The 56862-nt window shown below is 68.4% G+C and carries 53 protein-coding genes (2 of these 53 running past the window's edge); 33 read left to right on the top strand and 20 right to left on the bottom strand.

Annotation, left to right across the window (positions count from 1 at the left end; translation table 11 throughout):
- Positions 1 to 15, top strand: the 3' portion of a protein-coding gene (locus tag ABD768_RS14470; protein WP_344840941.1) for a hypothetical protein. 222 nt of this gene lie to the left of the window's left edge; only the last 15 of its 237 coding nucleotides appear in the window; its start codon lies beyond the left edge, outside the window; the stop codon is at positions 13 to 15.
- Positions 12 to 896 carry a hypothetical protein gene (locus ABD768_RS14465; protein WP_344840940.1) on the top strand — a complete coding sequence of 295 codons (885 nt, stop codon included), beginning with the start codon at positions 12 to 14 and terminating at the stop codon, positions 894 to 896. The genes ABD768_RS14470 and ABD768_RS14465 overlap by 4 nt, the downstream gene beginning before the upstream one ends.
- Before the next feature lie 8 nt (positions 897 to 904).
- Here the strand turns inward: ABD768_RS14465 and ABD768_RS14460 are convergent, their stop codons facing one another.
- The 4 genes from ABD768_RS14460 to ABD768_RS14445 all read right to left on the bottom strand — a co-directional run bounded on the left by ABD768_RS14460 (position 905) and on the right by ABD768_RS14445 (position 4606).
- A complete protein-coding gene (locus ABD768_RS14460; RefSeq protein WP_344840939.1) occupies positions 905 to 1549 on the bottom strand; it encodes a response regulator in 645 nt (214 codons plus the stop codon).
- Positions 1549 to 2766 (bottom strand): histidine kinase, encoded by a 1218-nt coding sequence (locus ABD768_RS14455; protein WP_343976911.1) that lies wholly within the window; start codon positions 2764 to 2766, stop codon positions 1549 to 1551. Before ABD768_RS14455 ends, ABD768_RS14460 begins: the two co-directional genes overlap by 1 nt.
- Before the next feature lie 110 nt (positions 2767 to 2876).
- Positions 2877 to 3710, bottom strand: a complete 834-nt coding sequence (locus tag ABD768_RS14450) for an ABC transporter permease (protein ID WP_343976914.1) — start codon at positions 3708 to 3710, stop codon at positions 2877 to 2879.
- On the bottom strand, positions 3710 to 4606 hold the full coding sequence (locus ABD768_RS14445; RefSeq protein WP_344840937.1) for an ABC transporter ATP-binding protein: 897 nt from the start codon (positions 4604 to 4606) through the stop codon (positions 3710 to 3712). The genes ABD768_RS14450 and ABD768_RS14445 overlap by 1 nt, the downstream gene beginning before the upstream one ends.
- A 128-nt stretch (positions 4607 to 4734) precedes the next feature.
- Here ABD768_RS14445 and ABD768_RS14440 point away from each other — a divergent pair, with 128 nt between their 5' ends.
- Together ABD768_RS14440 and ABD768_RS14435 are read left to right on the top strand one after the other, a co-directional pair.
- Positions 4735 to 5829 (top strand): S-(hydroxymethyl)mycothiol dehydrogenase, encoded by a 1095-nt coding sequence (locus ABD768_RS14440; protein WP_344840936.1) that lies wholly within the window; start codon positions 4735 to 4737, stop codon positions 5827 to 5829.
- Positions 5829 to 6434, top strand: a complete 606-nt coding sequence (locus ABD768_RS14435) for an MBL fold metallo-hydrolase (RefSeq protein WP_343976923.1) — start codon at positions 5829 to 5831, stop codon at positions 6432 to 6434. Before ABD768_RS14440 ends, ABD768_RS14435 begins: the two co-directional genes overlap by 1 nt.
- A 1105-nt stretch (positions 6435 to 7539) precedes the next feature.
- Here ABD768_RS14435 and ABD768_RS14430 read toward each other — a convergent pair.
- The 6 genes from ABD768_RS14430 to ABD768_RS14405 all read right to left on the bottom strand — a co-directional run bounded on the left by ABD768_RS14430 (position 7540) and on the right by ABD768_RS14405 (position 12317).
- The gene (locus tag ABD768_RS14430; protein ID WP_344840934.1) at positions 7540 to 8520 is read right to left on the bottom strand and encodes an aldo/keto reductase; all 981 of its coding nucleotides are present in this window, start codon (positions 8518 to 8520) and stop codon (positions 7540 to 7542) included.
- 75 nt (positions 8521 to 8595) lie between these two features.
- Positions 8596 to 9084, bottom strand: a complete 489-nt coding sequence (locus ABD768_RS14425; protein ID WP_344840932.1) for a MerR family transcriptional regulator — start codon at positions 9082 to 9084, stop codon at positions 8596 to 8598.
- 46 nt (positions 9085 to 9130) lie between these two features.
- Positions 9131 to 9526: a Fur family transcriptional regulator gene (locus ABD768_RS14420; RefSeq protein WP_343976932.1), complete on the bottom strand. Its 396-nt coding sequence runs from the start codon at positions 9524 to 9526 to the stop codon at positions 9131 to 9133.
- 69 nt (positions 9527 to 9595) lie between these two features.
- A complete protein-coding gene (locus ABD768_RS14415; RefSeq protein ID WP_344840930.1) occupies positions 9596 to 10600 on the bottom strand; it encodes a metal ABC transporter permease in 1005 nt (334 codons plus the stop codon).
- Positions 10597 to 11352, bottom strand: coding sequence for a metal ABC transporter ATP-binding protein (locus ABD768_RS14410; protein WP_343976938.1), 756 nt, complete (start codon positions 11350 to 11352; stop codon positions 10597 to 10599). The genes ABD768_RS14415 and ABD768_RS14410 overlap by 4 nt, the downstream gene beginning before the upstream one ends.
- Positions 11349 to 12317, bottom strand: a complete 969-nt coding sequence (locus ABD768_RS14405) for a metal ABC transporter substrate-binding protein (RefSeq protein ID WP_344840928.1) — start codon at positions 12315 to 12317, stop codon at positions 11349 to 11351. Before ABD768_RS14405 ends, ABD768_RS14410 begins: the two co-directional genes overlap by 4 nt.
- A 52-nt stretch (positions 12318 to 12369) precedes the next feature.
- Between ABD768_RS14405 and ABD768_RS14400 the strand changes: the two genes are divergently transcribed.
- From ABD768_RS14400 to ABD768_RS43110, 9 genes are all read left to right on the top strand, one after another.
- Positions 12370 to 13689 carry a YibE/F family protein gene (locus tag ABD768_RS14400; protein WP_343976943.1) on the top strand — a complete coding sequence of 440 codons (1320 nt, stop codon included), beginning with the start codon at positions 12370 to 12372 and terminating at the stop codon, positions 13687 to 13689.
- Positions 13690 to 13829: 140 nt separating this feature from the next.
- Positions 13830 to 14993, top strand: a complete 1164-nt coding sequence (locus ABD768_RS14395) for an inositol-3-phosphate synthase (RefSeq protein ID WP_344840925.1) — start codon at positions 13830 to 13832, stop codon at positions 14991 to 14993.
- The gene (locus ABD768_RS14390; RefSeq protein ID WP_344840923.1) at positions 14987 to 15967 is read left to right on the top strand and encodes an SCO3242 family prenyltransferase; all 981 of its coding nucleotides are present in this window, start codon (positions 14987 to 14989) and stop codon (positions 15965 to 15967) included. Before ABD768_RS14395 ends, ABD768_RS14390 begins: the two co-directional genes overlap by 7 nt.
- Positions 15964 to 16788 carry a sugar phosphate isomerase/epimerase family protein gene (locus ABD768_RS14385; RefSeq protein ID WP_344840921.1) on the top strand — a complete coding sequence of 275 codons (825 nt, stop codon included), beginning with the start codon at positions 15964 to 15966 and terminating at the stop codon, positions 16786 to 16788. The genes ABD768_RS14390 and ABD768_RS14385 overlap by 4 nt, the downstream gene beginning before the upstream one ends.
- A 233-nt stretch (positions 16789 to 17021) precedes the next feature.
- Positions 17022 to 17435, top strand: coding sequence for an EboA domain-containing protein (locus tag ABD768_RS14380; protein ID WP_344840920.1), 414 nt, complete (start codon positions 17022 to 17024; stop codon positions 17433 to 17435).
- Between the two features lie 9 nt (positions 17436 to 17444).
- On the top strand, positions 17445 to 18296 hold the full coding sequence (locus ABD768_RS14375) for a TatD family hydrolase (protein ID WP_343976958.1): 852 nt from the start codon (positions 17445 to 17447) through the stop codon (positions 18294 to 18296).
- Entirely contained in the window at positions 18293 to 19441 is a 1149-nt protein-coding gene (eboE, locus tag ABD768_RS14370) for a metabolite traffic protein EboE (RefSeq protein WP_344840918.1), read from the top strand. The genes ABD768_RS14375 and eboE overlap by 4 nt, the downstream gene beginning before the upstream one ends.
- Complete coding sequence (locus ABD768_RS14365) at positions 19438 to 20805, top strand: alkaline phosphatase family protein (protein ID WP_344840916.1); 1368 nt, start codon at positions 19438 to 19440, stop codon at positions 20803 to 20805. The genes eboE and ABD768_RS14365 overlap by 4 nt, the downstream gene beginning before the upstream one ends.
- Before the next feature lie 684 nt (positions 20806 to 21489).
- Positions 21490 to 22002 (top strand): pentapeptide repeat-containing protein, encoded by a 513-nt coding sequence (locus ABD768_RS43110; protein ID WP_425558428.1) that lies wholly within the window; start codon positions 21490 to 21492, stop codon positions 22000 to 22002.
- On the opposite strand, the gene ABD768_RS14360 is transcribed toward ABD768_RS43110, so the two are convergent.
- Entirely contained in the window at positions 21994 to 22989 is a 996-nt protein-coding gene (locus tag ABD768_RS14360; RefSeq protein ID WP_344840914.1) for a LacI family DNA-binding transcriptional regulator, read from the bottom strand. The two genes, ABD768_RS43110 and ABD768_RS14360, sit on opposite strands and share 9 nt — an antisense overlap.
- Before the next feature lie 236 nt (positions 22990 to 23225).
- Between ABD768_RS14360 and ABD768_RS14355 the strand changes: the two genes are divergently transcribed.
- The 4 genes from ABD768_RS14355 (at position 23226) to manD (ending at position 28143) form a co-directional block, all read left to right on the top strand.
- A complete protein-coding gene (locus ABD768_RS14355; protein ID WP_344840912.1) occupies positions 23226 to 24986 on the top strand; it encodes a discoidin domain-containing protein in 1761 nt (586 codons plus the stop codon).
- Complete coding sequence (locus tag ABD768_RS14350; RefSeq protein WP_344840910.1) at positions 24983 to 26236, top strand: DUF1996 domain-containing protein; 1254 nt, start codon at positions 24983 to 24985, stop codon at positions 26234 to 26236. Before ABD768_RS14355 ends, ABD768_RS14350 begins: the two co-directional genes overlap by 4 nt.
- A gap of 127 nt (positions 26237 to 26363) precedes the next feature.
- On the top strand, positions 26364 to 26924 hold the full coding sequence (locus tag ABD768_RS14345) for a DUF305 domain-containing protein (RefSeq protein ID WP_344840908.1): 561 nt from the start codon (positions 26364 to 26366) through the stop codon (positions 26922 to 26924).
- 13 nt (positions 26925 to 26937) lie between these two features.
- A complete protein-coding gene (manD, locus tag ABD768_RS14340; protein WP_344840907.1) occupies positions 26938 to 28143 on the top strand; it encodes a D-mannonate dehydratase ManD in 1206 nt (401 codons plus the stop codon).
- On the opposite strand, the gene ABD768_RS14335 is transcribed toward manD, so the two are convergent.
- A complete protein-coding gene (locus ABD768_RS14335; protein ID WP_344840905.1) occupies positions 28144 to 29361 on the bottom strand; it encodes an FAD-dependent monooxygenase in 1218 nt (405 codons plus the stop codon).
- Positions 29362 to 29416: 55 nt separating this feature from the next.
- Here ABD768_RS14335 and ABD768_RS14330 point away from each other — a divergent pair, with 55 nt between their 5' ends.
- Positions 29417 to 29956 (top strand): TetR/AcrR family transcriptional regulator, encoded by a 540-nt coding sequence (locus tag ABD768_RS14330; protein WP_344840903.1) that lies wholly within the window; start codon positions 29417 to 29419, stop codon positions 29954 to 29956.
- Here ABD768_RS14330 and ABD768_RS14325 read toward each other — a convergent pair.
- A complete protein-coding gene (locus ABD768_RS14325) occupies positions 29953 to 30264 on the bottom strand; it encodes a DUF6703 family protein (protein ID WP_343976987.1) in 312 nt (103 codons plus the stop codon). The two genes, ABD768_RS14330 and ABD768_RS14325, sit on opposite strands and share 4 nt — an antisense overlap.
- Positions 30265 to 30351: 87 nt before the next feature.
- On the opposite strand from ABD768_RS14325, the gene ABD768_RS14320 reads away from it, so the two are divergent.
- The 4 genes from ABD768_RS14320 to dusB are packed head-to-tail and all read left to right on the top strand — an operon-like array spanning position 30352 to position 33905.
- Entirely contained in the window at positions 30352 to 30648 is a 297-nt protein-coding gene (locus tag ABD768_RS14320; RefSeq protein ID WP_343976990.1) for an antibiotic biosynthesis monooxygenase family protein, read from the top strand.
- Between the two features lie 46 nt (positions 30649 to 30694).
- Positions 30695 to 32080: a glycine--tRNA ligase gene (locus ABD768_RS14315; RefSeq protein ID WP_343976993.1), complete on the top strand. Its 1386-nt coding sequence runs from the start codon at positions 30695 to 30697 to the stop codon at positions 32078 to 32080.
- Between the two features lie 2 nt (positions 32081 to 32082).
- Positions 32083 to 32784, top strand: coding sequence for a hypothetical protein (locus tag ABD768_RS14310; RefSeq protein WP_343976996.1), 702 nt, complete (start codon positions 32083 to 32085; stop codon positions 32782 to 32784).
- Complete coding sequence (gene dusB, locus ABD768_RS14305; RefSeq protein WP_344840901.1) at positions 32784 to 33905, top strand: tRNA dihydrouridine synthase DusB; 1122 nt, start codon at positions 32784 to 32786, stop codon at positions 33903 to 33905. Before ABD768_RS14310 ends, dusB begins: the two co-directional genes overlap by 1 nt.
- Before the next feature lie 54 nt (positions 33906 to 33959).
- Here the strand turns inward: dusB and ABD768_RS14300 are convergent, their stop codons facing one another.
- Positions 33960 to 34142, bottom strand: a complete 183-nt coding sequence (locus ABD768_RS14300) for a hypothetical protein (protein WP_344840899.1) — start codon at positions 34140 to 34142, stop codon at positions 33960 to 33962.
- Positions 34143 to 34395: 253 nt separating this feature from the next.
- Here ABD768_RS14300 and ABD768_RS14295 point away from each other — a divergent pair, with 253 nt between their 5' ends.
- A complete protein-coding gene (locus tag ABD768_RS14295) occupies positions 34396 to 35304 on the top strand; it encodes a helix-turn-helix transcriptional regulator (protein WP_344840897.1) in 909 nt (302 codons plus the stop codon).
- A 68-nt stretch (positions 35305 to 35372) separates the two neighbouring features.
- Here ABD768_RS14295 and ABD768_RS14290 read toward each other — a convergent pair whose 3' ends face one another.
- Positions 35373 to 37577, bottom strand: coding sequence for a M4 family metallopeptidase (locus tag ABD768_RS14290; protein ID WP_344840895.1), 2205 nt, complete (start codon positions 37575 to 37577; stop codon positions 35373 to 35375).
- A gap of 218 nt (positions 37578 to 37795) precedes the next feature.
- Here ABD768_RS14290 and ligD point away from each other — a divergent pair, with 218 nt between their 5' ends.
- Complete coding sequence (gene ligD, locus ABD768_RS14285; protein WP_344840893.1) at positions 37796 to 38764, top strand: non-homologous end-joining DNA ligase; 969 nt, start codon at positions 37796 to 37798, stop codon at positions 38762 to 38764.
- Positions 38765 to 38767: 3 nt separating this feature from the next.
- Here the strand turns inward: ligD and ABD768_RS14280 are convergent, their stop codons facing one another.
- Both ABD768_RS14280 and ABD768_RS14275 read right to left on the bottom strand, forming a co-directional pair.
- A complete protein-coding gene (locus tag ABD768_RS14280) occupies positions 38768 to 42073 on the bottom strand; it encodes a hypothetical protein (RefSeq protein ID WP_344840891.1) in 3306 nt (1101 codons plus the stop codon).
- A gap of 49 nt (positions 42074 to 42122) precedes the next feature.
- A complete protein-coding gene (locus ABD768_RS14275; RefSeq protein ID WP_343977016.1) occupies positions 42123 to 42695 on the bottom strand; it encodes a TetR/AcrR family transcriptional regulator in 573 nt (190 codons plus the stop codon).
- A gap of 112 nt (positions 42696 to 42807) precedes the next feature.
- On the opposite strand from ABD768_RS14275, the gene ABD768_RS14270 reads away from it, so the two are divergent.
- A complete protein-coding gene (locus ABD768_RS14270; RefSeq protein WP_344840889.1) occupies positions 42808 to 43746 on the top strand; it encodes an alpha/beta hydrolase in 939 nt (312 codons plus the stop codon).
- A 13-nt stretch (positions 43747 to 43759) separates the two neighbouring features.
- Here ABD768_RS14270 and mug read toward each other — a convergent pair whose 3' ends face one another.
- Positions 43760 to 44272, bottom strand: a complete 513-nt coding sequence (gene mug / locus ABD768_RS14265; protein WP_344840888.1) for a G/U mismatch-specific DNA glycosylase — start codon at positions 44270 to 44272, stop codon at positions 43760 to 43762.
- A 197-nt stretch (positions 44273 to 44469) separates the two neighbouring features.
- On the opposite strand from mug, the gene ABD768_RS14260 reads away from it, so the two are divergent.
- From ABD768_RS14260 to ABD768_RS14245, 4 genes are all read left to right on the top strand, one after another.
- Positions 44470 to 45195 carry a Clp protease N-terminal domain-containing protein gene (locus ABD768_RS14260; protein ID WP_343977026.1) on the top strand — a complete coding sequence of 242 codons (726 nt, stop codon included), beginning with the start codon at positions 44470 to 44472 and terminating at the stop codon, positions 45193 to 45195.
- Between the two features lie 10 nt (positions 45196 to 45205).
- The gene (locus tag ABD768_RS14255) at positions 45206 to 46495 is read left to right on the top strand and encodes a serine hydrolase domain-containing protein (RefSeq protein ID WP_344840886.1); all 1290 of its coding nucleotides are present in this window, start codon (positions 45206 to 45208) and stop codon (positions 46493 to 46495) included.
- 125 nt (positions 46496 to 46620) lie between these two features.
- Entirely contained in the window at positions 46621 to 48018 is a 1398-nt protein-coding gene (locus tag ABD768_RS14250) for an ATP-binding protein (protein WP_344840884.1), read from the top strand.
- 1 nt (position 48019) lies between these two features.
- Positions 48020 to 49978 (top strand): vWA domain-containing protein, encoded by a 1959-nt coding sequence (locus tag ABD768_RS14245; RefSeq protein ID WP_344840882.1) that lies wholly within the window; start codon positions 48020 to 48022, stop codon positions 49976 to 49978.
- A gap of 103 nt (positions 49979 to 50081) precedes the next feature.
- Here the strand turns inward: ABD768_RS14245 and ABD768_RS14240 are convergent, their stop codons facing one another.
- Together ABD768_RS14240 and ABD768_RS14235 are read right to left on the bottom strand one after the other, a co-directional pair.
- A complete protein-coding gene (locus ABD768_RS14240; protein WP_344840880.1) occupies positions 50082 to 50708 on the bottom strand; it encodes a glyoxalase superfamily protein in 627 nt (208 codons plus the stop codon).
- Between the two features lie 103 nt (positions 50709 to 50811).
- Positions 50812 to 51735: a TetR/AcrR family transcriptional regulator gene (locus ABD768_RS14235; protein ID WP_344840878.1), complete on the bottom strand. Its 924-nt coding sequence runs from the start codon at positions 51733 to 51735 to the stop codon at positions 50812 to 50814.
- Between the two features lie 86 nt (positions 51736 to 51821).
- Between ABD768_RS14235 and ABD768_RS14230 the strand changes: the two genes are divergently transcribed.
- From ABD768_RS14230 to ABD768_RS14215, 4 genes are all read left to right on the top strand, one after another.
- Positions 51822 to 52763: an NADP-dependent oxidoreductase gene (locus tag ABD768_RS14230; protein ID WP_344840876.1), complete on the top strand. Its 942-nt coding sequence runs from the start codon at positions 51822 to 51824 to the stop codon at positions 52761 to 52763.
- 288 nt (positions 52764 to 53051) lie between these two features.
- Complete coding sequence (gene ppdK, locus ABD768_RS14225) at positions 53052 to 55718, top strand: pyruvate, phosphate dikinase (RefSeq protein WP_344840874.1); 2667 nt, start codon at positions 53052 to 53054, stop codon at positions 55716 to 55718.
- An 88-nt stretch (positions 55719 to 55806) separates the two neighbouring features.
- On the top strand, positions 55807 to 56601 hold the full coding sequence (locus ABD768_RS14220) for a class I SAM-dependent methyltransferase (RefSeq protein ID WP_344840872.1): 795 nt from the start codon (positions 55807 to 55809) through the stop codon (positions 56599 to 56601).
- A gap of 151 nt (positions 56602 to 56752) precedes the next feature.
- Positions 56753 to 56862: the 5' end (the start) of a YciI family protein gene (locus tag ABD768_RS14215; protein ID WP_343977053.1), read on the top strand. 163 nt of this gene lie beyond the right edge of the window; 110 of the gene's 273 nt are visible here — the first part of the coding sequence; its start codon is at positions 56753 to 56755; its stop codon lies off the right edge, out of view.

The following is a 56862-nucleotide window of genomic DNA, read 5'->3' as shown; positions in this document are numbered from 1 at the left end:
GGTGGTTGGCGATGACGGTGGCGGAGGATCGGCAGCGGGCTGCGAGCCTTACTGATCAGACGGCGTCGGCGTTGGTGGCGGCGCGGTCGGCGATGATGTCGGCGCGGCAGGCGACGGCGGACTTCGATCGATTGCTCGAGGCGAGGCTGGAGGAGGCGGGGACTCTCGGGGTGTCTGCGCAGCGTGCGTACGAGGGCGAGATGCTCGGCCGGCGGGCCGAGACGCCAGGCGCGCGGGACAACGCGACCGACGACATCCGGAGAGCGCTCTACAGCGCCGGTCTGACCAGCGATCAGCTCGACGGGCGCCTTCAGCGCGACATCGGCCGGCTCGACGAGATCGGGGACGACCTCGATCGGAGTTCGCGGGCGCTCACGCATGGCAAGGGTTTTCTCGACGAGCTGGAGCAGTTGCCCGTCGAGCGGGATGAGCACGGCGAGCCGACGCCCCAGGCCGCCGAGCAGCTCAAGCAGACGGCGATCCTGCGGCAGCGCGTCAGCACGATGGAGAACTCGATCGGCACCGCCGGTACCGGAGTCAGCAACGCCAAGACGCAACTGACGGCCGCCCGCGAGACGGCCCATCGCCTGGTCAACTCGCCGCCGAGCGTAGGTACCGACGGCCGGATCTCCAACACGATCGACCAGACCCGCACGGAGCTCGGCAGCAACCTGCGGTCGGCTCGTCAACGACTGGACGGCGCGAACGAGGATCTCACCGCCGCCCGCCCAGCCGCCGAAGACGCAGCCCAACGCAGCGTCGACCTCGCCAACGCCACCCGGGCCGGCCTCAACCCGACCCCACCCTCACACCAAGGTCCCCCCGGAGGCCCCTCCGAGTCAGACCTGAGCCGCCGCCTCAACGGCCCCACCCAAAACCCAACCCTGGAACGCTGAGACAGCATTCAGCGGCGGGGAGACGGGAGTAGGCCTCGTTCGATGGCGACGGTGACGGCTCGGGTGCGGTCGTCTACATCCAGTTTGGTGAAGAGGCGTTGTAGGTGGGTTTTGACCGTCGCCTCGCCGATGAAGAGTTCTCGGCCGATTTCGGCGTTGCTGAGGCCTCGGGCCACGGCGGCCAGGACTTCCAGTTCGCGCGGGGACGGCTGGACGGCGGCGGGGACGGCCGGCGTACGGAGGCGGGACATCAGGCGGGCGGCTACGGGTGGCGCCAGGACTGTTTCGCCGCGGGACGCCGCTCGGATTCCGTCCAGGAGTTCGGCATGCGGGGTGTCCTTCAGGAGGTAACCGGCGGCGCCGGCCTCGACGGCGTGCAGGATGTCGGTGTCTGTGTCGTAGGTCGTCAACACCAGCACCTTGGTCGCGGGATGGCCCGACACGATCGCGCCCGTCGCCGACACCCCGTCGCGGCGCGGCATCCGCAGGTCCATCAGTACGACGTCCGGCCGCGTGGACTCGACCAGCGCGAGCGCCTCCTCGCCATCGCCCGCCTCGCCGACCACCTCGATGTCGTCGGTCACCGCGAGCATCCCGATCAGCCCCGACCGGACCACCGGATGGTCGTCCACCACCAGCACCCGTACCGTCATCAATCCTCCTGACCCGTCGCCGGGATGAGTACCTGCACCCGCGTACCACGCCCCGGCGCGCTGTCGACCGACACCGTGCCGCCGGACTCCTCGACCCGCCCCCGCATCGCCGCCAACCCGTACCCACCCGTGGCCGCCGACGGCGAGAACCCAGCCCCGTCGTCACTGATCTCGATCGCCACCCCATCAGCCGACATCCCAAGCAGGATCCGCACCCGAGTGGCTCCAGCGTGCTTCCGTACGTTCGCCAGCGACTCCTGAGCCGCCCGCAACAAAACCACCTGCTGCCCCTGAGGCAACGCAGCAACCTCGTCGTCAGCCATGTCCAGCGAAACCTGTACGTCGACCCCGGTCTCTGCCGCGAACCGCTCACCCTGCCGCTGCAGTACTTCGGCCAGCGTCGCCCCACTCAACGCGACCGGCGTAAAGGCCGCCACCAAGGCCCGGGCCTCAGCCAGATTCTCGCGAGCCGTGTCCTCGATCGCCGCCAACCGTGCGGCCGCCGGCTCGACCGCACCACGCGAGAGCTCGACAGCAGCCGTTTGCGAAAGCATCACGATGCTCGTCATCCCCTGCGCGAGCGTGTCATGAATCTCGCGAGCCATCCGCTCCCGCTCGGCCATCACACCCGCAGTGTGGTGAGCTTCAGCAAGCTCGTCCCGGGCGGCCTCCAACTGCTCGATCAGCTCGGCCCGCTGCTGGCTCTGGGTGATCACCTTGTCGATCCAGATGCCGAGCAGAAGGCTCACCACCAGGCTGATCACCATCCACGGCAAGATGTCCCAGAAGGCGGTCATGGTCCAGCCGGCCGCCCAGAGCTGAGCCGTGCCGACCGCGAACAGCAGCAGGAAGCTGAGCGGTACAGCGTCGTGCATCCGGTCGCTCAGCAGCCAGATCTGCGGTGAGACGATGAACAGGATGAACACCGACGGCGGGAAGAGCGCCACGGCCCCGCTGACACAGGCGATCATCACAGCGCGGTACAGATGGGCCTGCCACCGGTTGCGCGAGACCATCGCCGGCATCGCGAGCAGCCGGTAGGAGAGGGCCAGTACTGCGACCAGAGCCAGGAAGGCGATCCGCCGCGGACTGGTCAGGTCGGAGGCGAAGAGAGCGGCGATCGCGGTGACGCCGAGCAGCCCGTAGAAGACGATGTGCCAGCCGATCAGGGTGCGCACCCAGATCGGCTGGTCCACCTTGGTCTGCGTGAGCTCCATGCGCACCATCTTCCTCCAGACCCACCGGAGGTCGCTCAGCGCGCCTCCGGTGGCCTGACCGGGGTGCTGGGGCGGGGAAGGCATCGGCGCAGAGTCCAGGGTGCCGAACATCAGCCGGCGTCTCGCCGGGTCCAGCGGAACACCCGCTGGGCGACGATCAGCCCGGCCACCAGCCAGACGGCCAGCACGATCGCGCCGATGCCGAGGTGCCAGGACTGCCCCGGCTCGGTCTGGACGAAGTCGTCGGGCAGGAACACCGACCGCATGCCCGAGGCGAGCCACTTCAGCGGGAAGACCGAGGCGACGCCGCGCATCCAGGCCGGCAGACTGCTGTAGACGAAGTACACCCCGGACATGAACTGCAGCAGCAGGACCACGGGCGTGACGACGGCGGAGGCCGCCTTGCCGGACTTCGGTACGACGCTGAACGCGATCCCCAGTACCGACCCCGACGCGGTACCGAGCACGAAGATCCAGGCGAAGTTGATCCAGTCGGACGGGTCGGTCGGCAGGTCGACGCCGAGCAGCAGCCCGGAGATGGCCAGCAGCAAGGCGATCTGCGCGACCGAGGTGATCAGCACCTGGCCGATCTTGCCGATGAAGTAGGACTGGGGCGGCATCGGCGTACCGCGCAGCCGCTTGAGCAGACCTTCGTCGCGCTCCAGCGCGATGCTGATCGCGAGCGACTGGAAGCTGCTCAAGAAGATGCCGGACGCGATCATCCCGGGCGTGAAGTAGGTGGCGGCGTTGACGCCCTGGCCGAAGTCGGTGTCACCGAAGACGGCCGAGAAGATGGCCAGGAAGATGATCGGGAAGAAGAAGGTGAAGATCAGCGCCTCCCGCTCCCGGAAGAACTCGCGGACCTCGAGCTTGGTCCGGGCGACACCGATCGCCATCGTCGACGGCAACGGCTTGTCGGTGGTGTTGTGCGAGGTGGCGGCCATCAGAGTGCTCCTGCTTCGATCGCTTCGACGTCGGCAGCGGCGGTAGCGGAGGCCTTGCCGATCAGGTCCAGATAGATGTCTTCCAGGCTCGGGCGCCGTACTTCGAGCTCCGGTACTTCGCCCCCGAAGCGGGCCATCAGCGCCGCGACCTCCGCCGTCGGCTGGTCGGTGCGCAACTCGTGCGGGCCGTCCGCGTCGGACCAGGAGACCCTCGCGGTCCGGGCGCCACGGCCGCCGAGCGTTTCCGGCGTACCGACCTCGATCATCCGGCCGTCCGCGATCACGCCGACCCGGTCGGCCAGGTGCTCGGCCTCGTCCAGGTAGTGGGTGGTGAGCAGGATCGTCGTACCGCCCGTGCGGAGGTTCTCGATCAGGGTCCAGAACTGCCGGCGGGCCTCGGGGTCGAACCCGGTGGTCGGCTCGTCCAGGAACAGCAGCTCCGGGTTGCCGATCACGCCGAGCGCCACGTCGAGCCGGCGGCGCTGACCGCCGGACAGCTTGCGCGGGCGGGTCTTGCGCTTGTCCTCGAGCCCGACCGCGGCGATGACCTCGTCGGGGTCGCGCGGGTTGGGGTAGTAGGAGGCGTAGTGCCGGACCAGCTCGGAGACGCTCGACTCGGCCTCGTCGCGCGAGGTCTGCAGCACGATCCCGATCCGGCTCCGCCAGGCGCGGTCGGCGTGGGCGGGATCGGTGCCCAGCACGCTGATCTCGCCCTCGTCCGCCTGGCGGTACCCCTCGAGTACCTCGGTGGTCGTGGTCTTGCCGGCGCCGTTGGGACCGAGCAGCGCGAACACCTCGCCGCGGTGGATGTCGAGGTCGACGCCACCGACGGCGACCTTGTCCGGGTAGCGCTTCACGAGCCCGCGGACCCGTACTGCGAAGTCTGTCTCTGTCATGGCTCAAGCCTCGCGTCCGGAGGGGGTCCCGCAGGAGCATCGGACGACGGACCGGCTGTCCACCGACCGGTGGACAGACACCCGTAGTACGGGATGCCTACGGGACTTTTTCGGGTTAGCGTCTGGGCATGAGTCAGACCGTGCGTGGAGTCGTCGCCCTGAGCAAGGGCGCACCAGTGACCATCGAAGAGATCACCATTCCCGACCCCGGCCCGGGCGAGGCCGTCGTGAAGGTCCAGGCGTGCGGCGTCTGCCATACCGACCTGCACTACCGCGAGGGCGGCATCAACGATTCTTTTCCTTTCCTCTTGGGCCATGAGGCCGCGGGAATCGTCGAGTCGGTCGGCGAGGGGGTGACGGACGTGGAGCCTGGTGACTTCGTCGTCCTGAACTGGCGCGCCGTCTGCGGCAACTGTCGCGCCTGCCTGCGCGGGCGCCCGTGGTACTGCTTCAACACGCACAACGCGAAGCAGAAGATGACCCTGGCCGACGGGACCGAGCTGTCGCCTGCGCTGGGCATCGGCGCGTTCGCCGAGAAGACGCTGGTCGCGGCGGGGCAGTGCACGAAGGTCGACCCGGCGGCGAAGCCCGAGGTGGCCGGGTTGCTCGGTTGTGGCGTGATGGCCGGCCTTGGCGCCGCGGTGAACACCGGCAACGTGGGTCGTGGCGACACGGTTGCGGTGATCGGGTGCGGCGGCGTCGGTACTGCGGCAGTCGTCGGCGCGCGTCTGGCCGGGGCTGCCCGGGTGATCGCGGTCGACATCGACCAGCGGAAGCTCGATGTCGCGATGGAGCTTGGCGCGACGCACACGGTCAACTCGAAGGGGCTGGATCACGACGGGGTCGTCGAGGCGGTGCAGTCGTTGACCGGTGGGTTCGGCGCGGATGTGGTGATCGACGCGGTCGGTCGGCCGGAGACGTGGAAGCAGGCTTTCTACGCGCGCGATCTCGCCGGGACCGTGGTGCTGGTCGGCGTACCGACGCCTGAGATGACGCTCGACATGCCGTTGCTGGACTTCTTCGGGCGGGGTGGGTCGCTCAAGTCGAGCTGGTACGGCGACTGCCTGCCGTCGCGCGACTTCCCGTTGCTGATCGACCTGCACCTGCAGGGGCGGTTGCCGCTGGACCGGTTCGTGTCCGAGACGATCGCGCTGGACGAGGTCGAGGCGGCGTTCGAGAAGATGCACCACGGCGACGTCCTGCGATCGGTGGTGCTGTTCTGATGCCGGCCCGGATCGAACGCGTCATCACGTCCGGCACGTTCAGCCTCGACGGCGGCACCTGGGACGTCGACAACAACGTCTGGCTGGTGGGCGACGACGAGGAAGTACTCGTCATCGACGCCGCCCACTCGGCCGCCGCGATCGTCGAGGCGGTCGGCGACCGCCGCGTGGTCGCCCTGGTCTGCACCCACGGCCACAACGACCACATCAACGCTGCTGTGGACTTCCGCGACGCGGTCAAGGCGCCCATCTGGCTCAACCCCGCCGACCGCATGCTCTGGGACACCGTCTACGACGTCGCACCCGACCACGACCTGGCCGACGGCACCACCTTCGAAGTAGCCGGTACGACGCTCCGCGCGATCCACACCCCAGGCCACAGCCCCGGAAGCACCAGCCTGTACGCCGAAGCCCTCAACGCCGTCTTCACCGGCGACACCCTCTTCCACGGCGGCCCCGGCGCCACCGGCCGCTCCTACTCCGACAAACCCACGATCCTGGCTTCCATCCGCACCAACCTCCTCACCCTCCCGCCCGACACCACCGTCCACACCGGCCACGGCGACACCACCACGATCATCGCCGAAACCGACAACATCAGCTGACCCGCCCGCCCGCCCCGCCCGCTCGCCGTCCCGCCCGCCCGCCCGCGGGCTCGGCCGCTCGCCCGGCCGAGCCCGGCGGCCGAGCCCGGCGGCGAACCCTCCGACCCCCACGCCATCAATCGGCCGCTCACGCCTCGGGCCCCCGCAGGAGTAGGCCTCCGACCCGGGAGGTCTGCGCCCATTGATGGGCTGGCGGTCGGCCCGCTCACCCCGACCGAGCCCGGCGGCCCGGGCTCGCTGGCCCAGCCTGGCTGCCCAGCCTGGCGGCCCAGCCCGGCGGTCCAGTCCGGCGGTCCAGGCCGGCGACCGCCACGCCATCAATCGGTCGCTCAGGGCCCCGGAGTCCCGCAGGAGTAGGCCTCCGACCCGGGAGGTCTGCGCCCATTGATGGGCTGGCGGTCCGCTCACCCCGGCCGGGCTCGCCGGCCGAGCCCGGCGGCCGAGCCCGGCGGCCGAGCCCGGCGGCCGAGCCCGGCGGTCCAGTCCGGCGGTCCAGTCCGGCGGTCCGGGCGGCGACCGCCACGCCATCAATCGGTCGCTCAGGGCCCCTCACGGTCGCTCACGCCCCGGGGCCCCGCGGGAGTAGGCCTCCGACCCGGGAGGTCTGCGCCCATTGATGGGCTGGCGGTCGGCCCGCTCACCCGGCCGGGCTCGCCGGCCCAGCCCGCCGGCCCAGCCTGGCGGTCCAGCCCGGCGGTCCAGGCCGGCGACCGCCACGCCATCAATCGGTCGCTCAGGGCCCTGGGGGCCCGGGGGAGTAGGCCTCCGACCCGGGAGGTCTGCGCCCATTGATGGGCTGGCGGTCGGCCCGCTCACCCCGACCGAGCCCGGCGGCCCGGGCTCGCTGGCCCAGCCAGGCGGTCGAGCCCGGTGCCGAGCCCGGCGACCGCCACGCCATCAATCGGTCGCTCAGGGCCCCGGGGCCCCGCGGGAGTAGGCCGCCGATCCGGGAGGTCTGCGCCCATTGATGGGCTGGGGGTCGGGCCGCTCGCCTGGGCGCGGCTACCGGCTCGCCTTGGCGACCGGGCACCCTCCGCCCCGGCCCACCCCCGGCCCAGCCCGGTCCCGCCCCCGGCCCCGCCCGCGGGGAGGGGCGGGGGCGGGGTCAGCTTCGGGTCGCGGTGTTTCCTGCTACCCAGTCCATGTCCGGGTAGCGGGTGCCGACTGGAGTGAGCTTCGCGAGTGACGCGACGTCCTTGGGGGTGAGGTCGACTGCGAGGGCGCCGGCGTTCTCCTCCAGGTACGTGCGGCGTTTGGTGCCGGGGATCGGGGCGATGTCGTTGCCTTGGGCAAGGAGCCAGGCGAGGGCCACCTGGCCGGGGGTTGCGTCGTGGTGGGCGGCGATCGCGCGGATGTGTTCGACCAGGGCGAGGTTGGCGTCGAGGTTTTCGGCGTCGAAGCGGGGGAGGGTCTTGCGGAAGTCGTTGTCCGCGAGGTCTTGCTGGCCGGCGATCTTGCCCGTGAGCATGCCGCGGCCGAGTGGGCTGTACGCGACGATGCCGATCCCGAGTTCGCGACAGACCGGCAGCACCTCGGCCTCGATGTCGCGGCTGAACAGCGACCACTCCGACTGCACCGCGGCGATCGGGTGCACCGCATGTGCCCGCCGGATGGTGTCGGCCGACGCCTCGGACAGCCCGATGTGCTTGATCTTGCCCGCCTGCACCAGCTCCGCCAGCGCACCGACCGTCTCCTCGATCGGTACCGACGGATCGGCGCGGTGCTGGTAGTACAGGTCGAGATGGTCCACGCCGAGCCGCCCCAGCGAGGCGTCGAGCGCTGACCTGACGTACGCGGGTGAGCTGTCCAGCCGGATCACCTTGTACGTCGCCGGGTCCATCACGATGCCGAACTTGCTGGCGAGCACCACCTCGTCCCGCCGGCCGGCGATCGCCTTGCCGACGAGCTGTTCGTTCTCGCCGGCGGCGTAGATGTCCGCTGTGTCGAGGAACGTGATGCCCAGGTCGAGGGCGCGCTGGACGGTGGCGATCGACTCGGTGTCGTCGCCGGGTCCGTAGCCGAAGCTCATCCCCATGCAGCCGAGTCCGAGCCGGCTGACGTCAGGTCCGTTGGTACCGAGAATCATGGTGTTCTCCTGTGAGAAGGCATGGCTCCGCCACCCGACGGCTGCCTCAGCGCGTCGGTCAAGGGCAGAGCGGGGTTAGGGAGTGCAGTCGCCGCCGTACGTGGCGATCTTGTAGTCGGTGACCGCGAGGGCCGCCTGCAGTTCGCGCAGCCGGCGCTGGATCGTGGCCCGGTGCTCCTGCATCAGCGCGAGCCGTTGCGGGGCGGTCGAGTCGCCCTGGAGCACCAGGTCCATGTAGTGGCTGATCGTGCTGATCGGCATGTCCGACAGCCGGAGCCGGGTGATGAACACGACCCGGGCGAGCGCCTGCCGGTCGTACTGCCGATAGCCCGCCTCGTCTCGCCCCGCGACGATCAGGCCGACGCGTTCGTAGTACCTGAGGGTGTGAGCGGTGAGCCCGGTCGCGGCGGCGGCCTCGGCGATCGTCAGGACGTCCGGCAGCCCGGCCGGGAGCTCGAGCAACTGCAGCAGCTCGTGATCCATCGGCGACGGCTCCGGCGCGTCGTAGTGCTCGGCGAGCGCATGCAGACGATCGGAGGAGCTGAGGACACCCGTTGTGTTCATGATTACGAACCTACGGGTTAGAGCGCGCTCTAACGCAAGCCTGGGTTCAGGACGGCTGTTGGCAGTCCGAGCAGGTGCCGAAGATTTCGAGGGTGTGGCTGACGTCGGCGTAGCCGTGTTCGGCGGCGACCTTGTCGGCCCAGCGCTCCACGGCCGGGCCTTCGACCTCGACGGTGCGGCCGCAGTTGCGGCAGACCAGGTGGTGGTGATGACCCTTGGAACAGCGCCGGTACGCCGTTTCGCCGTCGGCGGTCCGCAGTACGTCGACCTCACGCGAGTCGGCGAGGGCCTGGAGGGTCCGGTAGACAGTGGTCAGGCCGACGGCCTCACCCGCGCCCCGGAGCTCCTGGTGGATCTCCTGGGCCGTCCGGAAGTCGTCGAGATTGTCGAGCGCGGAAGCGACCGCCGCGCGCTGACGGGTCGAGCGTGTTCCGATGGCCACCGTTCCTCCTGTCATCTCGTCACCGTGGTTTTCGCCGGTAACCCGCCAATTCTCTCAGAAGTCAGCAACTTAGTGCTCATCCCAGTGGTCGCCGTGTGCTGCATGGAGGTGGCCGTCGTGCACGTAGTCGACGTGGTCGCCGTGCTCGATCTTGGGGTGGCCGCATTTCGGGTCGTGGGCGTGCTGGTGGGCGGTGCTCACGACGTGCGGCTCCGGGGCGGGTAGGCCGCCCTCGGGCTCTTCGTCCGCGAGGGGAGCGAGGACGCCGCGGCGACGGCGTACCAAGGTGCCGGCGATCGCGGCGACGACGAAGCCGCCCAGGGCCAGTACGACGATCGTGGCGCCGGGAGCGACATTGGCGTTGTACGACGTGATGATGCCGGCCAGACAGGCGGCGACGCCGATCGCACAGGCGGTGATGAACGTACTGCGGAAGGACCGCGTGAACTGCTGTGCGGTAGCAACCGGCACGACCATCAGCGCACTGACCAGCAACAGCCCCACAGTCCGCATGGCGACGGTCACAGTCACCGCAGCCATCACGGCGATCAGGAGGTTGAGCAACTGGACCCGGAGACCGGTGACGCGAGCAAACTCCTCGTCCTGGCACACGGCGAACAGTTGCGGGCCAAGGCCGATCGCGATGATCAGTACCGTCACGGCCAGCCCGACTACGACGTACAGGTCGGAGGGGGAGACGGTGGTGAGCGAGCCGAACAAGTAGGTGTTCAGAGTCGCAGCGCCCTGCCCTGCCAGGCCTATGAGCAGCACACCACCCGCTATGCCGCCGTAGAACAGCAGTGCGAGCGCCACGTCCCCACTGGCCTTGCCGCGCGCCCGGACAAGCTCAATCGCAGTAGCACCGGCTATAGCGACCAGTACTGCGGTAAGCACCGGCGCAGTCCCGGTCAAGAGCCCCAGCGCCACACCGGTGATCGCGATGTGCCCGATCCCGTCGCCCATCAACGACAGCCGCCGCTGGACCAGATAGGTGCCGATCGCCGGCGCCGACAACCCGGTGAGCAGCCCGGCGATCAGCGCCCGCTGCATGAACTCGAGCTCGAACAACGTCATGACAGCCACCCCGGCTCGTCGTCGATGGACCCGTGCGGGTGGACATGAGCGTGCGTCTGCGAGGCGTGCGGGGGACCGTCGTACACGATCCGGCCGCGGCGCAGGACGATGGAACGATCGATCAGCGCGTCCATCGGGCCGAGGTCGTGGCTGACCATCACCACCGTCGTACCGCGGGCGACCCGCTCCCGGATCGCGTCGGCGAAGATGGCTTGGCTGGCCAGGTCGACGCCGGCGGTCGGCTCGTCGAGGATCAGCAGGTCGGGATCCGACACCAGCGCGCGGGCGATCAGCACCCGCTGCTGCTGGCCGCCGGACAGCTCGGCGACGCCGTCCTTGCGTCGATCGGCCATGTCCACGATCTCCAGCGCTTCGTCGATGGCGGCCCGGTCAGCCGCCTTCAACGGGCGGAACAGCCGCCGCTTGGAGAGCAGCCCGGACGACACCACCTCGGCGACAGTGGCCGGTACGCCGCCCGCCGCGGTGATCCGTTGCGGGACGTAGCCGATGCGATTCCAGTGGCGGAAGCGCGGTACCGGCGTACCGAAGAGCCGGACCTCGCCGCGCGCCGCGGGCAGCAGGCCGACGACCGTCTTGATCAGCGTGGACTTGCCGGAGCCGTTGGTGCCGAGCACCGCGACGACCTCGCCGGCCCGGATCCGCAGGTCGATACCGCGCAGGACGAGACGACCGCCCAGGTCGACCGAGAGATCGGCGACCTGGACGGCATCAGAGGTTGATGGAGGTGTCACGCGCAGCTGTTCGCCTTCCGGAGCTCCTGCAGATTCTCGCGCATCAGCGAGAGGTAGGTCTCCTGGGAGTTCGCGTCCGACAGGCCCTCGATCGGGCTCAGGACCGCGGTCTTGACGTGGACGTCGCGGGCGATCGACTCGGCCACCTTCGGGCTGACGAGCTCCTCGTAGAAGATCGTGGTGACCTGCTGCTTCTGCACGATCTCCTGGACCTCCTTGATCCGCGTCGGGGTCGGCTCGGCGTCGGGGGTGAATCCGGCGATGCCGACCATCGTCAGACCGTACCGCTTCGCCAGGTAGGCGAACGCCTCATGGCTCGTCACGAAAGTTTTCAGTTTGCAGTCGGCCAGGCCGGCCTTGTACTCCGTGTCGAGCTTGCCGACCTCGCCGAGCAGGGTCGCGGCGCGCTGCTTGTAGCCGTCCGCGTGGTCGGGGTCGGTCGCGACCAGCTTGTCCGTCACGGCCTGTACGACGGCCTCGTACCGGACCGGATCGAGCCAGAAGTGCGGGTCGAGACCCTCCGACATGTACGCGGCGGGCTTCACGGTGCTGCTCGGGGTACCGGCCGCCTCGCCCTCGGGGTGCTCCTCGAAGTCGGCGCCGGTGGCCTCGAGCTTGGCGGCGGGCGCGACGTCGAAGCCGGCGCTCTTCGCGTTCTGCGAGACCGCCTCGTCGACGGCCGGTTGCAGCCCGCCCTCGTAGACGACCAGCTTGGCGCCGGCGATCGTGCCGACCTGCTTCGGGGTCAGCTCGAGGTCGTGCGGCTCGACGCCGGGCGCGGTCAGGGTGGTCACGTTCACCGCGTCGCCCCCCACCGAGCGGGCGATGAACTCCAGCGGGTAGAACGAAGCGACCACGTCGAGCTTGCCGTCGGATCCGCCCGCGGCGTCGTCGCCGCAGCCTGCCAGAGTTACCACTGCCAGGGCGGCGAGCCCGGCGACGACAGCACGCGTACTAGATCTCATGACAATCATTTTCATTTAAGTGGGGATGGTTGTCAAAACAGGGAGTTGACGAATGGCCAAGCGGACCGTAGGACGGCGGCGCGCCGACACCAAGCCGAACCGCGGGCGCCGGCTCGAAATTCCGCGCGGTCACGGGCACGGGCACGGTCATGGGCACGGCTCCGAGGTGATCGACACGTCGGTCGTCGACTCGGATGCGGTGGTGGCCCGACGTGTCCGGATAGTGGTCGCGGGGGTGCTGATCCCGCTGATCGCGGCCGCCGTGATCGCCATGATCGTGCTCTGGCCGGGCGGTGATCTGAAGATCGCGGCGGCTGAGCAGACCGGGGCGAGCGGCACGGTCACGGCGCTCAAGGCCTGTCCCGAGACTCCCGCCGACTGTGACGAGGCGACGGTCAAGCTGCGGTCCGCGCCGGGCGCGGACAAGGGGCTGGAGGTGCCGGTCGAGGTCCCCAAGGGCAAGAACGCTGCCGTCGAGATCAAGGTCGGCGACCGGATCATCCTCGGGGTCCAGAAGGGCGCGGCGATCGCCGATCGGTACCAGTACGTCGACCACGACCGGTCGGTCCCGTTGATCTGGCTGGCGGTCATCTTCGCGATCGCGGTGATCGCGCTGTCGCGCTGGCGGGGAGTCGCGGCGCTGGGGGCGCTGGGCATCACGGCGCTGACGCTGACGCAGTTCATCCTGCCGGCCATCCTGAAGGGCTCGAATCCACTGCTGGTGGCGGTGGTCGGCGGCTCGGTGATCATGGTGATCGCGCTGTATCTGACGCACGGGATCAACGCCCAGTCGTCGGTGGCGCTGGCGGGGACGATCGCGTCGCTGGGGCTGACCGCCTTGCTCGGCTGGGGTTTCGTCAAGGTGAGCGCGTTCTCCGGGCTGGCCAGTGAAGGAGCGTCGGCGGTCAAGGCGTACGTACCGGGGCTCGATCTCACCGGTCTGCTGGTCGCGGGGATCGTGATCGGCTCCCTCGGGGTGCTCGATGACGTGACGGTCACCCAGGCGAGTGCTGTCTGGGAATTGTCGGCGGCCAACCCGGCGGCCGGCCGGGCCTCGCTGATCGGGGCGGGGCTGCGGATCGGCCGGGCACACGTCGCCTCGGTGGTGAACACGCTGGTGCTCGCGTACGCCGGCGCCGCGCTGCCTATCCTGATGGTGTTCGCGATCGGCGGGGTATCCACGGGGTACCTCCTCAGCACCGAGATCGTCGCCGTGGAAGTCGTCCGAGGTCTGGTCGGCAGCCTCGGAATCATCGCTGCCGTCCCGTTGACGACGGCACTGGCCGCAATGGCTGTCGCCGATCGGTCGCGCGACCTCGTCGGCGTGCCCGAGTCCGTTGCCGGGGCAGGAGAATCTGCGGTATCCGGGTAATTCCGGGAATTAGGCGGTTGACCCAACAAAGTCCCCGGCAGGCTCTTCCCAAGCGGTCCTGAGGCGATCTAGAGTTCCGATCTGTCACGGACCGGCCGACCCAGTTCACTGTCCGTGGCTGGACTCGTGAGGAGCCGCGGATGACTCGACGCGTTGGTGTCTGGCTGTTCGGAGCAAGAGGATCGGTCGCAACCACGACCATCGCCGGTGCGGCAGCACTCCACCACGGCATCCCACCCGCCGGCGTGGTCACCGAACTCCCGGCATTCGCCGGAACCGACCTGATCCCCCTCGACGCCCTCGTCTTCGGCGGCCACGACGTAGTAGAAACCCCACTGGCGAAGCAGGTAGAACGCCTGATCGCCGGCGGCGTCCTCCCACCCGGCCTGGACCGCCTGATCACCGCGGAATTGGCCGAGGCAGAACGCAACATCACGCTCCTACCCACTGCTGAGTGTGCTCCCGCCGCCCCCTCCCACCAGCGCGACCTGGCCGGAGGCCAGCTCGCGCTGGTTCATCGGATGGCGGAGGACATCCGGGCGTTCCGCCTGCGCAACGACCTGAGCCAGGTCGTTGCGATCAACGTCGCCTCGACTGAGTCGCCGTACGAGGTGCCCATGACTACTGCGGCTGAGTTGCGGGAGGCGCTGGCGTCTCCAGAGGTGTTGCCGGCGAGTTCGATCGGGGCGTTGGCGGCGTTTGAGGCGGGAGCCGCGTACGTCGACTTCACGCCGTCGACATCGATCCGGCCGGCCGCGGTGCGGGAGTGGGCGGTTGAGAAGGGGCTGCCGTACGGCGGGCAGGACGCCAAGACGGGGGAGACCCTGGTGAAGAGCGTGCTCGCGCCGATGTTCGCGGCTCGCGCCCTTCCCGTGCACGCCTGGTCCGGTACGAATCTGCTGGGCGGCGGCGACGGCGCGACCCTCGCTGACCCCAAGGCTGCTGAGTCCAAGAGCATCTCCAAGGAGCGTGGCCTGGCCGAGATGCTCGGCGACGTCGCCGGTGACGTACACATCGACTACGTCGACCCGATGGGCGACTGGAAGACCGCATGGGACCACGTGCTGTTCTCCGGCTTCCTCGGCGTACGGATGACGCTGCAGTTCACCTGGCAAGGCTGCGACTCCGCCTTGGCCGCTCCGCTCGTACTAGACCTGGCCCGCCTCTCAGCCCTCGCCCTCGACCGCGGCCACGTCGGCGCTATGCCCTTCCTCGGCTTCTACTTCAAAGACCCGATCGAGTCGACCGAGCACGCGCTCGCTCGCCAGTACGACGAACTGCTCCGCTGGACCCGCTCATGCTGAGGCGCACCACCAAGCGCTCCCGCTCCCGCCTCGCCGACCTGGCCGAGCTAGTCCGAGCCCCAGCCGCCCTGACCGTCCCCGGCGACGTCCTAGCTGGCGCAGTAGCCGCAGGCAACCTCCGCCCGACCCGCGTAGCCGGCCTCGCCGCCTCCTCCATAGCCATCTACTGGGCCGGTATGGCCCTCAACGACTGGTCCGACCGAGACCTGGACGCAGTAGAGCGCCCAGAACGCCCCATCCCCTCCGGCCGCGTAACTGCCGGTACTGCGCTCTCCCTAGCCTCATCCCTAACCGCAGCCGGCTTAGCCCTCTCAGCCTTCGCCGGTGACCGCCACACCTTCCGCACCTCAGCAGTCCTAGCCGCAACCGCCTGGACCTATGACCTCAAGGCCAAAAACACCTCACTAGGCCCAGCCGTCATGGCAGCAGCCCGTTCCCTGGACGTCCTGGTCGGCGCCGGCAACAACCGCCGAGCCGCCCTGCCCGCAGCCGCCGCCATCGGCACCCACATCCTCGCCACCACCTACATCTCGCAAGGCGAAGTCCACGGCAGCACCCCCACCTCCGCCCGAGCAGCCCTAGCAACCACCACAGCCATAACCGCCGCCACCGCCCGCCCCACCTCCGCCCGGCTCAGCGCCGGCTCCGCCTCCACCCGGCCCGGCTCCGGCTCCGGCTCCACCCGGTTGGGGGCTGGCCCCGCCTTGCGCAACGCTGAGCCGAGCACAGCCGGCGCGTTGCTTGCGGCGGTCTTCGCCGGGCTCTTCGCCCGCTCGGTTGGGTCGGCTCAGTTGGTCGCTGCAGGTGATCCCAGCGCGGCTAACCTCCGCAAAGCCGTCGGAGCCGGCATCCATGGGCTGGTGCCGTTGCAGGCTGCTTGGTGTGCTCGGGGAGGGAAGCCGTTGGTGGGGGCCGGGCTGATGGCCGCCCTTCCGTTGGCCAAAGCGCTGGCGAGGAAGGTGTCGCCGACATGAGGTTCGGTTACGGGACCAACGGGTTTGCCAATCATCGGTTGCCTGATGCGTTGAAGGTGATCGGGGAGCTTGGGTACGACGGGGTCGCGCTGACCATCGACCACAACCACCTCGACCCGTTCGGCCCGGACCTTCGTCAGCGCACCGCCGAGGTCGGCAAACTGCTTGCCGACAGCAACCTAGCCGTCGTGATCGAGACCGGCGGCCGCTACGTCCTCGACCCCTACCGCAAGCACGAGCCCACTCTCCTCCACACCAACGGCGCCGCGTGGCGCATCGCTCTCCTCGAACGCGCCATCGAGGTCGCCGCAGACCTCGGCGCCGAAGCGGTCTCCTTCTGGTCCGGCACCCTCCCGCCGGACGTATCACCCGAACTCGGCTGGCAACGCCTCATCGCCAGCTGCAACCAGTTGGTCGCCTACGCCTCCGACCGCGGCGTCCAACTCGGCCTCGAACCAGAACCAGGCATGCTCATCGACGACCTGGCCGGCTACCTCAAACTCCAGGCCGAGGTAGGCAGCGAGACCCTGGGCCTCACCCTCGACATCGGCCACCTGGTCTGCAACGAACCGCAGTCCCCACCCGCCTGCATCACCGCCGCGGCGCCCTACCTCGTCAACGTCCAGATAGACGACATGCGCCGAGGCGTCCACGAACACCTCGAGTTCGGCGCCGGCGAGGTCGACTTCCCACCCGTCCTCCAAGCCCTCAAAGATATCCAGTACGACGGGCTGGTCGCAGTAGAACTCCCACGCCACTCCCACGCCGCCCCCACCGTCGCCAGAGACTCGATCGCCTTCCTTCGGAAGGCCGAAAGATGACAGGCGAGGGCGTGCCGCCAGTGGGCGCTGCCGATGAGCAGTCGGGGCGGCCTGTCGTGGGTGTGCTGTCGGAGGCCGGGACGTCTGCGGTCGAGTTGGAGTTGTTGCTGCCTGCAACCGCTCGGGCGTGGTTGGCCGCCGCTCGGCAAGGGCCCTTGGCGACTGCCTTTCCCGCTGCCGCGCGGAAGGTTGGCCATGAGCGGTTGAGTGCGGCCTGGACTACTGATCAGGCAGTGCGCGCGCTGCTGCTGGTCGGCGCGCCCGCGGACGAAGTACTGGCTGTCTACCGCTACGGCGACACTGCCGAGAAGCTTGCCGTTCTTCATGCGCTGTCCGTCGTCGACATCGCGAACGGCCTCCAGGACCAAGCGGTGCCAGTCGTCGAGGACGCGCTCAGGACCAACGATCAGCGGCTGGTGGCCGCGGCGTTGGGGCCTTATGCGACCGAGCACCTTTCCCAGCACGCCTTCCGGCACGCGGTGCTGAAGTGTGTGTTCGCGAACATCCCGCTGGCCGTGGTCGACGGCCTGCCGAAGCGGGTGGATCCGGAGCTGATCCGGATGATGACCGATTTCGCCGCCGAACGGAGCGCAGCCGGCCGGGCCATCCCGGCCGACTTGGAGGCGTACCTCAACACCCCGCCCTAAGAGGTGTCTATGCGCATCTTCGATCCGCACATCCACATGACGTCGCGGACGACCGACGACTACGCCGCGATGGCGGCCCACGGAGTGCAGGCACTGGTGGAGCCTGCGTTCTGGCTGGGGCAGCCGCGGACCAGCGTCGGCTCGTTCGTCGACTACTTCGACGCGCTGATCGGCTGGGAGCCGTTCCGCGCTTCGCAGTACGGGATCAAGCATCACTGCACGATCGCGCTCAACCCCAAGGAGGCGAACGACCCGCGCTGTCGCGAAGTACTCGAAGTACTGCCCCGGTACCTGGCCAAGGACGGCGTCGTCGCCGTCGGCGAGGTCGGCTACGACTCGATGACGCCCGAAGAGGACGAGGTCTTCAGCCACCAGCTCCAACTGGCCGAACAGTTCGAGCTGCCGGTACTCGTCCACACCCCGCATCGCGACAAGGCAGCCGGTACGACGCGCACGCTCGACGTCGTCAAGGAGTCCGGCCTCGCCCCCGAGTGGGTCGTCGTCGACCACCTCAACGAGGTGACCGTCAAAGAGGTCGCCGACTCGGGCTGCTGGATGGGCTTCTCCATCTACCCCGACACCAAGATGGACCCCGATCGCATGGTCGCGATCCTGCAGCAGTTCGGCACCGAGCGCATCCTCGTCAACTCGGCCGCCGACTGGGGCAAGTCCGACCCGCTGCGCACCTACGCCACCGCCCAGGCGATGCTCGCGGCCGGCTTCACCGAGGACGACGTCGACCAGGTACTCTGGCGCAACCCGGTCGCCTTCTACGGCCAGTCCCAGCGGCTCGACCTGGGAGACGTACAGGCCGCGGACTCCTTCGAGGGCAACTCGATCCTGCGGGGAGCCAGGCCATGAGGTTCCGGCACCCCGACGGCTCGATCGTCCATCTCGCCTACTGCACGAACGTCCACCCCGCCGAGGACCTCGAAGGCGTCATCGCCCAGCTCGACGGCTGCTCCGCCCTGGTCCGCAAGGAGCTCGGCGTCCCCGTCCTCGGCGTCGGCCTCTGGCTCGCCAACACGCTCGCCGATCGCCTGGCCAATTCGTCGGTGGCGCTCAACCGCCTCCGTCGCGCACTCGACCGCAACAACCTCGAGGTCGTCACCCTCAACGGTTTCCCGTACGCCGGGTTCCACGACCGCGTCGTCGGCAAGAAGGTCTACTCGCCGGACTGGACCGAGCCCGCGCGACTCCGGTACACGCTCGACCTGGTCGAAGTACTCGCCGAGCTCCTGCCCGCCGACGCGTCGTACGGATCGATCTCGACCTTGCCCCTGGCCTGGCGTACGCCGTGGGACCGGACCCGCGACGCCGCCGCTCGCGACGCCTTCAACCGTCTGGAGCTCCGGCTGGCCAAGACGCATGAGACCACCGGCCGCCGCATCCGCGTCGCGATCGAACCCGAACCCGGCTGCATCCTCGAAATGATCCCGCAAGCTGCCGACTGGCTCACCCCGTACGCCGCTCAGTCGCTGGTCGGTCTCTGCCTCGACACCTGCCATCTCGCCGTGCAGTTCGAGCAACCCGCCGAGGCGTTCAGCACGCTGCAGCGGGCCGGCGTCGAAGTCGTCAAGAGCCAGGTCTCGGCCGCTCTGCACATCCCCGACCCGGAGGACCCGACGGCTCGCGAGCTGCTCAACGAGTTCGCCGAACCCAAGTTCCTGCATCAGACCCGTGAGTACGGCGGCCCCGGTATCGACGACCTCGACATGCTCGACCAGCTGTCCGGCCACGCGTCCTGGCGAGTGCACTTCCACGTACCGGTGCACGCCGCTCCGCGACCCCCGCTGACCAGCACGACGGACGTACTCGACGAGAGCCTCGAGCACCTCGTCGGTGGCGCGCATCCGCTGACCCACCACCTGGAGTCCGAGACCTACACCTGGTCCGTACTTCCGAACGCACCCCAAAACCAGCAGGAACTCGCCGAGGGCATCGCCGGAGAGCTCGCCTGGCTCCGCGACCGCCTGGTCGGCCTCGGCCTGGAGGAGATCAAGTGAGCAAGCAAGTCGTCGTCATCGATGTGGTCGGACTGACTCCGAGGCTGCTGCGCAGGATGCCCAGGCTGCGCCGGTTGCCGCTCAATCGCGAGCTGGGCACGGTGCTGCCCGCTGTCACCTGTTCGGCTCAAGCCACCTTCCTCACCGGCGAGCTGCCGACGGAACACGGGATCGTCGGCAACGGCTGGTACTTCCGTGAGCTCGGTGAGATCTTCCTCTGGCGGCAGCACAACCGGCTCGTCCAGGGGGAGAAGGTGTGGGACGTCGCCCGGCGCCAGAACCCGTCGTACAAGGTGGCCAATGTCTGTTGGTGGTACGCGATGGGGGCGGAGACCGATCTGCTCGTCACGCCGCGGCCGATCTACTACGCGGACGGGCGCAAGGCGCCGGACTGCTACACGCGGCCGGTCGAGTTGCATGATCGGCTGACCGGCAAGCTGGGGGCGTTTCCGCTCTTCCAGTATTGGGGGCCGACGGCATCGATCAAGTCGAGCAAGTGGATCGTCGCGGCGTCCCGGCAGATCCTTGCGGAGGACAATCCGGATCTGCTGCTCACGTACATTCCGCATCTCGACTACGACCTGCAGCGGTACGGCGCTTCGTCGGTGGAGGCGACTCGGGCGGCGATCGCGCTGGATGCTGTTCTTGCGCCGCTGCTCGACGATGCGGAGGCGAAGGGCGCGACGGTGATCGTACTGTCGGAGTACGGGATCACTGATGTCTCGCGGCCGGTCGACATCAACCGGTTGCTGCGGAGCGAGGGGCTGCTGGAGGTGTACACGCAGGATGGGATGGAGTATCTCGACCCGTGGGCCTCGCGGGCCTTCGCGGTCGCCGATCACCAACTGGCACACGTGTATGTGAAGGACCCGGCCGACATCGATGCCGTCGGCAAGTTGCTTCAAGGGTTGCCGGGCGTGGCGGAAGTACTGGATGCCGAGGGCAAGCGCGCGCAGGGTCTCGACCACGAGCGAGCCGGCGAACTCGTCGCGGTAGCCGAGCCGGACTCCTGGTTCACCTACTACTACTGGCTCGACGACGCCCGGGCCCCGGACTTCGCCAAGGGCGTCGAGATCCACCGCAAGCCCGGCTACGACCCCGCCGAGCTGTTCTTCGACCCGTCCGACCGATTCGTGAAGCCTCGCGCGGCGTCGTACTTGTTGCGCAAGAAGGTCGGCCTGCGCTACGCAATGCAGGTCGTCCCGCTGGATCCGTCGATCGTGAAGGGCTCCCACGGCCGCTTACCAGCCTCGCCGGAAGACGGCCCGGTCTTCCTCAGCACCGACCCGACGCTGGCGCCAGAGGGCAAAATTGAGGCAACCGCCGTCCGAGACCTGATCCTCAAGGCAAGCGCCCTCGCCTGACGTCGACCACCTGGCAGGGGACTGTGGATCGCGTCGCCGGGCGGCCGGTGATCGCTGTCGCCCGGTTCGGGGGGCTGTGGATCGCGGTGCCGGGCTGCTTGAGTGTGCTAGTCGTGGTGGTGGGTATCAAGGGCGCTTCGCGTCCCTTCGGGATCGAACAAGTTCGACCCTTGACACCCACCACCACGACCAGGGAAGGACGCAGCTGTCCCGGAGCCGCTCGGAAGTACGGCAACGATGGACAGGGTCACCACCAACGCCCGGCGCCCCCGTATTGCGGCCGAGGACGAGCGCGGCCGGAGACGAGCGCGGCCGGGAACGAGCACAACCGGGAACGAGTACGGCCGGGAACGAGCGCGGCCGGTCCCGTTGCGTGGCTCGACAGACCCGTTTCGCGGCTCAACCCCGGCGCCGTTACGCGGCTCGACCACGGTCCCGTTGCGCGGCTCGACCACGGTCGCGTTGCATGGCTCGACCCCGGCCCCGTTGCGTGGCTTGACACCGGCCCGCCCTCCGCTGTCCTGAAACCACCGTGCTGAACCGGTTTGGGGAGGATTCTCTGCGGGGGTGGGGAGGAAAGTCGGCCGGTTTGGGGGTAAGAACCGCCCCAACCCCGGTTGGCCACCCTCGCCATGACCACCGACAGCACCGGCCCCAGCGCCGGCCCGACCAGGACCGGCCTCACTGGGACCGGCCCCACCAGCGCCGGCCCACTGGGGCCGGCCCCACCAGCGCCGGCCCCACCGGGACCGGCCCCACCAGCGCCGGCCCACCAGGACCGTCCTCACCGGGACCGTCCTCACCGGGACCGTCCTCACCGGGACCGTCCTCACCGGGACCGTCCTCACCGGGACCGTCCTCACCGGGACCGTCCTCACCGGGACCGGCCTCACCGGGACCGGCCTCACCGGGACCGGCCTCACCGGGACCGGCCTCACCGGGACCGGCCTCACCGGGACCGGCCCCACCAGCGCCGGCCTCGCCAGGAGCGGCCTTAGCAGGGTGCTGTGGTTGCGACGGATGGGGGAGTGGACCGCCAGGCGCGCACAAACTCGGCGCGCTGGTTCGACGCGCCGGGGTGAGCGGTTGTCGCGGCGGGTTGGGTATGCGTGGGGAGGCGGCTCTTGCCTTTGGCAACTGCTTGGAGGCGGCCGGATCTGGGGGGATGGGCGGGTGGTGGGTGAGGGGTCAGGCTGATTCGCGGATGACGAGTTCGGTGGGGAGGATGACTGAGTCGGCGGAGCCGTTGGCCAGGAGGTTGAGCAGTAGGCGGACTGTGCTTGCTGCTTGTTCGCCCATGGGGCTGCGGACTGTGGTGAGTGGGGGAGCGGTGTAGAGGGCGGCTTCGATGTCGTCGAAGCCGACTACTGCTACGTCGTCGGGGACTCGGCGGCCGGACTCGCGGAGGGTGCGGAGGGCGCCGATCGCCATCAGGTCGTTGGCGGCGAAGACCGCGTCCAGGTGCGGATCGTCTTGCAGGAGTTGGCGCATCGCGTCCGCGCCGGAGATACGGGTGAAGTCGCCCAGGGCGACGATCGAGCGGCGGTCGGTGTCTTGCAGGGCTTGGCGATACGCGTTCAGACGCTCTTGCGCGGCTTGCATGTCGAGGGGGCCGGAGATGGTGGCGATCCGTTGGCGGCCCTGGTCGAGGAGGTGCTGGACGGCTCTGGTCGCACCACCGACGTTGTCGTTGTCGACGTACGGCATCAAACCCGGTGTGGCGAGGCGGCCGTGCGAGACGACCGGCAGGCCAGTGCGAGCCAGTACTGCGGGCAGCGGGTCCGAACCGTCCATCGACACCAGCATCGCGCCGTCCACATGACCCGCTGCCAGGTACTGCTCGACTCGCAACCGGCTCTCGGCCGACCCGGCCAGGACGAGCGACACCTGCTTGCCCGCCGCCTCCAGCGCACGCGACGCCGCCCGGACGACCATCGCGAACATCGGGTCGTCCGACACCAGCCCGGCCGGCGGATCGGAGACGATGATCGCGATCGTGTTGGTCTTCTGGGTGACCAGATTGCGCGCCGCCCCGTTCGGAACGTAGCCGAGCTCGGTCACCGCGGCCATCACGATCTGCCGGATCTCCGGCGCGACCGTCGGCTCGCCGTTGATCACCCGGGAGACGCTGGACTTCGACACCCCGGCCCGGGCCGCCACGGCATGCAGGGTCGGTCGTCGCACGCAGTACCCCCTCAGGTCTGGGGGAGCGCTCCCCACGACTGAGCATCCCGGCGGTTCCGGAACCTTGTCAAGGCGTACCTCCGTGTTACGCCAAGGTTGCTTCCAGGTGACCGCGAAGTCTTGACACCGTTCCCTCAGCACGGTTTTCTCAGACTCAGGGAACGTTCCCTCGCCCCGAAGCTTCGAGGAACCACAGTTCGACTGCGCAGTTCATCGTCCCGCCCCAGGAGATGCCCATGCCGTCCCTTTCCCCGCCCCTGCCCAGAAGCCGAGCGCCCAGAAGCAAAGCGCGCCTCAAGATCGCAGCCCTGCTGGCGATCGCGACCAGCTTCGTCGTCGCGCTGATCGTCAGCCCACCCGCCGGCGCCGCCGACACCTTGCTGTCCCAAGGCAAGACCGCCACCGCGTCCTCGACAGAGAACGCCGTCTTCCCAGCGTCGTCAGCCGTAGACGGTGACCAAGGCACCCGCTGGTCGAGCGCCCACGGCGTCGACCCGCAGTGGATCCAGATCGACCTCGGCCAGACCGCCACCGTCAACCAGGTCGTCCTCAACTGGGAGACCGCAGCCGCGAAGGCCTTCCAGCTCCAGGTCTCCGCCGACGGCTCTAACTGGAGCAACATCTACACGACCACCACGAGCACCGGCGGCAACCAGACCCTGACGGTCTCCGGCTCCGGCCGGTACGTCCGGATGCTCGGCACCCAGCGCACCACCCAGTGGGGCTACTCGCTGTGGGAGTTCAAGGTCTTCGGTACCACCTCAGGCACCGGCCCGGGCAGCAAGCTGCTCTCGTACGGCAAGACCGGCGCCGCCTCGTCGCAGCAGAACGACGGCAACTGCTGGGAGTGCACCCCGGCTCGCGCGTTCGACCTCGACCCGGCCAGCCGGTGGGCGACCACGACCGACAGCGGCTGGGTCGACCCGGGCTGGATCTCCGTCGACCTCGGAGCGACCGCCCAGATCGACAAGGTGATCCTGCAATGGGATCCGGCCTCGGCGAAGTCGTACCAGATCCAGGTCTCCAACGACAACGTCAACTGGAACCCGATCTACACCACCACGAACGGCCCCGGCTTCAAGGAGACGCTCAACATCACCGGCACCGGCCGGTACGTCCGGATGTACGGCACACAACGAAACACGCCGTACGGGTACTCGCTGTGGGAGTTCCAGGTCTACGGCACCGGTGGTGCACCCACCACGCCGCCGACCCCGCCGGCCGACCCGGCGAACCCGCCGCAGCTGATCTGGTCCGACGAGTTCAACGGCGCCTCCGGTACGAAGCCTGACATCAACAAATGGCGCGCTGATCCGGGCAACGGCCAGAACGGCGAGCTGCAGGTCTACACCAACCACAACAACACGCAGATGGACGGCGCCGGCCACCTGGTGCTGGAGGCTCGTCGCGAGGTCACGCCGGGTTCGGCCTGCCCGATCGACCCGGTCACCGGCAGCGGCACCTGCCAGTACACGTCCGCCCGGATGAACACCGGCACCAAGTTCGACACGACGTACGGCAAGATCGAGGCGCGGATCCAGGTGCCGAAGGGCAACGGGCTGTGGCCCGCGTTCTGGATGATGGGCTCGGACTTCCTGACCGGCCGGCCGTGGCCCTACAACGGCGAGATCGACATCATGGAGATCCTCGGCCGCGAGACCACCAAGGCGTACTCGACGCTGCACGCTCCGGCGTACAACGGCGCCGGTGGGTACGGCGGGTCGTACGGGCTGCCGGGTGGGGCCGACTTCTCGGCCGGCTTCCACACCTGGACGATGCTCTGGAACAGCACGAGCATCACCTACCAGGTCGACGGCACCACGGTGTTCGTCGTCGACAAGGCCCAGCTCGAGGCGACCCGGGGGCCGTGGATCTACGACCACCCGTTCTACCTGATCCTCAACCTGGCCGTCGGCGGCGACTTCCCCGGCCCGCCCAACGCCGCCACGCCGTTCCCGGCTCGCATGCTCGTCGACTACGTACGGGTGTACCGATGAGGCGCGCGCGGTTGGGCACGCTGTTCGTAGGGCTGCTCGCATTGTTCGGCGCCTATCTGGTGACGACCGGACAGCCCGCACAGGCAGCCGAAACGCTCTTGTCCCAAGGGCGTCCGACGCTGGCTTCTTCGGTGGAGAGCGCAGCCTTTCCAGCCGCGGCAGCTGTCGATGGTGACAACGGCACGCGGTGGGCCAGCAGCTTCGCCGACAACCAGTGGCTTCAGGTCGACCTGGGGTCGTCCCAGGCCGTCAATCGGGTCCTGTTGCGCTGGGAAGCGGCGTACGCGAAGGGCTTCCAGCTCCAGACCTCCGACAACGGCACCAGCTGGACCACGATCCAGACCACCACGAACGGCACCGGCGGCGAGCAGAATCTCGTTGTCAACGGCAACGGACGGTACGTGCGGATCCTGGTCACCCAGCGCGCGACCCAGTGGGGTGCCTCGCTGTTCGAGTTCCAGGTGTACGGCGGTACGCCGGGTGGCGGCCCGATCGTCCGGGTCGCCGAGTTCCTGGCCGACTGCGCGTACACGCACCGGCTGCCGGACGACCCGATCGTGTTCCCGAACATGCCGGGCGCCTCGCACATGCACAGCTTCTTCGGTGCGACCGTGACGAACGCCAACACGACGGTCAACGACCTGGTCAACTCGCCGACCACCTGCAACCCGGCCGAGGACAAGTCGTCGTACTGGGTGCCCACCCTGTACGTGAACAACCAGCCGGTCGAGCCGACCGGGACGACGTTCTACTACCTCGGCGAAGGCGTCCGGGACGACGTGATCGCGACGACCCAGCCGCTGCCATTCGGGCTGCGGATCGTGGCCGGCAACGCGAAGGCGACCGGGCCGAACGACAACACCATCTCCCGCTGGTCCTGCCTGCACGCCGGTGACGCCGGTTCGGGGCACGACTTCATCAACTGTCCGGCCGGCACGATGCTCGAGTCCTACCTGGACTTCCCGCAGTGCTGGAACGGGCGCGACCTCGACTCGCCGGACCACAAGAGCCACATGGCCTACCCGGTCAACGGCGAATGCCCGGCCAGCCATCCGGTGCCGGTACCGAAGCTACGCCAGGTACTCCGGTACCCGGTGAACGGCCCGACGGCCGGCTTCCGGCTCGCTTCGGGTGGCGGCTTCACCATGCACGGTGACTTCTTCAACGCTTGGCCGCCGGCCGAGATGGAGCGCCGCGTCAACGACTGCATCCGTCCGATCATCAAGTGCGGGGCCAACGGGCACCCGTAACAATCCCTCGACTGCCGGGCGGGTCCCCCGTCCCAGGACCCGCCCGGCCGCTGTTCGTAGTACCCGGATCTCTGCTTTGCTGGTGGGGAGCTCTCCACCGCCCCCGTTTGTACGAGGAGTTCACCTCATGAAGGCTCTCGCCTGTGCTGTCTTACTCGTGGCCCTGACCGGCTGTGGCTCCTCAGCTGCCAGTACGCCGCCCGCGGCCGCGCCGCCGCCGACCGTCAGCAAGTTCGCGGTCAACCCGTCGTTCAACGCGACCGACCTGGCCTGGATCGAGCTGATGATCCCGATGGACGACCAGCTCATCCGCGTCCTCGGAATGGCGCAGAAGCAGGCCGCCGACCCCGCGGTACGGACGTTCGCGACCCAGGTGAGCAGCGGCCACAAGACCGAGGTCGCCCAGTTCGTTGCCCTGCGCACCCGCGCCAACTGGCCGGCGAAGAACCCGCACGAGGGCCATGACATGCCGGGCATGATGACCGAACCCGAGATCGTCACCCTGGGCAAGACCAAGGGTGCCGCCTTCGACCAGCTCTTCGAGAAGAACCTCAAGGAGCATCTCGACCAGTCGATCGTGCTGGCCCGCAGCATCACCACCGACGGCAAGGACGCCGAGACGAAGAAGCTGGCCGCCTCGATCATGACGAGCCGGGCCGCCCAGCTGAAGCAGCTCGCCGCGCTCTGACTAAAGTACTGAGGTGAAGATCGTCGACGCCTCAGTCATCGTCACCAGCCCCGGCCGCAACTTCGTCACGTTGCGGATCACCACCGACGACGGCGTGACCGGGCTGGGGGATGCCACCCTCAACGGCCGCGAGCTCGCGGTGGTGGGCTACCTGCGCGACCATGTCGCGCCGCTGCTCATCGGGCTCGATCCGCACAAGATCGAGGACACCTGGCAGTCGCTCTACCGCGGTGCGTACTGGCGGCGCGGGCCGGTCACGATGGCGGCGATCGCTGCGGTCGACGTGGCGTTGTGGGACATCAAGGCCAAGGTCGCGAACCTGCCGCTGTACCAGCTGCTCGGTGGGGCGAGTCGCGATCGCGTACGGACGTACGGGCATGCCAGCGGGCGCGACGTACCGGAGCTGTTCGACTCGGTGCGGGCGCGGCTCGAGCAAGGCTACAAGTCGATCCGGATCCAGACCGGAATCCCTGGCCTGCAACGGGTCTACGGTGTCGGCGGTTCGCCGGACGTCGCTCCGGACGGGCGGGTGCGGCCGCTCGTCGAGGACTGGGACACAGCTGCCTATCTGCGGCACATGCCGACGGTCTTCGAGGCGGTTCGCAACGAATTCGGTCCCGAGTTGCCACTGCTGCACGATGCTCATCACCGGCTCACGCCGCAGCAGGCCGCTCGATTCGGCAAGGACCTGGAGCAATACGACCTGTTCTGGCTCGAGGACTGCACGCCCGCCGAGAACCAGGAGGGGCTGCGACTGGTCCGCAGCCACACCACGACGCCGCTGGCGATCGGCGAGGTCTTCAACACCGTCTTCGACTTCCGGACGCTGGTGAACGAGCAACTCATCGACTACGTCCGCGCCGCGGTCACCCACTTCGGCGGCGTCTCGCCGATCAAGAAGCTCTTCGACTTCGCCGCCCAGCAGCAGATCAAGAGCGCCATCCACGGGCCGGAGGACATCTCCCCGGTCGGGATGGCCGCCGCGATCCACCTCGATCTGGCGATCCACAACTTCGGCATCCAGGAGTACGCCGGTTACACCGCCGCGACCGAGGAGGTGTTCCGTCACGCCTACACGTTCACGGACGGCCATCTCCACCCCGGCGAGGCTCCGGGCCTGGGCGTAGAACTCGACGATGAGCTGGCCGCCGCTCATCCCTACGCCCCGGCGTACCTCCCCGTGAACCGCCTGGCCGACGGCACGGTCCACGACTGGTGATCAGGCCCTGACGAGATCGGCATAGTCCGGGAGCTGGAGCGATCCGAGCGCCTTGCCGATGCCGTTCTGGGCCCAGATCAGGCGTTGCAAACCGGTCGGCAGATGGGGGAGTACCGCGAACGCCAGCGGTACCGCCCGCATCGCCAGTGGGCCGCCCGGGATGAGTGTCTTCATCACCTTCGGCGCGAGCGCTCGGCTCGCGTCGACGGACTGCCGCATCATGCGCTCGTAGTTGCGCAAGCCCGACGGCAGGTCGCTGCGAGCTGCCGCCAGCTCGCCCGCGAGCACGTACGCCGCGATGACGGCGAGGCTGGTACCACCGCCGACCGCCGGTCCTGGGCAGTAGCCCGCGTCGCCGACCAGCCCGATCCGGCCCTTCTGCCAGGTGTCGAGAGTGATCTGAGCGATCGAGTCGAAGTAGAAATCGCCGGCCGCGTCGAGGTGCTTCAGCAGCCGCGGTACTTCCCAGCCGTACTCACGGAACTCGTCGGCGAGCAGTTGCTTCTGCTGGTCCTTGTCGCGGTAGTCATACCGCAGCTCCGACGCGCTGTGGAACATGAACGCGGCCCGGGCCTGGCCGGTCTGGTGCACTCCGTAGAGGCCGACGAGCCGGCCGATCTTCATGTGGGTGAGCATCCGGTTGCCCAGCTGGAGCTCGTCGGGCATGGAGTAGACGGCGAGGTAGCCGCCGAGCGGACGCTGCATCGACTCCTCGGGCCCGAATGCGAGCCGGCGGACGGTGGAGTGCATCCCGTCCGCGCCGATGACGAGGTCGAACCGACGGGGTTTCCCGTGCTCGAAGGTGACGTCGACGCCGGTGCCGTCGTCGGCCAGGGTGGCGATCGAGTCGCCGAAGAGGTATTCCACTCGGTCGCGCGTGGCGTCGTACAGGAGTCTGGTGAGTTCGCCGCGGAGGATCTCGACATGCCGGTCGGAGATGCCCGCGTTGAGCCGGTCCAGATCGACGTCGATCGGGCGCTTGCCGTCGCGGCAGAGGGTCAGTTGCTGGATCCGGGTGCGGGCCTCCCGGACGGCGTCGCCGAGGCCCATCCGCTCGGCGACCTCGACGGCGTTGCTGAACAGGTCGACGGCATGACCGCCGAGCCCGTGCCGCAGTTCCGGTGTCCGCTCGACCACTGTCGGCTCGAAGCCGTACCGCTCCAGCCAGTAGGCGAGGACCGGGCCCGCCACACTTGCCCCTGAGATCAGTACCTTCATCTCGACCGCCTCCTGCCCGAAAGTTTGTTTACTTAACGGAAGGTAAGCTAACGTCATGCCAAGAGCAAGGAGTGGCGACACCAAAGCCCGGATCCAGGCCGCGGCGCTGGAGCTGTTTGCCGAGAAGGGCACGCAGCAGACCAGCCTGCGCGACATCGCGGACCGGCTCGGCGTCACCAAGCCGGCGCTCTACTACCACTTCGCCTCGCGCGACGAGCTGGTCCGCAGCCTGGTCCAGCCGATGAAAGAGGCCTTCGACAAGTACGTCGACGCACAGGAGGCGGCCGCGCCGGTCGAGGCGCGGGAGCTGTTGTCGTCGTACTTCGATCTGGCGTACGAGCACCGGGGGCTGATCCAGCTCGCGATCAACGACCTCACCGTGCTGCAGGAGACGGGTCTCGCGCAGCGGTTCGTGGACTGGCGGACCCGGCTGATCGCGCTGATCATCGGGGACGACCCGCCGCTGAGCGAGCAGGTCCGGGGGATGGTCGCGTTCGGCGGGCTGTCCGACTGCGCGGTGATGTTCGACCACGTCGACCGTTCGGAGCTCAAGCAGGCGTCGGTCGACGCGGCCTACGACACGTTGCGTCCTTAGCTGTTGGCGATGCGGGAGACCGCGAAGAGCAGGATGACCAGGACCGAGAAGATCCGCATGCCGCGGGCGCCGGTGCTGACCACCGGCCAGGAGAGGAAGCCGAGCCAGGCGAGCAGCAGGGCCAGCAGGATCAGGGCGGGGATGCCGACGCTGACCGGGGCGAAGACACCGATCAGGGCGAGGACCAGGGTGATGCCCGGCAGGGTCAGCTTCGGCATGGCGTGCAGCCGGGCCACGATCGGGTAGCTGGCCTTGGTGATCCGTGCCCGGAGCGGGCTGACCGGCTGACTGCTGGGTGTGCTGCTCATTCGGCCATTGTTCCAGGTCAGCAGAGCAGGGCCGTTCGAGTAGGGCCAGCGGACGGTGACCCGGCGTGACGCCGTACGCTGTCGCGGGTGTTCGTGGTGATCAGGTTCCGGGTCGAACAGACCGCGCAACCGGAGTTCATTGGCCGGCTGGAGACCGCTGTCGAGGTGCTGTCGCGGCAGAAGGGCTTCGTGGCGGCCAGGACCGGGCGGAACGCCGACGATCCCGAGCTGCTCGCGCTGAGTATGGAGTGGGTGAACATCGGCAGCTACCGCCGCGCGCTCTCGCCGTACGAGGTGAAGCTGGCGGCCGTACCGCTGCTGTCGCAGGCAATCGACGAGCCCTCCGCCTATGACGATCTCGGGGAATTCGCACCGCACCGCTGACCCGATAGCCTTGACCTTTGCCGTACCACCAATCTGGAGTCGAAAAGTGCCCGTGGATACCGTCGATGCCGTCGTCAGCCTCAGTAAGCGGAGAGGCTTCGTGTACCCGTGCGGCGAGATCTACGGCGGTACCAAGTCGGCGTGGGACTACGGCCCGCTCGGCGTCGAGCTGAAGAACAACGTCCGGACCCAGTGGTGGCGCTCGATGGTGACGAGCCGCGACGACATCGTCGGGCTGGACTCCTCGGTGATCCTGCCGACCCGGGTCTGGGAGGCGTCCGGCCACCTGCAGGAGTTCGTCGACCCGCTGACCGAGTGCCAGTCGTGCCACAAGCGGTTCCGCGACGACCACCTGCGCGAGGACTTCGCCCGGCGCAAGAACAAGGACGCCGACGACGTCAAGCTCGACGAGATCTCCTGCCCGAACTGCGGCAACAAGGGCACCTTCACCGAGCCGCGGATGTTCAACGGCCTGCTGAAGACGTACCTCGGCCCGGTCGAGTCCGAGGAAGGCCTGCACTACCTGCGGCCGGAGACGGCGCAGGGCATCTTCATCAACTTCGCCAACGTGATGGGCACGGCGCGGAAGAAGCCGCCGTTCGGCATCGCCCAGGTCGGCAAGAGCTTCCGCAACGAGATCACCCCGGGCAACTTCATCTTCCGGACCCGCGAGTTCGAGCAGATGGAGATGGAGTTCTTCGTCGCGCCCGGCTCGGACGAGGAGTGGCACGAGTACTGGCTGAAGGCGCGCTGGGACTGGTACACCGGCCTCGGGCTGAACCCGGACAACATGCGGCTGTACGAGCACCCGAAGGAGAAGCTGAGCCACTACTCGAAGCGCACCGTCGACATCGAGTACAAGTTCCACTTCGGCGGCAAGGAGTTCGACGAGCTCGAGGGGATCGCGAACCGGACCGACTTCGACCTGTCCACGCACTCCAAGCACTCCGGCGTCGACCTGTCCTACTTCGACCAGGAGAAGGGCGAGCGCTGGACGCCGTACGTGATCGAGCCGGCCGCCGGGCTGACCCGCAACGTGCTGGCCTTCCTGCTCGACGCCTACACCGAGGACGAGGCGCCGAACGCCAAGGGCGGCGTGGACAAGCGGACGGTACTGCGCTTCGACCCGCGGCTCGCTCCGGTGAAGGCGGCCGTGCTGCCGCTGTCCCGCAACGCCGACCTGTCCCCGAAGGCGAAGGACCTGGCCGGCGAGCTGCGGAAGAACTGGAACGTCGACTTCGACGACGCCGGCGCGATCGGCCGTCGCTACCGCCGCCAGGACGAGATCGGTACGCCGTACTGCATCACCGTCGACTTCGACACCCTCGAGGACCAGGCGGTGACGATCCGCGAGCGCGACTCGATGAAGCAGGAGCGGGTCGCCCTGACCGAGGTGACCGGCTACCTGGCGCAGCGTCTGGTGGGCTGCTGACGATGCCTGCTCTGTCGCTGCGGGGGATCATGACGCCCAGCCGGACCAAGTTCGGCGTGGCCGTCTTCGGGCTGAGCGCGTTGCTGGTCTTCCTGGTGGCAGGCTGCTCGGACAGCGCGCCGGATGCTGGTAGCACCCCTTCGGCGACTGGCTCTTCGGGGCCTTCCTCTGCTGCGCCGATCCCGACCGCGTCGAAGCCGACGCTGACTCCGCTGCCGGTGCCGTCGAAGCCCTGGCCGACGCCGTCGGTGAAGGGTGAGCCGGCTTCGGACGCACCGCTGGCCCAGCGGATCCGGTTCGCGATTTCGAAGCAGGCGCAGATCACGGCCGGTCGCGCCGCGACGACGACGGTGAACTGCCCGGGGATCGACAAGGCCGAGACGGCCGGCAAGCACACGCTGACCTGCACGGTGACGTACGCGGGCAAGTCGTACACGGGTCAGCTGACGGTCGACGCGAAGCAGTACTCGGCCTCGTACAAGTTCACCTCCGACTCGGTCGCGATCGTTCGGGCGAAGGTCGTCGACGCTGTGCTGCGGACGGTGCCGGGTGCCGCGAAGGTGACTTGCACGATGGACGACGTCGCGGTCGTGAAGCACACGGCCGATGGCATCGCCTGTGACGTGACGACGACGGCGAACGCAGTACAGCCCTACAAGGCGCAGATCTCCGGCAACGGCCAGGTGCTGGTGGCGAAGGCCTGATGCTGAAGCTCGGTGACCTGACGATCGACACGCCTGTGGTGCTCGCGCCGATGGCGGGCATCACCAACGCGGCGTACCGGCGGTTGTGTGCCGAGCAGGGCGCCGGGCTGTACGTGTGCGAGATGATCACGTCGCGCGGGATCGTCGAGGGCGACCAGAAGAGTCTGGACATGCTCACCTTCGACGAGCGCGAGACGGTGCGGTCGGTGCAGTTGTACGGCGTCGATCCGGTGTACGTCGGGCGCGCGGTGGAGCTGTTGTGCTCGGAGTACGGGGTGGCGCATGTGGACCTCAACTTCGGCTGCCCGGTGCCGAAGGTGACGCGCAAGGGTGGTGGCGGAGCCCTTCCCTGGAAGCGGAATCTGCTCGGCGCGATCCTGCGGGCAGCGGTGAAGGCGGCTGAGCCGTACGGGATCCCGGTCACGATGAAGACGCGGATCGGGATCGACTCCGCGCACCAGACGTATCTCGACGCGGGCAAGATCGCCGAGGAGTCGGGCGCGGCCGCGATCGGGCTGCACGGCCGTACCGTGGCGCAGGCGTACTCCGGCCAGGCCGACTGGACCAAGATCGCCGAACTCGTCGAGCACGTGAACATCCCGGTCCTCGGCAACGGCGACATCTGGGAGGCGTCCGACGCGCTCCGGATGGTCGCCGAAACAGGCTGCGCCGGCGTCATAGTCGGCCGCGGCTGTCTCGGCCGCCCCTGGCTGTTCCGCGACCTGGCCGTTGCCTTCGCCGGCGGCGAAGCCCTGAACCTGCCGACCCTCGGCGAGGTCGCCACCGTCATGCGCCGCCACGGCGAACTCCTGGCCGGCCTGATGGGCGAGGCCCGCGGCCTCCGCGACTTCCGCAAGCACGTCCCCTGGTACCTGAAGGGCTTCCCCGCCGGCGGCGAACTCCGAGCCGCCCTAGGCATGGTCGACTCCCTGACCCACCTGGACGAACTCCTCTCTCAGTTGGACCCCACCGCCCCCTTCCCAGTCCAAGAGCTGGGCTCCCCCCGAGGCCGCCAAGGCTCCCCCCGAGACCACGTAGTCCTCCCACACGGCTGGCTGGACGACACCGACGGCCTCAACACCGACCTGGCCGACGCCGAAATCGGAGTCTCCGGCGGCTGACCTCGGCCGGGTGTCTAGACCCCACCCGAACCATCTGCGGGGTGGCGCGGGTTGTCAGTCGAGTAGGGGGCCGGCCCAGCGCCAGTCGTGTTGGGGGCCTGGGTCTTGGTATTCGACTCGTTGGATGTCTTCGTCGTGGTCGTCGGCTCTTGCCCAGGCCAGGGCTGTGGCGTGGTCGGCGAAGTCGGCCTCTTCGACGACGGTGCCCATGGCGTCCAGGAAGCGGTAGGAGGTCATCTTCGGGATTGTCCTCCGCCCGCGTGGAGGGTCAAGACGATCGGGTGGCAGGTCGCCGCGGGATCGGTAGGAGTGATGGTTGCGGTGTGTGTGGGGTTGGTTACCGTGGGGCGAAGCGCTTGAGGGGCAAGGGTTCTCATGCTCGCGTGGGCGGCGTACGAGGTGGTAAGACGGCGGGATGCAATTGCCTTCAGCACCCTTTCTTTCGGCTTTCGCGGAGCCGCTTTATCGGGCGGCGGTTGTGGGTGGGCGGATGAGCCTGGACACCCTGGCTGAGCGGGCTGGTGTCGAGCGGGGCGTCGCTGCGGACGAGGTGAAGGCGCTGGCCGCGATTGGGCTGCTCGAGGTGAGTGACGAGGGGATCGAGGCGGTTGCGCCGCGGATTCCGTTGGAGCAGGTGGCGGCTGAGCACGCGCGGGCTGCTGATGCCACTCGGCAGATCGCCTCGGTGTTCGCCGGGATCTGGAGTGAGGCGGGCGACCGGTCGAGCTTCGTCGAGGTGATCGCGGACGAGGCGCGGTGCACGGTGGTCGAGACCAAGCTGATGGATGACACCGCCTCGACCGTCGACGGGTTGTGCATCGGGCCGGTTTCGCCGCGGCGGGTGCAGAGCGGGATGCGGATTCCGCGACCCGGTATCGCGGTCGGATTCCTGGCCGCGATGGAGCGTGGGGTGCGGGCGCGCGGGCTGTACGGCGTATCGGTGCTCGAGGACATCGAAGGACTCACCGCGGTTCAGCAGTGCATCGCGGTCGGCGAACAGGCGCGGGTCTTCGCCCAGGTACCGCTCAACCTGATGCTGTACGACGGCAAGCGCGCGATGTTGTCGGTGCCGGGCCAGAAAGGGGCGCGGCGGTCGCTCATCGTCGTCCACGAGTCCGGCCTGCTCGACTCCTTGATCAGCCTCTTCGAAGTCTTCTGGCAGATGGGAGTGCCGCTGTCGGCGGAGTCCCAGGTGGTCGACGCGCTGGATGGTCCGGGTTCGGACGAGCAGCAGTTGCTGTCCTACCTGGCGGCCGGTCTCACCGATGAGGCGATCGCCCGTGATCTGGGCGTGAGTGCTCGCACGGTCGGCCGGCGGATCGCCCGCCTCGAAGAGGTACTCGGCGCCCACAGCCGGTTCCAGCTGGCCACGCAGGCGAGCCGCCGGGGCTGGATCTGAGCTGACACGGCAGCACCTCTCCGAGGCCGAAGCGCTCGAAGAGGTGCCACCGGCGAATCAGGTCAAGGTCACTCGGACACGGTGGCCGTGAAGGCGCCCGATCCGGAGTCGGACTTCACCACGAGCCGGTAGTTGCCGGCCGTGTTGTTGTAGGTGAACGACTCGTCCGGGTTCGGGGTGATGCCCTGGGCAACCGTCACCCAGGAGAATCCGGACTGCTTCTGCAGGTAGACGTCGAAGTCGCTACCGGTCGGCCCGTCGAGGCAGACCTTGAGCTGGCCGGCGTCGCTGTCGCTGAAGGCAGCGAACGTCTTGCTGCCGCCTGAGGTGAGGCTGCCGTTGTACGTGAGTGCGCCGGTGCAGGTCCCGCCACCGCCGCCGGAGACGACCCACGAGAACGACACGGTGCCCGTCTTGCCCGCGGCGTCAGTGACCTTCGCCGTCACCGTCGAGGTGGCGGCAGCGGTCGGCGTACCGGAGATGAGACCGGTTGAGGCGTTGACCGTGAGGCCCGCGGGGAGACCAGTCGCCGACCACGAGTACGGCGTGGTGCCGCCCGTCGCTGCGAGCTGCAGCGAGTCAGCGGTACCTGCCGTGCTCGTCTGCGCGCCGGGGTTGGTGACCGTCGGGGAGCCGGGGTCCGGGGTGCCCGTGCCACACGTCTCGGCCGTCGCCGCGACGGCGATGGCCGTGAACGCCTTCTCGACCGCTTGGCACTCGGCCGAGCCCTGGCCGTAGAGGTCCTTGGCGGACTTGATCGCGCCGGTCCGGGCGTCGGAGTACTTGCTCGAAGACGTCAGGTAGGTCGCCAGCGTGCGGTACCAGATCTTCTCGGCCTTCAGGTGACTGATGCCGGTCACGGCCGCGGCGCCGCCACACGTGGGCGAGTTGTAGCTGACCCCGTTGACCGTCTTCGCGCCCGAGCCCTCGGACAGTAGGTAGTACCAGTGGTTGAGCGGGCCCGAGGAGTAGTGCGGGTTGAGGCTTCCGAGCGTCGAGGACCAGCAGTCCTTCGACAGCCCGTCCTTGCTCGGCTTGTCCATGTAGCGCAGCGGCGAGCCGTTGCCGTTGATGTCGATCTCTTCACCGATGAAGTAGTCCGGTATGTCGTTCGGGTTGTTCACGTAGAACTCGACCGCGGTACCGAAGATGTCGGAGTTCGCCTCGTTGAGTCCGCCGGCCTCGCCGCTGTAGACGAGTCCCGCGGTGTTCTCGGTGACGCCATGGCTCATCTCGTGCGCGGCGACGTCGATCTCGGTGAGCGGGGCAGCGTTTCCGGCGCCGTCGCCGTACGACATCTGGGTGCCGTCCCAGAACGCGTTGACCATCGCGTTGGCGAAGTGGACGCGCGAGCGGGCGCCGCGGCCGTCGTTCCAGATGCCGTTCCGGCCGAGCTGGGTCTTGTAGTACTCGAAGGTCTTCTGCGCGCCGTAGAGAGCGTCGACAGCGGCGGACGCGCGGTCAGAGTTCGACCCGGTGCCCCACTTGTCGTCGGCGTCGGTGAAGATGTCGCCGTCGGGGCCCTCACCGGTGTTGGGATCGCCCTGGTTGTGGACGTCGGTGGCGGTGTTGCCGGTCGCGTCCCGCATCTCGAAACCGCCGCCCGACTTCGCGGTGGTCTCGATGCTGACGTTGCCGGTGAAGATGCCGGTGCCGGTGCCGGTCTTGATCTCATCGTCGGTCAGCAGCACGGCGCCGGTGGCGGCGTCGACGTAGGTGTGCAGCCGGGTCGGGACCTGGTTGGCGCGAAGGCCGGTAGTCAGTACGTCGTACGCCAGCTTGGGGCCCTGGTCGGTCACCAGAACGACCAGTTCGTTGCCGACGGTCTTCTCGTCCTTGGTGGCCTGCGCCGTGGCGAGCCCCTTGGCCTGCGCGGCCGCCTTGGAGATCTTGGGGGTCCGCGAAGCGGGCGTGACGCTCTTGCGGCCGAGGTTGTACGTGACGTCGTCGACGACGCCCTTCGCGTCCTGGTGGGTGACCAGGTCACCACCGATGACGCGCAGCCCGTCGAGCGTGCGCTGGTACCGCACGTGCTTGGCGCCGTCCGCGTCCTCGATGACCGCTTTGACGGTCAGCTTCTCGCCCGATGTCAGACCCAGCGCGGAGGCACTCGCGGGGGCATGTGCCTGCGCGTCGGCAGCCAAGGAGCCTGGCTCGTGGGCGACGGCGCCCGGAGTGGTCTGGTCGGCGTGCGCCGCGAAGAAAGGCGTCATCACCAGCCCAGCGGCGAGGAGGCCGCTGACGGCGGCCACCCTGGTCTTGGTTCGATTCACAACTGCTCCTTGGGGCGGGGGTCGACGGTCGGCCGACCTGTACTGCGCCGGTCGCGTCCGAGACGTCTCGGTCGCGGCGGCGTTTGGGTGCTCTGAGTTTGAGCAAGCCCCTGTACCAGCGGAAGGCATCTCGCTGTCGGAGATCGGCACCGCCGATTTAGGACATCACCCGGAGCGGAACGACATCGTTGAACTCGGTCAGCGCTTAGGCTCCTGTCATGGCGAGCAAGCCGGACGAGACGCGTGACGGAGTACCGCTGACCAACCTGGATCAGCCGCTGTTCGACGGGGCCGACGCGACCAAGCGGGATCTGGTCGACTACCTCGACGCGGTGCACGAGCAGATGCTGGTGGGGTTGGCGGAGCGGGCGTTGTCGGTGGTCCGGATTCGCCCGGGGCAGCCGTCGTTCATGCAGAAGAACGTGCCGAAGTACACGCCGGAGTGGGTGCGGACGGTGCAGGTGTGGGCCGAGGCGTCGAAGCGTGAGGTGTCGTACGCCGTGTGTGACGACCGGCGGACGTTGCTGTGGTTCGCGAATCAGCGGGCGGTCGAGTACCACCCGGCGCTGATCCGGCTCGACCGGCCGGATCGGGTCACGCAGTTGGTACTGGACCTGGACCCGCCGGAAGGCGACGACACGTTCGCGCTGGCCGTGCAGGCGGCGCTGCTGGTCAAGCAGGCGCTGGCCAATCTCGGGCTGGACGGGGCGGTCAAGACGAGCGGTGCCAAGGGGGTGCACGTCTACGTACCGATCGACGACTCAGCCAGCATCGAGGATGCAGCCGCCGCGACCCGGGCGATCGCCGCCCGCGCGGCCCGAATCGACCCGGTGCTCGCGACCACGGCGTACGTGAAGGAAGAACGCCACGGCAAGGTCTTCATCGACTCCACCCGAGCCGGCGGCGCCACCGTCATCGCCGCCTACAGCCCCCGCATCCGCCCCGGTACCACGGTCTCCTTCCCTGTGGGCTGGGCCGACGTCGAGCAGGTCACCCCCAGGGACTTCACCGTGAAGACAGCACCCGGCCTACTCAAAACCTCCTGGCCGGACCAACTCCCCGCACCGCAAACCCTCCCCGCCGACCTGATTGCCGAAGGCCACGAAATCCCCATCGCCCGGGTAGTAGCCATGCACGAAGGCAAACGCCGCAAAGCCGCCGCCCGCAAGGCCGCCGAAGACAGCTGACGCTCAGGACTCCAAGGCTGTTCTCAGGTCCAATGCGGCATAGCGGACGTCGGCGACCGGGTGGGTTCGGAGGTTGATGAGCAAGGCGCGCCACTCGGGTGACCAGCCTGCGTAGTCGGTGGAGGCTGCGATCAGGGCCAGGGCGAAATGACCGTCCACTGCCCGACCGGTGGCAGCGAGTTGGGTGGCTGGGGCGAGTAGTGCGCCCGGAGGCAGGTGCCCTTGCGCGGATCCCAGTCGTCGGTGGAGTTGATCGGCTGCAGCTGCGATCACCGTCGGACGATCGGCGACGAGGTCGGCGATGGCAGTGAGGTCGGCGATCGGCGCTGTCGTCTCCATCGCCCAGATCAGCGGGGGGACCCGCAGCGCCAGGTACTCCGGTGCCACAAGTTCGGCGGCCGCGTCTACCAGCGGTTGCTTGCTGTTCCAGTCAACGGCGTCCTGCACCCTGCTCATCAGGACCGTCAGGCGCAGCCGGGCGGGGTGGTCGCGGTCGGCTTCGGCGTTTGGTACGTCTGGGTTGCTCTCCAAGCGGATCAGGAGCCGGACGACCGAGATCAGTTCATCGCGGCCCTGTCCGGTGGCGATCATCGCCGATAGCGCGGTGGCCGCGTCGTTCCAGTTCTGGCTGCGGTTGGTGAGGTCGGTGATGAAGGCGGCGCATACCGGTGCCACTGCCGGGTTGTAGGGAGCCCAGCCCGCCAGCGACCGCAGAGCCGCTCCCACAGTCGGCGACTCTGGCCGGTTGGTCACTGCGATCAGCAGGTCGGCATACCGGGACCTGTACTGCGCAGCGATGCTCAACGGCGCCCGCTGTACCAGGGCCTCCGCGGTAGCCGGCGAATCGTGCACAGCCTCCTGCAGCAACGCCCACGCCTCCGGCTCGTGCAGCAGGTGCTGCGAGGCGACACTGGTGATCGCCGCTCGCACATCCCGATGCGCACCGACCCAGGCCTCATCCAGTACTGCGCTAGCGCCCTCCGCCCGCAGTACTCCGAGCAGCCGCGCCGCCTCCTTGCGCGACGTCACCTTCACGCCCTCACCCAGCAGTACCGGCTGAAACGTCTCGGCCAGGGTGCTGGGCTTGGCGAACCGGGCAGCCCGACTGGCCGCGTAGAGGGCCACCCGCGCCCGGTCATCACCCGCATGGCTCAGCAGCACCGGCAGTGCGAGCTCCGGCTGGTCAATCCAGGCCAGTGCGCCGAGCGCCGCCTCCTGCAGCACCACCAGTTCGCTCGCGAGGAACGGCTCGAGCGCGGCCCGCCCGACGCCCGGCAACCGGCCGAGCGTCGAGACGGCCCGGGAGCGCGCCCACTCGGGCATGCGGGTGTCGTTGGCGGCGGCTGCCACCAGTTCGGCGTACCGGCTGTACTGGCGGGGGAGCCAGCGTTGCAAGGCGACCGGCGAGACCTGCCAGGCGGGGTGGTTGCGGGTGAAGCGGCGGATCCGGTCCGGCGCGGCCAGTACCGGGTCGAGGAGGTCGGTGCGGACCTCGGTGACGGCCGCCCAGACAGCGTCCCAGCGGGCCATCCCGACCTCGCGGTCGATGATGCGACCCACGCGTTCCGATCGGGTCGCCGGGGGAGCGAGCCAGAGCCTGGCGGCCTGGTCGACCGTGTACTCCTTGTTGGACCAGACGGCCTGCTCGAGAACCAGATGCAGCTCCTCGATGGCCCAGCCGCGGCGGCCGAACGCTTCGGCGATCGCGAAGGCCAGTCCGTACTCCTGACGCTTGGCCGCCGCCTCGACGTACGGCTTCAATGCTTCGTAGACGGCGACCTCGCGACCGCGCGGCAGACCGTCGATGAGTCCGTACAGGTTGACCGAGCCGCTGCTGTCGGCGAGCCGCGCCTGAGCCTGCAGACCCCAGTCGAGCACTGCGGATTGGTTGCCTAGGGCCCCTTGCTGGACCGCGGTCTCGGCGAGCTGGTTGAGCGAGGCGCGGGAGCTCCAGGAGAGATCGCGGGCTTCGAGGGCATCGGTCAGCAGGGTCTGCAGTGCGTCGACATGGAGGTTGGTGAGCTGCGATGGCGGCAACGAGGCAGCGGCGTCGAGCACTGCCTCACGGACCGGGTCCTGATCGTTGCGGACCCTCGCTGCCCAGCTCAGCGCCTTCTCGATCGACTCCGGGTCGCGCGAATGACCGGCGCTGGCGATGACGGCGCGGTAGATGACGGCACGAGCGCGCGCATCAGGCTGGCCCACCTGCGGGCCGAGGTGCGCGAAGGCCTCGTCGTACGGGAGGTAGGCGCTGTACTCCCACTGCCGTTGTGGGTCCCGGTCTCGGTAGAGCTCGATCATGCGACGGGACTGCTCGTGTCGGAGCGCCCGGGGGAGGACCGCCAGGAGGTCGTCGGACAGCTCGGTCCGGCCGAGTTCGATCGTGGTGGTGACGCCCTCGAAGATGGTCGCTCGCCGGGCGGGCGGGAGGTCGGAGAGCAGGTCGGCGAGGTTCGGCCAGAGGACGCGGCCGAGGGCGATCAGGTCGTCGTCGGCGAACCGGTACAACCTCCGCCGGAGCGCCGGGGTGAGAGCGCGGGAGAGCGCCCGAGCTCGGTCGGGGGCGAGCAGGAGCTGGAGCAGACCGGCCGGATCGAGGTCGGCGAGCCGTCCGATGATGCTGACGACTAGCGAGGGGAGGTCGTAGCGCGGCATCGCCGTCTTGATCAGTTCGAGCACGCGCTCGGGGTGACTGTCGATCGCCGTGACCACGCCGTGGGCGACGCTGTTCCACCACTCGGTCCGGTAGATGGTCTCGGCCGGCATCGTTCGGGCGGCGTGGTCCAGGACGGCTTCCGGGTGACGAGCGGCCAAGCGGCCCCAGTCGCCTGACGAGAAGGTATAGGCCAGGTCGGGCAGGAGGCGTTCGACGGTGGCCGAGTCGGTGCTGCTGAGCAGGCCGGCGGCGGCGTGGTCGCCCCAACGCTCGCGCTGTTCCTCGATCAGACGCGTGGCGAGTGCTTGCCGACGGGTCCGCCGGATGACTCCGAGGATGCGGGTGCGTAGGGCTGCAGGCGCATCGGCGTACAGGTTGTAGAGGGCATCGTCAGAGACCGGTACTCCGCGCCCTGCGGCGGCCAGTGCGCGCCATTGGAGTTGCGGGTCGCTGAGCAGCTTGGTGACGTGCTCGACGTCGCCGCCGATCTGCGCGAGCTGGAGGCCGATCGTCCGGGCGAAGGTGTCGCCCGCGTCGAGCTCGGTGATCAGCGCGGTCAGGTCGGGGGAGTGGCGTGCCTCGTGGGCGACCAGGCGGACGCGTTCGCCGTACGGGAGTCGGTCGAGGGCGGTCAGCAGTTCGGTCGCTCGCATTCCCACATCCTGCCCAACGGGGGAGTCAGCGGGCGGCCGAATCGCAGGGTCAGGCAGGGAGTTGCGCCGCCATCAGGAGCTCGGCCGCCTCGCGGGCGCGGGTCGCGGGGGCGGCGGACTCGGTGAAGACGGAGGTGGTGATCGCGCCTTCGCTGAGCAGGATCAGATAGTCGGCCAGGCGCTGCGGGTCCTTCGCACCGGCTGCTTCGGACAGCTCGGCCAGCGCGTCGCGGAAGCCGGCCTTGTGCTTGCGGGCCATCGCCGCGACGGCGGGGGAGACGGTGCCCAGCTCGCCGAAGGAGTTGATGAAGGCGCAGCCGCGGAAGCTCTTCTCCTGGAACCAGTCGTCGAGGAAATCGAAAACGGCGAGAATGCGCTCGCGTGGCCCGGTCTCCGCCTCGACGTGCTCGGCCAGCATCGACTTCCACTGCAGGTCGCGCTTGTGCAGGTAGGCCTCGATCAGGTGGTCCTTGGACGGGAACAGCTGGTAGAGCCGCTTGAGCGAGACGCCGGACGCCGTCCGGATCGCGTCCATCCCGACCGCCTGGACGCCGCGTTCGTAGAAGAGCGCGTCCGCCGCATCGAGCACCTGCTGCTGTGCGGTCGCTGTGTCGATCGTCATATCGCCTTCCTCGGACTTGCCGCTTGCGCGGAGAACCAACGTTCTCCTAGAGTACTCGACATCGGCGGAGAACGGTCGTTCTCCGCAATCTCGAGTCAGAGGGAGTACTGCGATGACCGTTCTGGAGCCTGCTGCCCAAGCCTTCGCCGACGCGACCAGCGTGCCGCCGTTCCTGTTCCAGCTGCCGCCGGACGAAGGCCGCAAGGCAGTCGACGACGTGCAGACCACCGACTACCCGAAGCTTCCGGTCGACGAGGAGTGGGTGACCGTCCCGGCCGGCGACGGTTCGGTGAAGGTGCGGATCATCCGTCCGGCCGGTGTGAGTGGGCCGTTGCCGGTGATCCTTTACATCCACGGCGCGGGCTGGGTTTTCGGTGGTTCGCACACGCATGACCGGCTGGTGCGGGAGCTGGCGGTCGGGGCGGGGGCGGCGCTGGTCTTCCCGGAGTACGACCTGTCGCCGGAGGCGCGGTACCCGGTCGCGCTGGAGCAGAACTACGCGGTGGCGCGCTGGATCGTTGCTGCGGGCAAGGATCACTCGCTGGATGCGAGCAGGCTGGCGATCGCGGGCGACTCGGTCGGCGGCAATATGACCGCGGCGGTGACGTTGCTGGCGAAGGAGCGGGGTGACGTGCGGTTCACCCAGCAGGTGTTGTTCTACCCGGTCACGGACGCGTCGTTCGACACGGCGTCGTACAAGGAATTTGCCGTGGGCTACTTCCTGCAGCGGGACGGGATGAAGTGGTTCTGGGATCAGTACACGACCGACGAGGCACAGCGCAACGAGATCACCGCGTCCCCGCTTCGGGCTACCCTCGAACAGCTCCGCGGCCTGCCCCAGGCGCTCGTGATCACCGGCGAGGCGGACGTACTGCGGGACGAAGGCGAGGCGTACGCCGCCAAGCTCCGCGAGGCCGGCGTCGAGGTCACGGCCGTCCGGCTGGGCGGCATCATCCACGACTTCGTGATGGTCGACGCCCTCCGCGACACCCACGCCGCTGAAACCGCCATCAGCCTAGCCATCACCACGTTGCGCAAGGCCCTCGGCTGAAAATCCCCTTGTACTACCGGCCGCCGGCGCTGACCTTCTCCAACTCAGCGTAGGCGGCCGCAAGCTTGGGCAATGTGTAGTGCGCATTCAGCCCACTCGGATTAGGCAGAATCCAAACCCGCGTCTCCCCGATCCGCTTGCCCTGCTCACCCATCCCCGCCTTGCGCTCACCGAACGCATCCCGGTAAGCCGTAACCCCCACCACCGCCAACCACCGAGGCTGGTAGGCGAGCACCTTCCGCACCAAGTTCTCACCTCCAACAACCAACTCAGCCTTCGTCAACTCATCAGCCCGAGCCGAAGGCTTGTCCACCACGTTGGTGATCCCCAGCCCCAACCCCAGCAGCTCCCCCTGCTCATCCGGCCGTAACTGCCGAGGCGTAAACCCGGACTGGTGAAGCGCCGGCCAGAACCTGTTCCCCGGCCTCGCGAAGTGATGCCCCGTCTGAGCCGACACCAGCCCCGGGTTGATCCCACAGAACAGCACCCGTAGACCCGGCTTGATCACATCACCCAATGCCTGCACCCCAGCACGGTAGCCACCCACCCACCACCCCGGGGCGGAGGGGCGGTGGGCCGATGGGGCGATGGGTGCACTTTGTGCACGACGTGAGCATCTGAAGCCGGCCGAAACGCCCAGGCGGAGCACAAAGTGGGGTCTGGCATCGGTGGGGTGGTCAACTCGGGGTTGACGCAGTATGAAAGTCAACCTAGCGTTGACGCATGACTCCTGGGCCGAACCTTCAGCAACTCATCGACACGATCCGCGAGGATGCCGGCTCCGACGACGTCCTCGACCAGCTCGGCGCCGCCGCCGGCACGATCAACGAACTGACCAGCACCAGCGACGCCGCCCTCGGGTACTTCGTCGATCGCGCCCGTGGCGCCGGCAAGTCCTGGGTCGAGATCAGCGCCGTACTCGGCGTGAGCAAGCAGGCCGCGCACAAGCGCTTCGCCGACTCCTGGACCGCTGAGGCGGTTCTCGGGCACTACACGCCGCGGACCAAGGCAGTGCTGGATGCCGCGAAGGATGTCGCCCGCGGCCTCAACCACCCGTTCGTCGGTACCGAGCACCTGCTGCTCGCCTTGTACAGCCAGCCGGAAGCGCTGGCCACCCGCGTCCTCGTTGCTCGTGGCATCGCCGAGGAGGCGGTCGCCGAGGCTGTCGCACCGCTGAGTCCCGCCAAGGGCCCGTCGAAGGATGTCGAGGCCGCGTTGTCGGCCGAGAATCCGCCGTACACGCGGAAGGCCGCGCATGTGCTCCAGGGCGCGGTCGCCGAAGCGCTCGTGCTCGGCCACAACTACGTCGGTACCGAGCATCTCCTGCTGGCCTTCTACCGCGACTCGGCCAGCGTCGCCACGGAGGTCCTGACCGGCCTCGGCCTCGACGAAACGGCTGCCTGGGCAGACGTCCGGGCCGCGCTCGAAGAGGTCACGAAGGCCAAGTAGGTTTGGCCGCATGCCTGACTGGAGTTCCCGCCTGGAAGAGTTGGCCGCCGGGGCCGCGGTACCGGGCGCGGTGCTCGGGATCTGGGCCGACGGTGAGCAGAGCATCACGCCGTACGGCGTCCTGAACCGCGCGACCGGTGTCGAGGTCACGGCCGGCTCGCTCTTCCAGGTCGGGTCGATCACCAAGACCTGGACCGCGACCCTGATCGCGCAATTGGTTGCTGAGGGCAAGCTCTCGCTCGACGACGCGGTCGTGAAGGTGCTGCCCGAGGCGCCGGTCGACGGCCGGATCACCGTCCGGCACCTGCTCACGCACCAGAGCGGCATCGATGGCGATCTGTTCACCGACACCGGCCGCGGCGACGACTGCATCGAGCGGTACGTCGCTTTACTGGGGGACGCGGAGCAGTTGTTCGAACCTGGTACGGCGTACTCCTACTGCAACGCCGGATTCGTCCTCCTCGGCCGGCTGATCGAGGTCCTGGACAACCGCAGCTGGGACGAATCCCTGCACGCCCGGCTGATCGAGCCACTCGGCCTGACCCAGACGACGACGCTGCCCGAGCAGGCCATCCTGCACCGCAACGCGCTCGGCCATACCGCGGACGGCGTACCGGTGAAAACCTGGAACCTGCCCCGCAGCATCGGCGCCGCCGGCCTGATCACCCAGAGCGCGGCCGACCTACTGACCTTCGCCGAACTCCACCTCGATGGCTATGCCGAGATGCGCGATCCCCAGGTCGCCGTCCCCGGTGCGGCCGGCGGCTTCGAGGCGGTCGGCCAAGCGTGGCGGCTCTACGACTGGTCCGGCCGCAAACTCTTCGGCCACGACGGCACGACAGTCGGCCAACTCGCCTTCCTCCGCATCGACCCAGAGGCCCGCCTAGCCGTCTGCCTGCTGACCAACTCGGCCAACGCGCCGGCTCTCTTCGACCAGCTGGTCTCCGAGGTCTTCACGCACTACGTGGGCGCCGCCGTACCGCTCCCGCCGGAGCCGATCGAGGGTGTTTCCGCAGGTGAGACGCATGTTGGCGTCTACGAGCGAGCAAGCGTCCGGATGGAGGTCGTCCGCCGCGACGACCGCCTCGTCCTCACCTCGCAGGCCACCGGTGATCGGCTGGCCTTCGCCGAGGAACCCGTCGTCGAGTACGACCTCTACCCGACCACCCCCGCCGACGGCAACCACTTCGTCACCCGCAGTGCACCCGACCAACCCTGGACCACGGTCACCTTCACCCCGACATACTTGTTCAACTCGGGACGGGTCACTCCGCGGTCTGTCCCGACCGACAGGACATAGTCGGCATCTCGGCCGGGCGTCACGCTCACGGGAACGGCGCGCTGCCGCAGTTTGGGGACTATGTCCTGTCGGTCGGGACGAGATATCGCGGGCGTGCTTGGCAAGAGCGAGCTAACGTCGTCTGAGTGACCAGTGCACCTGTTGAGCTTCCCCGTAAGGCCGGCGAGCTGCGCGCCGCCGGATTCGTCCCCCGCTCGATCAAGGCCGAGCTCCGCGACAACCTGCTGACAGAGTTGCGCGCGGGCCGCAACCCCTGGCCCGGCATCGTCGGCTTCTCCCGCACCGTGATTCCCCAGCTCGAACGCGCCCTCATCGCGGGGCACGACGTAGTACTCCTCGGCGAACGGGGACAAGGCAAGACCCGCCTGCTCCGTACCCTGATCGGCCTGCTCGACGAGTGGACCCCGGTGATCGAGGGAGCCGAGCTGCCCGAGCACCCGCTCGACCCGATCACGCCCGCGTCCAAGCGCCGCGCCGCCGAGCTCGGTGACGACCTGCCGGTCGCCTGGCTGCACCGCAGCCTCCGGTACGCCGAGAAGCTCGCGACCCCCGACACCTCGGTGGGCGACCTGATCGGCGACGTCGACCCGGTCAAGGTCGCCGAGGGCCGCAGCCTCGGTGACCCCGAGACGATCCACTTCGGACTCGTACCGCGCGCGCACCGCGGCATCGTCGCCATCAACGAGCTGCCGGACCTGGCCGAGCGGATCCAGGTCGCGCTGCTCAACGTGATGGAGGAGCGCGACATCCAGGTCCGCGGTTACACCCTGCGGCTGCCGCTCGACGTGTTGCTGGTGGCAACGGCCAACCCCGAGGACTACACCAACCGCGGCCGGATCATCACGCCGTTGAAGGACCGGTTCGGTGCGGAGGTACGGACGCACTACCCGCTCGACATCGACGCCGAGGTGGACGTCGTACGGCAGGAATCGCATCTCACCGCCGAGGTGGGCGAGCCGCTGCTCGAAGTACTGGCCCGGTTCGTGCGGCACCTGCGGGAGTCGACGGCTATCGATCAGCGCTCGGGTGTTTCTGCGCGCTTTGCGGTCGCCGCGGCCGAGACGGTTGCGGCTGCTGCGCTTCGCCGTTCCGCGATCACGGGTGAGGAACCGGCTGTCGCCCGGCCGGTCGATCTCGAAGCTGTTCCCGCGGTACTGCGGGGGAAGCTGGAGTTCGAGCCGGGTGAGGAAGGGCGCGAGACGGAGCTGCTCGAGTACCTGCTGCGTCGGTCCGTTGCCGACACCGCTCGTGAGCGCTTCGCCGGTCTTGATTTGACCCCTCTCGCGGATGCCGTTGCCGAAGGCCACATGGTGACGACCGGCGAGCGGATCCCGGGTCGCGACGTACTGTCCGCTCTGCCCGAGCTGCCGGTACTGCACGACGTGGCGGCGCGTGCCGGGGTCTCGCCCGACGACTCACCTGGCCGGATCGCGGCGGCGGTCGAGCTGGCGCTGGAGGCGCTCTACTTGTCCAAACGACTGGCCAAGGACGCCGACGACGACACGACCGTCTACGGAGCCTGACATGTCGCAACTACCGGAAGGCTGGTCGTACGGGCCGTGGCACGACGGTCCTGACCCGCTCGCCCCGCCGGTGGATCTGCGGGACGCGCTGGACGAGCTCGGCCGCGACGTGATGGGCGGCTCGTCACCGAGGTCCGCGCTGGAGGAGTTGCTCCGGCGCGGCACTCGCAACACGCAAGGGCTGGACGATCTGACTCGCCGGCTGTGGGAGCGGCGGCGTGAGATCCAGCGGCGGCACAACCTCGACGGGACGCTGCGCGACGTACAGCGACTGCTGGACGAGGCGCTTGAGGCTGAGCGGCATGATCTGTTCCCGAACCCGTCGGACGATGCGCGGTTCCGTGAGATGCAATTGGATGCGCTGCCGTCTGGGACTGCCGCGGCTGTGCGGGAGTTGGCTGACTACGACTGGCAGTCGAGTGAGGCCCGGCAGAAGTACTCAGAGATTCGTGAGTTGCTCGGTCGTGAGCTGCTGGGGTCGCGGTTCGAGGGGATGAAGGAGGCCCTGCAGAACACGACGCCGGAGGATGTCGAGCGGATCAACGAGATGCTGTCCGATCTCAATGCGCTGCTTGCTGCGCATGCGCAGGGGCATCCGGAGATCGACTCGCTGTTTGGTGAGTTCATGGCCAAGCATGGCGAGTTCTTTCCGGAGAATCCGCGGAATGTGGATGAGCTGATCGACGTACTGGCGGCTCGCGCGGCGGCTGCGCAGCGGATGCTGAACTCGATGACGCCGGAGCAGCGGGCTGAGTTGGCGGAGCTTTCGCAGCAGGCTTTTGGGAATGCGCAGTTGTCGCAGCAGTTGGCGAATCTCGATGCACAGTTGCAGGCCTTGAGGCCGGGCGAGGACTGGTCGGGGTCTGAGCGGATGAGTGGTGAGGATCCGCTCGGGTTGGCCGAGGGCGCTCGGGCGATGTCGGATCTGGCCGAGCTGGATGCGCTGGCGGAGCAGTTGGCGCAGTCGTATCCGGGGGCTCGGTTGGAGGACATCGATCTCGATGCGCTGACTCGGCAGTTGGGTGACGAGGCGACGGTCGACGCGCGGCGGTTGTCGGAGCTCGAGCGGGAGCTGCGCAACCAGGGGCTGCTGGAGCGTGCGCCTGACGGCACGTTGCAGTTGTCTCCGAAGGCGTTGCGGCAACTCGGGCAGACGGCGCTTGCCGACGTACTGCGAACCGCCCGCGGCCAGTCCGGCGAACGCGACGCGGCGTCGGCTGGAGCGGCCGGCGAGCTGAGTGGGTCCACCCGGCCGTGGCAGTTCGGCGACACCCAGCCGTGGGATGTACCTCGCACGGTGCGCAACGCAGTACTGCGAACCGCCTCACGTGACGGCTCGGTGCGGCTGGACGTAGCCGACGTCGAAATCGCCGAAACAGAACACCGCGCCCGGGCTGCCGTCGCGCTGCTGGTGGACACCTCCTGGTCGATGGTCCAGGAAGGCCGCTGGCTACCGATGAAGCGAACAGCCCTCGCCTTGCACCAACTGATCTCCACCCGCTACCGCAACGACGCCCTCCAACTGATCACCTTCGGCCGGTACGCCGGGGTCGTGGAACTACCGCAGCTGATCGGCATGGAAGGGACCTGGGAACAAGGCACCAACGCCCACCACGCCCTCCTGCTAGCCGGCCGCCACCTACGCCGCCACCCCGACGCCCAACCCGTAGTACTGATGGTCACCGACGGAGAACCAACGGCCCACCTGGAACCAGACGGCACGGCGGAGTTCGACTACCCACCCCGCCCAGCAACCCTCCGCAAAACCATCTTCGAAGTAGACCGCCTAGCCAAACTAGGCGCCACCGTCTCCATCTTCCGCCTGGGCGACGACCCCCGCCTGAACCAATTCGTAGACCTCTTGGCCCGCCGAAGCGGCGGCCGAGTCCTAGCCCCCGACCCAGACGGCCTAGGCGCAGCCGTAGTAGGCGACTACCTAAGAACCCGCCGCCGCCTCTAGCAAAGAACAAAGAGGATGGTCGCGGCACCGCGTGTGGTTGGCGAGGTGCCGCGACGTAGGGATGTGCGGTGATGGACTGTCTGATCCTCGGTCGCGTCGAGGGTCAGCCGGCGAAGGCTATTGCGTTGCCGTCTGGGTCGCGGAGGATGAAGTCGGTGCCGCCCCAGGCTTGTTTGGTTAGTTTTTGGGTGATGTCGGCGTTGGCGGCCAGGTATTCGGTGTAGAGGTCGCGGACGTTCGGTGTGTTGATGAACGCCATGATCAGGCCTTCTCGGGCCGCGGCGCCGCGGGCGAAGACCAGCTCGTGTACTTGCTTCAGGTGCAGAGTGGCGCCGTCGCGGGAGACCGAGCCGTAGAACGGTGGGTTGCCGTGGAGGAAGTCGGTTTGGAAGCCGAGTTGGTTGCGGTAGAAGGTGGCCGAGGCAGTTACGTCGGCGACGTACAGGACCGGTTTGGCGCTTGCGGGCGTCGGGTGCTGGGGAGCCGGTCGTGCGTTGGTGGGCGCGGCTTCCGTGCTCGCCTTGAGGTCGGCCCAGGTGGCATGGCCGGCTTCCAGGGCGATGATTTCTTGGGCTTCGGTGAGGGGGAACTTCAGGGCGAGGGCTTCGCGGTCGGACAGGGTGCGATAGCGGGCGAGTTGCCGGATGCGGCCGCCGATCGAGAAGTTACCTTCGCGGTGCCAGCGGACGAGCAGTTTCGCCTGTTTCTTGTACGTTTCCAGCTTGGGCATGGCGCTCCCTCTTCGGTGGTGAAGTAGGTGGGCCTTGCCCTTTCGGCTGCTGTGCCGTTGCGCCCTACGACCGGGTTCGAACCCCGCGCCTGCGGCAAAAACACTAGCACTCCGGCGGGTCGGTGAAGGAGATCGGTTTGCCGGTGGTTCGGGCGTGGGCGATTTCTCTGGTGGTGGATTCGCCGAGGTAGCCGCCGGGGTTGACCACCAGGACGCGGTCGGCCAGGTCGATCTTGCGGAGGTGGAGGGCGCCCAGGGCGGTCTTCTGTTCGGGGGTGAGGGGATCGTCGGGGCGCGGGGAGACGGCTGGGGCGAGGACGATGGCGCCTGCGATGGTCAGGGCGCGGTTCGCCGCCTGCATCTCGTCGGCGAATCGGATCGAGCCGCAGATGCAGACGATCTCAGGGCGGTCGGGCGCAGCGAGAGGTCGGTCGGGCGCAGCTCGAAGTCGGTCAGGCGTCGCAGGGCGGAGGCCGGTCAGCAGGAGGTCCAGGAGGCGGGCTGCCATTGGTTGGTGGTCGGGGGAGCCGGCGACGGTGAAGATACCGATGAGGGTGGCGGCGATGTCGGTGGCGGGGACGTCGGGGCGGAGTTGGCCGGTGGCGCGGCCGGCTTCGAGGAGGTGGTCGATGGCGGCCAGGAGTTCGGCGCGGGTGTCGGCGTGGGGGAGATCGCCCGATTCGATCATCGTGACGAGGGTGTCGATCATGCCGTTCTTGGTGGCGATCCAGTCTCCGAAGAGGTCCATCCAGCGGCGCAGGGCTGTGGCTGGGTCCAGTTGAGTGAGTAGCTCGCGGGCGCCGGTGGTCAGTCGGGAGACCTGGTCTCGGTAGACCGCGTCGACGAGCGACTCACGGGTGGGGAAGTGCCGGTACAGAGTGGCGATGCCGACCCCGGCTTCCACAGCGATCGCCCGCATGGACGGCTCGGTCTCCGCTGCGGCGAACATCCGGGTCGCCACGTCCAGCAGCTGCTGGCGGTTGCGGGTCGCGTCGGCCCGCGGTCTACGGCTCTCGGCGGCAGCCAAAACGGATCACGCTCCACTTATGCTAGCTTGGATATAGAAACGGAGCATACTCCGTTTATGAGGCCAGCTGCAGGAGAGAGACGAGCATGAGAGAAGCGAGCATGAGCCGGGCGGTCCAGTTCGAGTCGTTCGGTGGACCGGAGGCTCTGATCATCCGCGAGGTGCCCGTGCCGCAGGCCGGAGCAGGACGGATCCGCGTGCGGGTCACTGCGGCCGGCCTGAACCCGATGGACTGGTTCATGACCTCCGACGCCGAGACCGCCGCGCGATTCGGCTTGAGCCTGCCCTGCGGATTCGGCACTGACTATGCGGGCGTGGTTGATCAGGTCGGTGACGGCGTCAGCGAGTTCGCTGTCGGCGACCGGGTGTTCGGCGGCGCGCTGTCCCGCGCGGTCGCCGACTACATCGTCGTGGACGAGGCGGGTGCAATCGCTCACGGCGGCGAGGCACTCCATACCCCCGACGGCGTCGACGATCGCACCGCTGCCACGCTCGCTATTGCGGGCCGTACGGCGGCCGCGGCTCTCGCTGTGATCAACCCCGGTCCGGGCGACACGGTGCTCATCGGCGGCGCGGGCGGCGGAGTAGGTGTGTTCGCCGTCCAGCTCGCAAGGCTTGCCGGTGCCCGAGTGATCGGTACCGGGTCGGCGAGCTCCGCGGATGCCCTGCGTGCATTGGGAGCCGAGCCAGTCGCGTACGGCGATGGCCTGGTGGACCGTGTCCGGGCGCTGGTCCCCCAAGGCATCACCGCAGCCATGGACCTGCACGGAACGGACACAGTGCAGGCGGCGCGCGAACTCGGCGTACCGGACGAGCGCATCACCACCATCGCTGCTCAGATCGACGGGATCACCGCGGCGAACGGCGCCAACACGACCCGGGCCGCCGTCGAAGAGATCGCCGAACTGGTAGCGGCAGGGCAGCTCCGGGTGCCGATCGCCAAGAGCTTTCCGGTCGAGCAGATCCGCGCCGCGGTCGAGCTGCAGGCCGAGCGGCACGTGGCCGGCAAGGTCACCATCGACCTCTAGGAACACCTCGAAGGCAGGCCTGTACCCAGCACCGAAGGCGGGTATGCGCCTGCTTCCGCTTTTCCTCGGAAAAACCCGCCGTTGTCCTGCGTTGTCAACGTGGCAAGGGTTTTCCGGCCGATGGATGTGGGCAGCATCACCCGTCTCAACGTGAGACCAGTGTTCAACTGGACTGGTTTTCTGGCTTACTCTGAAAAGACGCCGTCGCCATTGGAGTCGTCGGGCCAGCGGTCACCACGCCGCGACAAGTCGCCGTCCAATCTCGGGCCCACACCTCAGGGAGCCACCGTGCCGAAACTCGTCTACGACTTTGCCGAAGGCAACAAATCCATGAAGCAGCTTCTCGGCGGCAAGGGGGCCAACCTCGCCGAGATGACCAATCTGGGTCTGCCGGTACCGCCCGGCTTCACCATCACCGCCGACGCCTGCAAGGTCTTCCTGAAGACCGGTTCGGTACCGCCGGAGCTGGCCGACGAGATCGACCACCACGTCGCCGAGCTCGAGCAGAAGATGGGCAAGAAGCTCGGCCAGGCCGACGACCCGCTGCTCGTCTCGGTCCGTTCCGGGGCGGCCGTGTCGATGCCCGGCATGATGGAGACGGTGCTCAACGTCGGCCTCAACGACGACTCGGTGAACGGTCTCGCGCACCACTCCGGCAACCCGCGGTTCGCCTGGGACGCCTACCGGCGGCTGATCCAGATGTTCGGCAAGACCGTGCTCGGGATGGAAGGCGACATCTTCGAGGACGCGATCGAGGCGGCCAAGCAGGCCAAGGGCACCAAGAACGACCTCGACCTGGACGCCGACGACCTCAAGGCGCTGGTACAGACCTTCAAGGCGGCCGTGCACGAGCACACCGGCCGCGAGTTCCCGCAGGACCCGCGGGCGCAGATGGACCTCGCGATCGAGGCCGTCTTCGGCTCCTGGAACTCCGAGCGCGCGATCCTGTACCGCCGCCAGGAGCGGATCGCCACCGACCTCGGCACGGCGGTGAACATCTGCTCGATGGTCTTCGGCAACCTCGGGATGGACTCCGGGACGGGGGTCGCGTTCACCCGGGACCCGTCGAGCGGCCAGCCCGGCGTGTACGGCGACTACCTGCAGAACGCCCAGGGCGAGGACGTCGTCGCCGGCATCCGCAACACGGTCCCGCTGGCCGATCTGGAGCAGATCGACAAGGCGTCGTACGACGAACTGATGACGATCATGGCCAAGCTCGAGGGCCACTACCGCGACCTGTGCGACATCGAGTTCACCGTCGAGCGCGGCAAGCTGTGGATGCTGCAGACGCGGGTCGGCAAGCGGACCGCCGGCGCGGCCTTCCGGATCGCGACCAGCCTGGTCGACGAAGGCGTGATCGACACCGACGAGGCGCTGCGCCGGGTGAAGGGCGCGCAGCTGGCCCAGCTGATGTTCCCGCGCTTCGACGGCGACGCGGCCACCGACCTGCTCACCAAGGCGATCGGCGCCTCGCCGGGTGCCGCTTCTGGCAAGGTGGTCTTCACCTCCGCCGCCGCTGTCGAGGCCGCCGACCGGGGCGAGAAGGTCATCCTCGTCCGCCGGGAGACGAATCCTGACGACCTGCACGGCATGATCGCCGCCCAGGGCATCCTGACCAGCCGCGGCGGCAAGACGTCGCACGCGGCAGTCGTTGCCCGGGGCATGGGAAAGACCTGTGTCTGCGGCGCCGACGAGCTCGAGGTCGACGTCGCCGCGCGCTCGATCAAGGTCAACGGCAGGACGATCGCCGAGGGCGACATGATCTCGATCGACGGCACCACCGGTCAGGTGTTCCTCGGCGAGGTACCGGTCGTGCCGTCGCCGGTCGTCCAGTACTTCGAGGGCACGCTCGCGGCCGACGCCGGCGACGAGCTCGTCGCGGCCGTGGACCGGCTGATCACGCATGCCGATGAGACCCGGCGTCTCGACGTACGGACGAATGCCGACACCGCCGAGGACGCGGCCCGGGCTCGCCGGTTCGGTGCCCAGGGCATCGGTCTGTGCCGGACCGAGCACATGTTCCTGGGTGAGCGCCGGGAGGCCGTCGAGCGGCTGATCCTGGCGGACTCGGCGGAGGAGAGCGACGCGGCGCTCGCAGTACTGGAACCCCTTCAGCGTAAGGACTTCCTCGAGCTGCTGGACGCGATGGACGGGCTGCCGGTGACGATCCGGTTGATCGACCCGCCGCTGCACGAGTTCCTGCCGCCGCTGACCGAGCTGGCCGTCAAGGTCGCGCTGGCGAAGGAGCGCGGCGAGGACCCGGGACGCGACGCCCTCCTGCTCACCGCGGTCGAGCGGCTGCACGAGCAGAACCCGATGCTGGGTCTGCGCGGCGTACGGCTCGGGCTGGTGATCCCCGGTCTGTTCAAGATGCAGGTCCGGGCGATCGCGTCGGCCGCCGCCGAGCTGAAGAAGGCCGGCAAGGATCCGCGGCCGGAGATCATGATCCCGCTGGTCGCCGCGGTCCAGGAGCTGCAGTTCAGCCGCGACGAGGTCGAGGCGGTGCTAACCGAGGTCGCCGCGGCCGAGGGCGTCGAGTGGTCGACGCCGATCGGCACCATGATCGAGCTGCCCCGGGCGGCGGTGACGGCGGAGCAGATCGCGGAGGCAGCCGAGTTCTTCTCCTTCGGTACGAACGATCTGACCCAGATGACGTGGGGCTTCAGCCGTGACGACGTCGAGGGCTCGTTCTTCTCGACGTACCTGGAGAAGGGCATCTTCGCGGTCTCACCGTTCGAGTCGATCGACCGCGAAGGCGTCGGCGCGCTGGTCAAGATGGGCGCCGAGCGCGGCCGGACGACCCGCCCCGACCTGAAGCTCGGCATCTGCGGTGAGCACGGCGGCGACCCGGACAGCATCCACTTCTTCCACGAGGCCGGGCTCGACTACGTCTCCTGCTCGCCCTTCCGCATCCCGGTCGCCCGCCTCGAAGCCGGCCGCGCGGCCCTGGACTGACCCCTCACCTCCCCGTACGCCGGGCGCTAGTGCGCCGTGTCGGAAGTTCAGTTGCGCTACTCCCGACACGGCGCACTAGCCTTCAGCAATGAGCCGGGAGAGCTTGCGCCAGACGTTCGGGGAGGACGCGGAACTCTACGACCGGGTCCGGCCGACGTACCCACCACGCCTGTACGACGACATCGCCACCCTGCTGCAGGAGCCGCAGCGGCCGCGGGTGCTGGAGATCGGCTGTGGGACCGGTCAGGCGACCAAGCCGATGCTGGAGCGTGGCTGGTCGGTGAAGGCGGTCGAGCTGAGCCCGGAGCTCGGCCGGGTGGCGCGGACGAAGCTGCCGGAACTCGAGGTGATCACGGCCGCCTTCGAGAGCTGGCCGTTGCCGGCCGAGAAGTTCGACCTGGTGCTGTCGGCGACGGCGTTCCACTGGATCGATCCGGTCGTCCGGGTGCCGAAGTCGGCCGACGCGCTTCGGCCGGGTGGGCTGCTCGCGATCGTCTCGACGCATCACATCGCCGGTGGCTCCGAACAGTTCTGGACCGACGTACAGGACTGCTATCGGCGCTTCACCGACGATCCGGTCGAGGTCGAGATGCTCACGGCGGACGAAGTACCGCAGGAGGACGCTGCCGAGATCGACGCGAGTGGGCGGTTCGGGCCGGTCGTCGTCCGTCAGTACGAGTGGGAACAGCGGTATTCGGCCGCGGAGTACCTCGATCTGCTGAGTTCTTATTCTGGTCATCGGGTCTTGACATCTGAACGGCGTAACGGACTGTACGAGTGTGTAAGCGCTCTCATCAACGCCGCCGGGGGGTCGATCACGAAGCGTTACCTGACGAGACTGACCGCTGCAAATCGCCTTAACCAACCTCTTGCATCCGGCTGATCCGGTGGTCAAAATAACCGAGCGGGAAGGGCGATCACCGTCGACTTTAGGGTCCGACCTGAACCAGCCGCTGTGGCGGCTCGTGACTCCCTTCCCGCACCAACGTTGAGATGGCGAGCGGGCCGTGACCTCCCTGAGTAGGGTTGAGGTCATGGCCCTTTTCGCGCTCCAGCTGAAGTTCACCGACCCGGCCCGCCGGCTGGAGGTGATGCCGACCCACCGCGAGTACCTCGCCGAGCTGTACGCCGCGGGCAAGCTGCA

The sequence above is a fragment of the Kribbella ginsengisoli genome (assembly GCF_039537185.1).
Classification (GTDB): Bacteria; Actinomycetota; Actinomycetes; order Propionibacteriales; family Kribbellaceae; genus Kribbella; species Kribbella koreensis.
The sequence above is the reverse complement of the archived record's forward strand: the minus strand, read 5'-3'. Positions and strand labels throughout refer to the sequence as shown.

Bases quoted from the DNA above. Each gene is read 5' to 3' on its own strand.
- ABD768_RS14335 (WP_344840905.1), bottom strand. From the start codon at position 29,361: ATGAAGGTACTGATCTCAGGGGCAAGTGTGGCGGGCCCGGTCCTCGCC.
- ABD768_RS14310 (WP_343976996.1), top strand. From the start codon at position 32,083: ATGCCTGCTCTGTCGCTGCGGGGGATCATGACGCCCAGCCGGACCAAG.
- ABD768_RS14275 (WP_343977016.1), bottom strand. From the start codon at position 42,695: ATGACGATCGACACAGCGACCGCACAGCAGCAGGTGCTCGATGCGGCG.
- ABD768_RS14255 (WP_344840886.1), top strand. From the start codon at position 45,206: ATGCCTGACTGGAGTTCCCGCCTGGAAGAGTTGGCCGCCGGGGCCGCG.
- eboE (WP_344840918.1), top strand. From the start codon at position 18,293: ATGAGGTTCCGGCACCCCGACGGCTCGATCGTCCATCTCGCCTACTGC.
- ABD768_RS14260 (WP_343977026.1), top strand. From the start codon at position 44,470: ATGACTCCTGGGCCGAACCTTCAGCAACTCATCGACACGATCCGCGAG.
- ABD768_RS14425 (WP_344840932.1), bottom strand. From the start codon at position 9,084: ATGAACACAACGGGTGTCCTCAGCTCCTCCGATCGTCTGCATGCGCTC.
- dusB (WP_344840901.1), top strand. From the start codon at position 32,784: ATGCTGAAGCTCGGTGACCTGACGATCGACACGCCTGTGGTGCTCGCG.
- ABD768_RS14465 (WP_344840940.1), top strand. From the start codon at position 12: ATGACGGTGGCGGAGGATCGGCAGCGGGCTGCGAGCCTTACTGATCAG.
- ligD (WP_344840893.1), top strand. From the start codon at position 37,796: ATGGCGAGCAAGCCGGACGAGACGCGTGACGGAGTACCGCTGACCAAC.
- ABD768_RS14440 (WP_344840936.1), top strand. From the start codon at position 4,735: ATGAGTCAGACCGTGCGTGGAGTCGTCGCCCTGAGCAAGGGCGCACCA.
- ABD768_RS14300 (WP_344840899.1), bottom strand. From the start codon at position 34,142: ATGACCTCCTACCGCTTCCTGGACGCCATGGGCACCGTCGTCGAAGAG.
- ABD768_RS14230 (WP_344840876.1), top strand. From the start codon at position 51,822: ATGAGAGAAGCGAGCATGAGCCGGGCGGTCCAGTTCGAGTCGTTCGGT.
- ABD768_RS14445 (WP_344840937.1), bottom strand. From the start codon at position 4,606: ATGACAGAGACAGACTTCGCAGTACGGGTCCGCGGGCTCGTGAAGCGC.
- ABD768_RS14240 (WP_344840880.1), bottom strand. From the start codon at position 50,708: ATGCCCAAGCTGGAAACGTACAAGAAACAGGCGAAACTGCTCGTCCGC.
- ABD768_RS14295 (WP_344840897.1), top strand. From the start codon at position 34,396: ATGAGCCTGGACACCCTGGCTGAGCGGGCTGGTGTCGAGCGGGGCGTC.
- ABD768_RS14270 (WP_344840889.1), top strand. From the start codon at position 42,808: ATGACCGTTCTGGAGCCTGCTGCCCAAGCCTTCGCCGACGCGACCAGC.
- ABD768_RS14385 (WP_344840921.1), top strand. From the start codon at position 15,964: ATGAGGTTCGGTTACGGGACCAACGGGTTTGCCAATCATCGGTTGCCT.
- ABD768_RS14375 (WP_343976958.1), top strand. From the start codon at position 17,445: ATGCGCATCTTCGATCCGCACATCCACATGACGTCGCGGACGACCGAC.
- ABD768_RS14395 (WP_344840925.1), top strand. From the start codon at position 13,830: ATGACTCGACGCGTTGGTGTCTGGCTGTTCGGAGCAAGAGGATCGGTC.
- ABD768_RS14355 (WP_344840912.1), top strand. From the start codon at position 23,226: ATGCCGTCCCTTTCCCCGCCCCTGCCCAGAAGCCGAGCGCCCAGAAGC.
- ABD768_RS14400 (WP_343976943.1), top strand. From the start codon at position 12,370: ATGGCCAAGCGGACCGTAGGACGGCGGCGCGCCGACACCAAGCCGAAC.
- ABD768_RS14330 (WP_344840903.1), top strand. From the start codon at position 29,417: ATGCCAAGAGCAAGGAGTGGCGACACCAAAGCCCGGATCCAGGCCGCG.
- ABD768_RS14280 (WP_344840891.1), bottom strand. From the start codon at position 42,073: ATGCGAGCGACCGAACTGCTGACCGCCCTCGACCGACTCCCGTACGGC.
- ABD768_RS14460 (WP_344840939.1), bottom strand. From the start codon at position 1,549: ATGACGGTACGGGTGCTGGTGGTGGACGACCATCCGGTGGTCCGGTCG.
- ABD768_RS14430 (WP_344840934.1), bottom strand. From the start codon at position 8,520: ATGATTCTCGGTACCAACGGACCTGACGTCAGCCGGCTCGGACTCGGC.
- ABD768_RS14435 (WP_343976923.1), top strand. From the start codon at position 5,829: ATGCCGGCCCGGATCGAACGCGTCATCACGTCCGGCACGTTCAGCCTC.
- ABD768_RS14350 (WP_344840910.1), top strand. From the start codon at position 24,983: ATGAGGCGCGCGCGGTTGGGCACGCTGTTCGTAGGGCTGCTCGCATTG.
- ABD768_RS14345 (WP_344840908.1), top strand. From the start codon at position 26,364: ATGAAGGCTCTCGCCTGTGCTGTCTTACTCGTGGCCCTGACCGGCTGT.
- ABD768_RS14245 (WP_344840882.1), top strand. From the start codon at position 48,020: ATGTCGCAACTACCGGAAGGCTGGTCGTACGGGCCGTGGCACGACGGT.
- ABD768_RS14450 (WP_343976914.1), bottom strand. From the start codon at position 3,710: ATGGCCGCCACCTCGCACAACACCACCGACAAGCCGTTGCCGTCGACG.
- ABD768_RS14390 (WP_344840923.1), top strand. From the start codon at position 14,987: ATGCTGAGGCGCACCACCAAGCGCTCCCGCTCCCGCCTCGCCGACCTG.
- ABD768_RS14415 (WP_344840930.1), bottom strand. From the start codon at position 10,600: ATGACGTTGTTCGAGCTCGAGTTCATGCAGCGGGCGCTGATCGCCGGG.
- ABD768_RS14220 (WP_344840872.1), top strand. From the start codon at position 55,807: ATGAGCCGGGAGAGCTTGCGCCAGACGTTCGGGGAGGACGCGGAACTC.
- ABD768_RS14455 (WP_343976911.1), bottom strand. From the start codon at position 2,766: ATGGAGCTCACGCAGACCAAGGTGGACCAGCCGATCTGGGTGCGCACC.
- ABD768_RS14405 (WP_344840928.1), bottom strand. From the start codon at position 12,317: ATGAGATCTAGTACGCGTGCTGTCGTCGCCGGGCTCGCCGCCCTGGCA.
- ABD768_RS14325 (WP_343976987.1), bottom strand. From the start codon at position 30,264: ATGAGCAGCACACCCAGCAGTCAGCCGGTCAGCCCGCTCCGGGCACGG.